We start from the raw sequence: 51973 nt of genomic DNA, 5'->3' as shown, positions 1-51973 counted from the left end.
GAGCTTCATGAAGACCCTGAAGCAGGAGGAGGTCGACGGTACCGGCTATCGCGACCTCGCCGACGCACGCGAGCGGATCGGGACCTTCATCGAGCAGGTCTACAATCGCCAGCGCCTGCACTCCGCCTTGGCCTACAGGTCGCCCGACGAGTATGAGGAAACCATGCGAAGGGCTGCTGCGCAGCAGCCCTTCAAACAAGCAACCGAGCTCTCTCTAATTAACGTGTCTCACTAAAGGGGGTCACTCCAGCACGGAACAGGGAAAGCCGCGCCGGTAACAGGGCCGATGTTGACGGTGGCGGGGACGGGCGAAGCGCGGCGTTTCGACCATCATGGGAAAGAGCGTGCTGGTCCGCGCGCCGCGCGTGATGCACCGGTTCGCGACGCAGTTGAATCGATCGTCGGCGTTTTGATCCTGGGCCGGCCTGCGCCGGGCGACGTCGCCTAGGCCGAGGCCGGCTGCTCGAACTGCTCGATCACCCATTCCTCTTCCTGCGCGCCGGCGATCCAGTCCTGCATGAAGGGGTGCTGCAGCACCGCATCCATATAGCCGGTGGCGAAGCGGGCGATCGGCAGGCCGTAGGTGACGATGCGGGTGACGACCGGCGCGTACATCATGTCGACCGCGCCGAACTCGCCGAACAGGAACTTGCCGGTGCCGCCGAAGCGGGCGCGGGCCTGGGCCCAGAGTTCCATGATGCGCCCGATATCGGCCAGCACATCGTCGTCGGGGCGCTTGGGCGGGAAGACCTGGCGGATATTCATGCTGTGCTTGCGGCGCAGCGCCGTGAAGCTCGAATGCATCTCGGCGGCCATCGAGCGGGCCATGGCGCGGGCAGTGTCGTCCTCCGGCCAGAATTTAGCACGCTCGGTCTTTTCGGCGAGATATTCGATGATGGCCAGGCTGTCCCACACCACGGCGTCGCCGTCCCACAGGATTGGCACCTTGCCCGAGGAGGGCGCGAACTCGTCGCCCTCACGGCGCTTGTCCCAGTCGGCGTCGTAGAGCGGCACGACCACTTCCTCGAAGGGAAGGCCAGACTGCTTGCAGGCGAGCCAGCCGCGCAGCGACCAGGAGGAATAGGCCTTGTTGCCGATGATGAGCTTGAGCATGCGGGGGTGGATAGACGGGCCGGGCGCGGGCGGCAACTCCTGCGCCCGGCGCGGTGTCAGAGGCCCTTGTTCGGATTGATCAGGAACTTCTCGCCGGTGGCCTTGCGCGCGTAGGCGGCGATCGTTTCCGGCTGCAGCGCTTCGGCCAGCGAGATTTCCGCGGTGTAGGTGCTGCAGAAGGTGGTGGTCAGCTCGGCGGCGACGCGCGCGCGCATGCGCTGGCCGGTTTCCGGCCCGGCCTTCATCAGGAAATAGGTGAGCAGGAAACCGCCCACGCCCCAGGCCATGCCGGTGTTGCGGCCGATCTCGGTCGGGCGGGTATCGAGGATGCCGTAGATATAAACCTGCTTGTGGGTGGTCGAACCGTAGCGGCTGTAGGACGTCATTTTCCGCGTCGCGGCGGCCTCCATCGCGCCGATGATCTGCCCAGCCAGCGGGCCGCCGCCGACGGCATCGAAGCCAAGTGTCGCGCCGGTCTCCATCAGTGCCTCGATCAGCTGGTTGCGGAAATCGGACGCGGTGCTGTCGACGACATATTTGGCGCCGATATCGGTCAGGATCTTCGCCTGGGCTTGGCTGCGGACGATGTTCACCAGCGGCACGCCATCGGCGATGCAGATGCGGTTGAGCATCTGGCCGAGATTGGAGGCAGCGGCAGTGTGGACCAGCGCGGTATGACCCTCGGCCCGCATCGTCTCGACCATGGCGAGCGCGGTCAGCGGGTTGACGAAGCAGGAGGCGCCCTGGGCCGCGGCGGTGCCTTCGGGCAGGACAAGCGCCTCGGCGGCACGCATCACGCGATATTGCGAATACATCGACCCGCCGAGCACCGCGACGGTGCGGCCGATCAGGTGTTTGGCATCGTCGCCGGCATCGACCACCACGCCGGCGCCTTCATTGCCGACCGCCATCGGTTCGCCGATTCGCGCCTGGAGCGACGGGAGAAAAGCCGGGTTGACCGACGCGGTGACGACCGGGCGGTCGGCGGTGCCGCCGGCCGCGATCGTCGAGAGGTCAGCCGGGCCAAGCAGCAGGCCGAGATCGGACGGGTTGAGCGGCGCTGCCTCCATACGCACGACGATCTGGTCGGCGGCCGGCGCAGGAATCGCGACATCGTCCAGCGTCAGGCGCAGCTCGCCTTCGGGGGTGATCAGCGAGCTGATCTGCAGGCCGGTGGTGATGGTCATCGCGTCTCTCCCAATTTTATGGGTAGCGATATGCAACGGAAGTTGCCTCGACGCGAGGGGGATTCTAGCCGATCGCTTCGATTACCGCAGCACGCAGCTCGGGAATGCCGAGGCCGGTCTCGCTCGACGTCTCCAGGATATCCGGATGCGCGGCGGGGCGCTTGCGCACTTCCTCGGCGGTCTGCGCGGCGACCTCGGCGAGCTCGCTCGGCTTGATCTTGTCGGCCTTGGTCAGGACGATGCGATAGCTGACCGCGGCCTTGTCGAGCATCTCGAGGATCTCGCGGTCAACGTCCTTGATGCCGTGGCGGGCGTCGATCAGCACCAGCGCGCGCTTCAGTTCCTGCCGACCGCGCAGGAAGTCGTTCACCAGGAAGCGCCATTTCTTGACGACGTCCTTGGGCGCCTTGGCGAAGCCGTAACCGGGCATGTCGACCAGCCGGAAGGCGAGGGGATCGCCCACGTCGAAGAAGTTGAGCTCCTGGGTGCGGCCAGGCGTGTTCGACGTGCGGGCGAGCGCGTTGCGGCCGGTCAGCGCGTTGAGCAGTGACGACTTGCCCACGTTGGAGCGGCCCGCGAAGGCGACCTCGGGTACGGTCGCGTCCGGCAGGAATTCCAGCTTCGGCGCCGATTTCAGGAAGGCGACCGGGCCGGCGAAGGTCTTTCGCGCGGCCTCGATCATTTCGGGAGTGAAGGGATCAGCCATGGGTCATTTCGCGATCGCCTCTTTCATCCCCGGATGCCGCGCATAGAGCAGGCGCTGCTGGAGGATGGTGAGGGTGTTGGACGTGATCCAGTAGATCTGCAGGCCGACCGCGAACGGCGCCATCACGAACATCAGCACCCAGGGCATCAGCGCGAAAACCTGCTTCTGCGCTTCGTCCATCGGGGCCGGGTTCAGCTTGAACTGGAAATACATCGAGATGCCGAGCAGCACCGGGATCACGCCGATCGCCAGGAAATGCGGCACGGTGAAGGGCAGATAGCCGAACAGGTTGAGGATGGTCGCCGGATCGGGCGCCGACAGATCCTTGATCCACAGCACGAAAGGCTGGTGGCGCATTTCGATCGTGAGCAGCAGCACCTTGTACAGCGCGTAGAAGATCGGGATCTGCAGGAAGGTCGGCAGGCAGCCCGCGAGCGGATTGACCTTCTCCGCCTTGTACAGCGCCATGATCTCCTGCTGCTGGCGCGTCTTGTCGTCCTTGTGCTTCTCCTGCAGCGCCTTCATCCTGGGCTGGATCGCGCGCATATTGGCCATGGAGGCGAACTGGCGCTGGGCGATCGGGAACATCAGGCCCCGGATGGTGACCGTCAGCAGGATGATCGCCAGGCCGAAATTGCCGACCATGCGGAACAGCCAGTCGAGATATTTGAAGATCGGCTTTTCGACGATTTCGAACCAGCCCCAGTCGATCGCCTTGCCGAGATGGCGGATCTTGAGGTTGTCCTCATAACGATCGAGCGTGTTCACTTCCTTCGCACCCGTGAACAGATGAGTGGTCGTGTTCATCTGCGAACCGGGCGGGATGATCGCCGGCGCGCGCGACACATCGGCCTGGAAATTGGTGCCGGGGGTCGCAGCGCGGAAGCCGGAATGCACCGACGCCTTCTGATCGGGGATCAGCGCCGCCAGCCAATATTTGTCGCCGAAGCCGGCCCAGCCGCCCGTGGTGTCGAAATAATTGTCGCCCGGGCGGCCGCTATTGCCAAAGATCTTGCCGAAGAAGCCTGGCTCCTTGCCGTGCAGATTGTCGTAGGTGATGTCGTAGGTCGTGCCGTTGCCGAAGGTGCCGATCGGCCCGATATGGTTGGTCCAGGTATCCACATCAGCACCCGGGCCGGCGCGCGATACCAAGGCGTAGGGCGCGACCTTCACGGCACCAGCGCCAGCGTTCATGACCGACTGATCGGTGGTGAACATGAACTTCTCGTCGACCGCGACGCGGATCACGAAGGTCTGACCGGTCGGGTTGGTCCAGCTGAGCGTCACCGGCTTGCCCGGGCTCAGGGTCGGCGCGCTGGCAGTGAAGACGGTATCGGCACCGGGCACGGCGACGCCATCGCCCGTCCAGCCGAAGCCCGCGAAATAGGCATCCTTGGTTCCGGACGGCGACAGGAGCCGGATCGGCGGGGAGTTCTTGTCGATCGTTTCCTTGTACTTGACCAGCACCAGATCGTCGATTCGCGCGCCCTTCAGGTTGATCGACCCTTTCAGTTCCGGGGTTTCGACCAGCACGCGCGGCGATTCCGCCAGCACGACCCTGCGGTCGCGCGTCGCGGCGCTGCTGTTTGCCACCGGGCTTGCGCCGGGATTCGCGACGACGGTCGCCTTGCCCTTCTCGATCTTCGTCACGGGCGGGTTGGCCGCCGGGAAGAATTTCGACGTCACGATCGGCCAGCCGAAAAGGATCAGCGCGGCGAACACCGCGAACAGGATGAAATTCTTGTTGTCGTTATTCACGTGAGTGATGTCCCGCTCATGATGGGCGTCTGGTGAGGCATTGATTCAGGGAACCGGATCGTGACCGAACCCGCCCCAGGGATGGCACCGTCCGATCCGCTTTGCCGCCAGCCACCCGCCCTTCAGCGCGCCATAGCGGCGAAGGGCAGTGATTGCATAGGCGGAACAGCTGGGCTGGTAGCGGCAGCTCGGCGGCAGGATGACGGATGGGCCGAGTTGCCAGAAGCGGACCAGAGCGATGAGGAGGCGGGTCAGCATGGTTGCCCGCCTTCTTCTTCGTCACCCTGAACTTGTTTCAGGGTCCAGGCGCGGTCATCTGAACCCTGGGCGACGCTCCTGAGGCGAGTGGCCGCGCCTGGATGCTGAAACAAGTTCAGCATGACGGCTGGGGTGGGGCCGGTCACCGCGCCACCTTGGTCAGCGCCTTGGCGAGATCCGCCCGCAACTGGGCGAAGTCGCGGTCGATACCGCCGTTCCGCCCGATCAGCACATGGTCCGCGCCGCGAATGCCCGATTCGGGCAGCAGATCGCGAGCGAGCGCGCGCAGGCGCCGCTTCATGCGGTTGCGCACGACCGCATTGCCGATCTTTTTGGTGACGGTGTACCCGATTCGCATCGACGGATCGCCGTCGGCACGATCGCGCACCAGCAGGACAAAGCCCGGCATCGGCGCGCGTTTTCCCGCATTCGCCGCGAGAAAATCGCGGCGGATGCGAAGGGTGGTCAGGCCGACAGCTTCTTGCGGCCGCGATTGCGGCGAGCGCGAATCACGTTGCGGCCGCCCGGAGTCGCCATCCGCGACCGGAAACCGTGCCGGCGCGCGCGCACCAGATTGCTCGGCTGAAAGGTCCGCTTCATCGTTCATTCCCTGGTCGTCTGAATAGAAAAGGGCCGCCACGCGGACGGCCTCGTAGCGGGTGCCCTTAGGCAAAGAGTGCGGCTTAGTCAACGTTTCCGCGTCTCGCCGACAGTGGGCGGACGGCGCCAGAACTTCATGCGGCTCAAGATCGATCCGAGCCACAGCGTGACGCCGACGGGGTGCCCGTCGGCCAGAAGGCTGCCGGCTTCGATCGTCCCGGCGCTCGAGACCTTAATTCCGTCCCGCTCGCGGCGCCGGCGCGCGCTCGCGCGGCGCAGGCCCATATCGGCATAATGGCCGAGCCTGGGCCAGCGGCGCTTGCCATGGACGAACTGGCGTTTCGCCCAATGCGAGTTCTGGAGCATCAGCGCCAGCCCGCCCGCGAAGACGAACACGCCGCCGGGGCCGGGGATGACGCCGACCAGAGGCGTCGCGATGACCAGCAGGACGCCCAGCCAGAACAGGCCGAAGCGGATCGTCGGGTGACGTGAAGCGCGCATGGGACGCGATGTGGGTGCGGTGTGTTGGTTTAACAAGACACTATTCCTGGCCACGACCGGTTCTTTCCCGGACAAAATTGCGTATGACCAACGCTCTTCGGGGGGAGTCGGGGGCAATATGGTCGCGAGCGTATCGACGGTGGCGTATCTCGGGCTCGAGGCGCGCGCCGTCGAAGTGCAGGTCCAGCTGATCCCCGGCCTGCCCGCTTTCAATGTCGTCGGGCTAGCCGACAAGGCGGTGGCGGAGAGCCGTGAGCGGGTGCGCGGCGCCATCGCGGCGATGGGCCTGTCGCTGCCGCCCAAGCGCATCGTTGTGAACCTGTCGCCGGCCGACCTGCCCAAGGAGGGATCGCATTTCGACCTGCCGATCGCGCTCGCGCTGCTCGGCGCGATGGGCGTGGTCGATGCCGAGACCCTGGCGGATTATGTCGTGGTCGGCGAACTGAGCCTGGACGGCCGGATCGCGCCCTCGCCGGGCGTGCTGCTCGCGGCGCTGCACGCGTCGGAGATCGGCAAGGGGCTGGTCTGCCCGGCGGCGCAGGGACCGGAAGCGGCCTGGGCGGCGGGGGTGCAGGTGCTGGCGGCGCCCGACGTGCTGGCGCTGCTCAACCACTTCAAGGGACATGGCCTGCTCTCCCCGCCACAGCCCGGCGAGGTCGAGGAAACCGGGTTCGGCCCCGATCTCGCGCAGGTGAAGGGGCAGGAGACCGCCAAGCGCGCGCTGGAGATCGCGGCGGCGGGTGGCCATAACATGGTGATGGTCGGGCCGCCGGGCGCGGGCAAATCGTTGATGGCGGCGTGCCTGCCGGGCATATTGCCGCCGCTCGATGCGGCCGAGGCGCTGGAGGTGTCGATGGTGGCGAGCGTGGCCGGCACGCTCAGCGGCGGGCGGCTGACCCGCACGCGGCCGTTCCGCGCGCCGCATCATTCGGCCTCGATGGCGGCGCTGGTCGGCGGCGGGCTGAAGGTGAAGCCGGGGGAAGTCAGCCTCGCGCATCTCGGCGTGCTGTTCCTCGACGAATTGCCGGAATTCCAGCGTGCGGTGCTCGATTCGCTGCGCCAGCCGCTGGAGACCGGCACGGTGAGCGTCGCGCGGGCCAACGCGCATGTGACCTTTCCGGCGCGCGTCCAGCTCATCGCTGCCATGAATCCCTGCCGCTGCGGGCATCTGGGAGACGCGTCGCTCGCCTGTTCGCGCGCGCCGCGGTGCGCGGCGGATTACCAGACCAAGGTTTCGGGGCCGCTGCTCGACCGGATCGACCTGCATGTCGAGGTGCAGGCGGTGAGCGCCGCCGACCTGGTGCTGCCGCCGCCGGCGGAAGGATCGACCGAGGTCGCCGCGCGCGTGGCCGCGGCGCGCGCGGTGCAGACGGCGCGCTATGCCGACCACCCGATCCGCACCAATGCCGAGGTCGACGGGGTGCTGCTCGAGGCGGTCGCGACGCCGGACGAGGCGGGGCGCAAGCTGCTCGCCCAGGCATCGGAGGCAATGCGGCTGTCGGCGCGCGGCTATACCCGTATCCTGCGCGTGGCGCGGACCATCGCCGATCTGGCGGGGAGCGAAGGGGTGGGGCGCATCCATGTGGCGGAGGCGCTGAGTTACCGGCGGCAGGCGCCGCGAAACTAAGTCGCGGCAACGCGCTGTTCACATTTGGGTCGGATGGTGCGGTTGCGTAGCCGTCCGCATTGCCGGAACGCATTTTGGAGGGCTGGTTCGTGCCGCGCACCGAGGCGCCATGCAAAGGGGGATGTATCTGATGGAATGGATGATTTTGCCGCTCAAGCGATACGCTCAGTTCAATGGGCGGTCGCGGCGCAAGGAATATTGGATGTGGACCCTGTTCGTCATTCTCGCCTCGATCGTGACCGGCATTCTCGACTCGGTCCTCGGGCTGAGCGGGGAAACCGCGTTTGAGCCAGGTGCGACGCCGAACGGCTTCATGTATGCCATAGGCCTTATGGGCGGGCTGCTTTCCACGCTCTTCGTACTCGCCACGTTGATACCCGCCTTCGCCGTCTCGGTTCGCCGCCTGCACGATGTAGACCGCACCGGATGGTGGCTGATAGTGTCGTTCCTGCCCTATCTGGCCGGTCTCGCCCTCGTGGTCAGGGCAGGTTCGACCGGCAGCGTCGATGGGGTGGCTATCGTCGGCGCCATCCTGCTCCTGGTGGGCGCAATCGCCAGTATCGTGATACTGGTCTGGTTCTGTACCAGCGGCACTGTCGGGGCCAACCGCTTCGGCCCCGATCCGATGGACGCCTCGGAAGAGGATCTGATCCGCACCTTCGAGTAGGAGCACATCCCGGCCCGAGGGTCGCGGGCCGGGCGCGGGTTCCTGTCGCGCGCAGAATGCGCCGGTGAAGGGGGCGCCCGATGACGCCCCCTGTCGTCTCATTGGAGCTTCAGCATCACCACTGACTTGGCCGGGATGGTGGCGTTCAGCGCGCCGCCCTCGAGCCGCGCGCCGTTGAACACCGCCGGTTTCACCGCATCGGGCGCGGCGAAGTCGTTATGCGCCTGCATCGTCGCCGCGGTCAGGATGCGGCCGGTGACGCTGGTGCCGGCGACACCGGCCAGCGTCGCCGAAACCGCGGCCGCGCGGTTGGGATCGACGTTCACCAGCGCAATGTAGAGATGCCCGTCGGTGCCGCGCGCGGCCGAGGCACTGACTGACGGGATCGCCCATTGATCCTTGTTATACCAGCTCGACGTGAGATCGATCGGTACGAAGGTCGCGTCCTGGAACGGCTTGTACATCTCGAACACATGATAGGTGGGGGTCAGCACCATCTTCGGTCCGTCGGTCAGGATCATCGCCTGCAGCACGTTCACCATCTGCGCGATGTTCGCCATCTTCACGCGCTTCGCATGCTTGGCGAAGATGTTGATGTTGAGCGCGGCGACCACCGCGTCGCGCAGCGTGTTCTGCTGCTGCAGGAAGCCCGGATTGCTGCCCGGCGTCGGATCGTACCAGGTGCCCCATTCGTCGACCGCCAGGATCTTCTTCCCGGAGGGGTCGTATTTGTCCATGATCTTCTCATGGCCGTCGAGATAGGTGTCCATCAACAGGGTCTTGGAGAGCACGCGGGCCCAGGATTCCTCGTCGAAATCGGTGGCGGATCCCTTGGGGTTACGGCGGCTGGGGAAGGTGTAGTAATGGACGCCGGTGCCGTCGATCTCGTTCGCGGCCTCGCGCATCATCACTTCGGTCCAGTTATATTCGGCCCAGGGCTCCGCATTGTGCGTCGCGCCGCTGGCGATCTTCATCGTCTTCGTGCCCTGGGGCAGCTTGACGAAGGTCGAGTAGCGTTTGGTCACGTCGGCTGCATATTCGGGACGCATATTGCCGCCGCAGCCCCATAATTCGTTGCCGAGACCGAACCATTCGAGCTTCCACGGCGCCTTGTGGCCATTCTTCGCGCGCAGATCGGCGAGGCTGCCGGCAGGCGCGGTGATATATTCGACCCATTCGGCCATCTCTGCCGGGGTGCCGTTGCCGACATTGCCCGAGACATAGACTTCGGAGCCGATCTGCTCGGCGAAATCCATGAATTCATGCGTGCCGAACGCATTGTCCTCGGTCACGCCGCCCCAATGGGTATTGACCTTGGTGGGACGCTGCGCGCGCGGGCCGATGCCTTCGCGCCAATGATATTCGTCGGCGAAGCAGCCGCCGGGCCAGCGCACCACGGGGACCTGAAGCGCCTTCAGCGCGGCGACGACGTCGTTGCGCATGCCGCGGGTGTTGGGGATCTTCGAATTGGGGCCGACCCAGACGCCGCCATAGATGCCGGTGCCGAGATGCTCGGCGAACTGGCCGAAGATGTGGCGGTCGATCCTCGCCCCCGGTTGATCGGCATGGATCGTCAGCGTGGCGGCGGGGGCGGGCGGGGGTGACTGGGCGAGGCCCGGCGTCATCCCGAAACAGGCGCAGGCCAGCAGCGCGGCAACAAAGCCTTTCCTCATGATATTCCTCTCCCTGTCTTATTGTCGGACAAGTATACGGGATCATATAGGATCGCAAGAGAGGAGGTCGGGGGATTGCGCGGCCCTCGCGGTCATTTGTCCGCCTTCGATATGATCATAACTCCTACAAGAGGTGCCAGCCTCGCGAGACCAAGCGACAACGCGGTCGAAGCGTCGGCAAGGCGTTGGAGTTCCTCGAAAGAGTCTTCCCCGGATCGGTTCGAGTTGGCATCCCGCCCGATTGACTCAGTCAGCGACCGGGCATCTTTTTGCCGCCGATTTCCAGCGGAGATTTGTCATGTCCGATCAGACTTCGGGTAGCTTCGTCACGCCGGTATACCGGACCAGCGGGGTCCTGGCGGCAATGTCCACGGGCGGCGCCACCGGAGGCCCGATCAATCCGGGCGGCGTGGGCATCTGCCTCAGCGGCGGCGGCTCGCGTGCGATGGGGGCGGCGATGGGGCAGCTCCAGGCGCTGGAGGCGCTGACCACGGCCTCGGGCGACAGCCTGTTCAGCCAGGTCCTAGCGATGTCGACCGTGTCGGGCGGCGGCTGGGTCGGCATTCCCTTCACGTTCCTGCCGTCGAGCTTTTCCGATTCGCAATTCCTCGGCAGCTATACCGAGCCCGCCAATCTTACCGACGGGATCATCACCGCGTCGCCGGCTGGATGGCTCGGCGGGCAGGTGTCGAGCGGCTTCTCGCTTCCCGATCTCGCCACCAAGGCGGTCTATCTGAGCAGCCAGGGCGTGCCGTCGAGCCAATTGTGGCAGACGCTGATGGGCCTGCATTTCCTCCAGCCCTATGGCCTGTTTCCCGTCGCGTCGGATTTCCAGCCGAACACCCTGTTCTCGCTCGATTCGCAGATCTTCGGCAGCCAGGTGACCGGGCCCAACCCGTCGCTGGCCGATGTGCCAGCCTATCTGGTCGCGCAGGTCTCCGGACAGCAGCGACCCTATCTGCTAGGCGTCGCGAGCATGTTCGTGACCTTGCCCATCGAGCAAGTGCAAGCGCTCGTGCCGGTGCAGTCGACCCCGGTGCTGACCGGCATCCTCCCGACGCCGGCCGGCGGCGTCGACGGCAATGGCCTGGCGGTGGGCGGCGGCGCGATCGGATCGTTCAGCTTCGACTCGACCTATGAATCGAGCGGGAGCGACGGGACCGCGACGATCCAGCAGAGCGGGCAATGGTCGCTGATGGATATCGTGGGCACGAGCAGCGCCGCCTTCGCCGCGTCGCTGGAGAGCGAGCTCGCCAAAATGGCACAATCGTCCCATCGCTTCGCCGCCGCGCTGCGCGCCAACAAGGACAGCGCCGCGGCGAGCCTGGCCGAGCATGGCTATTCGGCGGCCGACGTCGCCGCCACGCTGGAAGACCTGGCCGAGACGGCCGAGACGGGCGGCATGGACGCGGTGAAGGGCCGGCTGGGCGGGATCGATGCGCTGAGCGGGCTGATCCCGACTTATGATTATTGGTCGCCCGGCACGCCGCCATCCTCGGGCGGGTTCGCGCAGCAGGAATTCGCCGATGGCGGATCGCTCGACAATAGCGGCGTCACCTCGATGCTGTTCTATCCCGACGTGTCGACCGTCATCGCCTTCATCAACACCGAGAATGCGCTGACCCAGGATTCGAACGGCAATATCGCGATCGACGAGAGCGTGTCCGCCCTGTTCGGCTTCCAGAAATATGATGGGAACGCGTCACCACCCTATGCGCCGCTGTCGGGGGCGCCGACGAGCAATTTGCGCCGGTTCAACCAGATCTTCCCGAGCGAGGATTTCCAGCCGCTGCTCGACGGCCTGTGGCAGAGCACGGGCGGCGACGAGAACATGGCGCCGATCTTCACCCAGCAGCTCGTCACGGTGGCGAACGACTGGTTCGGCATCGAGGCCGGGCGCGACGTGACGGTGCTATGGGTGTATCTCGGCATGTCCGAAGCCTGGTTCAAGGAGGTCAAGGATTTCGTCGTGAAGGCCAGGATCGACTTCGAGCTGACCGCCGAGAATTTCCCGCATTACGATACGCTCAAGACGCAGCGCACTCCGGTGCAGATGAACCTGTTGTCCAACCTGACCGCCTGGACGGTGATGCAGAACAGCGACGCCTTCACGGCCCTGTTCAAGCCGATATGACAAAAGGGGCGCCACCGCGGTGACGCCCCTTCCAGGCTGGTGATGCGGATGGCCTCAACCGCGGCGGCCGTCCCAGTCGCGGCGCTCGAGGCGCAGGCGGACATGAATGCGGTTCACCTGAGTCTGCAGCGCGCTTACTTCGGCGCGGTTCAGGCCGCCGCGCAGATAGTCGTTATAGGTGCGCTGCAGCCTGGTCGCGTCGCGGCGCAGACCGGCGGCCTCGCGCTGCGAAATGGTGTGGCGCAACTGCGCGCGCTGGATCTGGTTCTGCAGCTGGTTGATGTCGCTCTGGATCTCCCGCTGGACCCCGGGCTGAACCCGCCAGGCCTGGGCGGAGGCGGGCATGGCGGCCATCGTGGCAGATGCCATCGCGATCGAGATCAGTATCTTACGCATTACGAACTCCTTTTGACTCCATGGCCCCTTTGCCGGGCGCCGTGGATGTTGTGGAACCCGCCTGTCGCGGAATTGTGCCGTTTCGAGCGCGAAAGTGTCGCGATATGTGATGGATAGGCCAGCGCCGTTCAGCTTCGCCAAAATGTCATAACCGTTTCGGCTCCGACTCGGAATCCCGAGGTCGCGATGTCGTGGCATGAAGCGTCCTGCGGACGCATCGACGATCCGCGTTGACGAGGAGCGGGACATGGCGAGCAGCGCGAACCGAACGGCGGGCATGAACGGCACCAACATCGCGGACACGCCGACGCCGGCACCGACTCCGCCGCCCCGGCCCAATATCCTGCTGATCACCTGCGACCAGTATCGCTTCCCGCGCTTTTCCTATGGGGCGGGTGGCGGGTTCGCCGAGCCGCTGAAGGAAATCCTCGGCTTTCAGGGGGAGATTCACCAGTCCAATCCCTATGCGAAATTCTTCCCCGGCCTGCTCAGGCTGCGCCGGAATGCGGCGGTGCTGCGCAATCACACGATCGCCGCCAGCGCCTGCACGCCCAGCCGCGCGGTGATCTATACCGGGCAATATGGCACGAAGACCGGCGTCACCCAGACCGACGGGCTGTTCAAGAACGGCGATTCCTCGAACTTCCCCTGGCTCGCGGCGGACGGCATCCCGACGCTCGGCACCTGGATGCGTGCCGCGGGCTATTCGACGCATTATTTCGGCAAATGGCATGTCTCCAACCCGCCCGAGCATTCGCTCAGGCGCTACGGCTTCGACGATTGGGAGGAATCCTATCCCGAGCCGCACGGCGCGCAGGCCAATAATCTGGGCATCTATCGCGATGCCGAATTCGCCGGGAGCGCGAGCAACTTCATTCGCCGCCAGGGCCTCGCCGCGAATTACAACCGCGCCTATGCCTCGATGCTGGCGCAGGATCCGACGAGCAGCGGGCCCGTGGTTGCCGACATTCCGCCCTGGTTCGCGGTCGCATCCTTCGCCAACCCGCACGACATCGCGACCTATCCCGGCGTGATCGCGCAGGCGCTGCCCGATGCGGACAGTCGCAGCGGCACCCAGTCGATCTTCGGGCCGCTGACCGTGCCGGAAGTGGGCGCCGCGACCTTGCCGCCCGCCGCGGGCACCACCCAGATCCCGCTCAATCCGGACGATTTCCCGCGGCATTCGACCAAGCCCTCGCCGACCCAGAATGAATCGCTCGCCGACAAGCCGAGCTGCCAGCACGAGGCGGCGTACAAGGTCGGGCTCGCGCTGGCGTCCAAGGGCGGGTTCAACATCGTCGCGGGCGTGGCCGGCGCTGCCTCGGCCGCGGGCCTCGCCCCGACGGGCGACAATGCGATGGCGGCGGCCGTCGCCTTTTCGCTGAAGAGCTGCATCCCGTTCCAGCTGGCGCAGGACCCGGGACCCGAGGAGAATTGTCACAAGTTCCTCGAGCTCTATGCCTGGCTGCATGCCGCGGTCGACGTGCAGATCAACGCGGTGCTGGAGGCGCTGGAGGAGTCCGGCCAGGCCGACAACACCATCGTCATCTTCCTGGCGGATCACGGCGAATATGGCGCCGCGCACGGCATGATGATCGAAAAATGGCACGCTGCCTATCAGGAGGCGCTGCACGTGCCGGTGGTGGTGCAGTTCCCCGGCGGCAGCGCGCCGGCCAACCCTCATGTCGTGGGGGCGGAGCCGGCGCAGATCGATGCGCTGACCAGCCATATCGACATCCTGCCGACGGTGCTGGGCCTGGCCGGCGTCGACGCGACCGAGCGGCAGGCGATCGCCGCGCAGCTGGCAATGAGCCGCCCGGTGCCGCCGCTGCCGGGGGTCGACCTGTCCCCGATCATCGCCGGCGCCGTCGATGGCGCGCGGGTCGACATGCCCGTGGTCGAGCCGGACGGGGACATCCGCGAAGGCGTGCTGTTCATCACCGACGACGAGATCACCGCGCCGCTCGCGCCCTCCCGCAACGCCAGCGAGAAACGCTCCTATCAGGAGTTCGCGGTCTATCAGGAGGTGGTGGAGTCAGTGATCTGCGGCAAGGACGGCAAGGGGCCGGTCCCGCTCAAGCCGGGGTCAGTGAAGCAGCCCAACCATGTCCGCGCGGTCCGGACAAAGGACTATAAGCTCGCGCGCTATTTCGATCCGTCCGGCCGCGAGGCGCAGGAATGGGAGATGTACGATCTGGCGAACGACCCCAATGAGGCGTTCAACCTGGTCGAGGTCGCCGGATCGCCGCCCCGGGCCAAAGCCGGCCTGCCGCATGCGGAAAAGGTGCAGGAGGTGGCCGACCATCTGGCGCGGTTGCTGGCGAAGCTCGAGCTGCGCGATCTGTAGCCGTGACACGAAAAGGGCGGGCAACCATGTGGTTGCCCGCCCTTTCAGCGCGTCGGGTAAAACTCAAACGGTCTTTTTCGGCCGGCCGCGCGGTGCCTTGGGAGCCGCCGGCGCATCGGACGCGGTGGCCGGAGCCTTGAGCGGGCCGGGCTTGCGGCCGAGGCCGATCTTCTTGGCCATGGCGCGGCGCGCCTCCGAATAGGTCTCGGCGACCATCGGATAATCCGCCTTGAGGCCGTAGCGCGAACGGTAATCGTCCGGGGTCAGGCCATGGCCCGACAGATGACGGCGCAGAGTCTTGTAAGGCTTGCCGTCGATCAGCGAGATGATGTGATCCTTCGACGCCAGCGACTTGCGCACGGTCACGGCGGGCACATGCTCAGTCGCAGCTTCGGGCGCCGCGTCTTCTGTGGCGCTGCTTGCGAGTGCGGTCACGGTGGCATGCATCTTCTGGAGGAAGGCCGGCACTTCGTCGGCGGACACCCGGTTGTTGGGATTGCCAAGCCACGCAATGGTCAGCTCGGTCGCGAGCTCGGTTGCGTTGAGATCTGAAGTGTCGTCAGCCATAATTACCTCCAAACTGGATATATTGCTCATTAGCGCGATTACGGGTGGCGTCAACAGCAATACAACAATTGTTCTGCACCGCATGATGGCGAGTTCGTCACAGACACAAACCGGTGCATATTACTGCCTGCACGGCGCGTGTGCAGATCAAGGTTGATGGCGACGACGATAGCGCCCGGTCGACCATAATTCTCGGCACTTCTGCGCGGACACTTGCCGGTTGCTTGGTATTTTCAGGCTGATCTCTGGGCGGGCAGGCCAACTATCTGAAAGAAAGATGAACGAAACTTCATCTTGCGCCAAATGAGCGGAGATCGGCGGAATTTGTCGCGCGGCGGGGCGTGTCCGGTCGGGCGACGACACCAGCGCAGCGTGCGGCAGCGCGCGGGTTGAAATCGCGGCGGCGCCCGGCTAACTGCGCGCTCTCCCGGTCTTGCCGGGATCGTGCGGGCGTGGTGAAACTGGTAGACGCGCCGGACTCAAAATCCGGTTCCGAAAGGAGTGTCGGTTCGATTCCGACCGCCCGCACCAAATTTTTCGAGGATCGGCTCGGGATCAGGCCCGAAGGTCAGGCCTCCACCGTCTCCAGTTCCTCGCTGATCGCCAGCCACACGGCTTCGGCCGCTTCGAGCTTCGCCGCGACATCGGCGCGCTGCTTCATCAGCTCGCTCATGTTCATCCTGGACAGCCATGGCTCGGCGGTCGAGGGATCGAACATCGCCCGGTCGATCGCGCTGCGCTGCTTGGAGAGCTTGGCGACCAGCGCCTCCGCCTCGTGCGCCCGCTTGCGCAGCGCGACGCTCTTCTCGCGTGCCTCGGCATTGGCGCGGCGTTCGTCCTTCTTGCTGACCTTGGCCTTGGCGGCACCGCCGCCGCCGGTCGCACCATCGCTGGAGAGCACGAAGGCGATATAATCCTCCATGCTGCCATTATATTCGGTCGCCGCGCCGCCATCGACCAGCACCAGCCGGTCGGCGGTCAGCTCGATCATGTGGCGGTCATGGCTGACGATCACCACAGCGCCGTCATAGGCGTTGAGCGCCTGGACCAGCGCCTCGCGCGCGTCGACATCCAGATGGTTGGTCGGCTCGTCGAGGATCAGCATGTGCGGCGCGTCGCGGGTGATCAGCGCCAAAGCGAGGCGCGCGCGCTCGCCGCCCGACAGGCTGCCGACCTTGGTCGTCGCCTTTTGCCCCGAAAAGCCGAACCGGCCGAGCTGCGCGCGGACCGCGGCGGGCGACATGCCCTTCATCATCCGCGTCATATGTTCGAGCGGCGTATCGGTCGTGTCGAGCTCTTCCACCTGATACTGGGTGAAATAGCCGACGCGCATCTTGCCCGATGCGGTCATCTCGCCTTCCATCGGGGTGAGCTGCGCGGCGAGCAGGCGGGCAAGCGTGGTCTTGCCGTTGCCGTTGCGGCCGAGCAGCGCGACGCGGTCGTCCGGATCGAGCCGCAGGTTGAGGCGGCGCAGGATCGGATTGCCCTCGGTATAGCCGACCGCGGCCATGTCGAGCGTGACGAGCGGTGGGCGCAGCTCTTCCGGGCTGGGGAAGTCGAAGGACAGCGTCGGATCCTCCGCCATCGCCGCGATCGGCTGCATCTTGGCGAGCATCTTCTGGCGCGACTGGGCCTGTTTCGCGGTCGAGGCGCGCGCGCTGTTGCGGGCGATATAGTCCTGCAGCTTGGCGCGCTGCGCATCCTGCGATGCCTTGGCGGCGGCGAGCTGAGCCGCGCGTTCCGCACGCTGCTGCTCGAAGCTGTCATAGCCACCGGTGTACATCACCGTCTTGCCGCCCTCGAGATGGAGGATGGTGTCGACCACATTGTTGAGCAGGTCGCGCTCATGGCTGATGACGACCATCATCGCCGGATAGGCCTTGAGGAAATTCTCGAGCCACAGGGTCGCTTCGAGATCGAGATGGTTCGAGGGCTCGTCGAGCAGCAGCAGGTCTGGTTCGGAGAAAAGCAGGGCGGCGAGCGCGACGCGCATCTTCCAGCCGCCCGAATAGCTGTCGATCGGGCGGCCCTGCATTTCCTCGTCGAAGCCGAGGCCGACCAGGATACGCGCGGCGCGCGCCTCGGCGGTATAGGCGTCGATCGCGATCAGGCGGTCGTGGATTTCGCCGACCCGGTCGGGATCGTGGCAGTCCTCCGCTTCCTTGAGCAGCGCCGCGCGCTCGGTATCGGCGGCGAGCACGGTCTCGATCGGCGTGGTCTTTCCGCTCGGCGCTTCCTGCTTGAGATAGCCGATGCGCGTCTTGCGCGGCATCTCGATCTCGCCCTCATCGGCCTCGATCGATCCGATCATCACTTTCATCAGGGTCGACTTGCCCGCGCCGTTGCGGCCGATCAGGCCGACACGGCTTTTCGGCGGCAAGGTTGCCGTCGCGCGGTCGAGGATCGTGCGCCCGCCGAGGCGCACCGTGATACCGTTGATATTCAGCATGCGGGCGCCACTATCATGCAGCGCAGCATATTAGAAGCACTTCCCCTCCCGCTTGCGGGAGGGGTTAGGAGAGGGCTTGTCCGCATAAGCGGAGTTCAGTGGGGGAGGACAGGCCCTCCCCCCACCCCTCCCGCAAGCGGGAGGGGGGCAGAAGAAGGTCAGGCGATCGTGTTGACCAGTCCACCCTCGGCCCGGATCGAGGCGCCGTTGGTGGCGGAGGCACGCGGGCTGGCGATATAGGCCACCATGTCGCCGATCTCCTTCGCTTCGATCATGCGCTGGATGATCGAGGAGGGGCGGGCGTCGCGGAAGAATTCCGCTTCGATCTGGTCGATCGACGCGGCGGGATCGGACGCCTGGCTGCGCAGGAATTCGACGACGCCGTCCGACCGGGTCGGCCCCGGCAGCACCGAATTGACCGTGACGTTGGTGCCGCGCGTCAGCTGCGACAGGCCGCGGGCGATGGCGAGCTGGGCAGTCTTGGTCATGCCGTAATGGATCATGTCCTGCGGCACGGCGAGGCCGGATTCGCTGGAGATGAAGATGATCCGGCCCCAGTTCTGCTCCAGCATGGCCGGCAGATAGGCGCGCGACAGGCGGACGCCGCTCAGCACGTTGACGTCGAAGATGTTAGCCCAGTCGGCATCGCTGATGTCGCCGAATGCCTTGCTTTCATAGATGCCGAGATTGTTGATCAGGATGTCGACGGTCGGCAGCGCCGCCGTCACCGCTGCGGCACCTTCGGCGGTCGCGACGTCGGCGATCACGCCGGCGACGGGCTTGCCGCCAGAGGCGTTGATGTCGGCGATCGCGTCATCGAGCTTCTGCTGCGAGCGGCCGGTGATGGTCACCGCGGCGCCCTCGAGCGAGAGCGAGCGGGCGATTTCAAGGCCGATGCCACCGGTGCCGCCAGTTACCAGGGCAATCTTGTCGGTGAGTTCCAGGTCCATGATGAGTCTCCACGGGGTTTCGTTGGAAGTGATCTAGGCGTGACGCCTGGTTTCTACTATGTCCAGAAGCAGATCAGCATCTGTGACTGGAAATCATCAATGCCGCGCATCCAGATGGAACGATCGGGCGAGATGGAGGTGTTCGCGCGGGTCGTCGCCGAGGGCGGCTTCTCCGCAGCGGCGCGCACGCTCGACCTGACGCCGTCGGCGGTGAGCAAGCTGATCGCCCGGCTGGAGGAGCGGCTCGGCGCGCGGCTGCTGGTGCGCACGACGCGTGCGCTGAGCCTCACCGACGAGGGCGAGGCCTATCACCGCGCGGCGATGCGCATCCTGCAGGAGCTGAACGATGCCGACCAGGAGGCATCGGGCGGGGCGGTGCGCGGCAGGCTGCGGGTCAGCGCCTCGCTGCCGTTCGGGACGATGTTCGTCGCGCCGGCGGTCGCGACCTTCCTGGCGAAGCACCCCCAGGTAGTGGTCGATCTCAACCTGACCGACGATGTGGTCGACCTGCTGGCGGAGCGCACCGATGTGGCGATCCGCATGGGCAATCTGCCCGACTCCGGGCTGATGGCGCGCAAGCTCGGCGAGAGCCGCCGGATGATCTCCGCGTCCCCCGCCTATCTCGCGCGGCACGGCACGCCCGAGCACCCGCGGGATCTGGCGCGGCATGATTGCCTGACGTTCAATTTCCGCCGACCGCGCACGACCTGGCCGTTCCGCTGCGACGAAGGGATCATCGACCAGCCGGTGACCGGCAGCCTGCAACTCAACAATGGCGAGACGATGCGGCAGATGGCGCTGGCCGGCGTCGGTATCGCCCGGATCGGGCTGTTCCATGTCGCGGAGATGATCGCGGCGGGTCGGCTGGTCGCGCTGCTCGAAGAGTTTAATCCGGGCGATATGGAAGTGGTCAGCGCGGTCTATGTCGGCGGCGGCATCCTGCCGCACCGGGTGCGGGTGTTCATCGATCACCTCGTCGAGGAGTTGCGGGACGTGCCGCTGCTTGCGCCCGTCAGCGCCGGGGCAGGGTGATCGTCGCGTCAAGCCCGCCTTCCGGGCGGTTGACCAGCGTGATGTCGCCGCCCGCCTCGCGCACGATGGCGCGGGCCAGCGCGAGGCCGAGTCCGATGCCCCCCGTCTCCTTGTTGCGCGACGTCTCGAGCCGGGTGAAGGCGTCGAACACGTCGCCGAGATGTTCGGGCGGAATGCCCGGGCCCCGATCGGCGACCACGATCGAGACCTCGCGGTCGCCGGGCACGACCCGAACTTCGGCTGATACGCCATATTTGACCGCATTCTCGATCAGATTGCGCACCGCGCGCCGGATCAGCGAGGGGCGCAGCCGCATCCTCAGGCGGTCGGCTTCCTCGAAGGTCACGTCATGGTCGAGATCGCGGAAATCCTCGACCACGGCATCGACCAGGGCGGCCAGATCGACCTCGGTGAGCGCTTCGCTCGGCCGCCCGAGGCGGGCGAGCGACAGGATGTCGTCGAGGGTGCGGTTCATCTCCTCGATCGTGTCGGCCATCTTCAGCCGGTCGGTATCGTCCTCGACGGATTCGATGCGCACGCGCAGCGCGGCGAGCGGGGTGCGCAGATCATGCCCGATCGCGCCGAGCATCCGGTCCTTCTCGTCGAGCATCGCCGAAACGCGCAGGCGCAGCGCGTTGAACGCGGCGATCACGTCGCGCAGATCCTGCGGGCCGCGTTCTTCGACCGGCACATCGACTTCGCCTGGCATGAAATTGCGGGCGGCGGCGGCGAGGCTGCGCAGCGGTTGCGAGATGCGCCGGCCGATCCACAGCACCGGAATCAGCATGATCGCGTACAGCACCAGCGTCTGCCAGATCAGCCGCCAGACCAGAAAGGCTTCGGCGCGGGGCCATGGCGCGCTGAGCACGAGCCAGCCCTTGCCGGGCTGTTCGACCGCGATGACCAGCTCGCCGCCCATCTTGACCATGCGTTCCGAAAAACGCGGACCCCAGCGGCGCGATCGGCGATCGCCCTTGTGAATCGCGCGGACTTCAGTTTCGATCCGCCCGACCTTCAGCCCGGCTTCGGCCAGTTCTGTGCGCAATCCCTGCTCGACGATCGGCTGATGCTCGCCGGCCGGGTTGACGGGCGAGAGGTCGGCCTTGCGCACGCCGCGACGGCTACCGTCGAAGGGACCGCCACGATTGCTGCGCTCGACCGCATCGACGATGCGGGCGACCGCGGGGCCGGTGGCCTGATCGTAGCGGGAGGCGCGCCGGTCCTGCAGCTGGATCGCGAAGTTGATCGCCTGCGCCACGAACAGCGCGATCGCGATCAGCAGCACCATCTGCCCGGAAAGATTGCGCGGCCACAGCCGGATATGCCTCACAGGCGGGTGACTTCGGCGGCGAGCGTGTAGCCGCCGCCCCAGACCGTCTTGATCAGATCGGGATTCTTCGGATCGGTCTCGATCTTGCGGCGCAGGCGGCTGACCTGATTGTCGATCGCGCGGTCGAACGCGGCGGCCTCGCGGCCCTGAGTCAGGTCGAGCAGCTGGTCGCGCGTCAGCACCTGGCGCGGGCGAGTCACCAGCGCGTGGAGCAGATTATATTCGCCGGTCGAGAGCGGCACCGACACGCCTTCGCGGTCTACCAGGGCGCGCTCGCCCGATTTCAGCACCCAGCCGGAAAAGGCGAAGGAGCCGGTGTCGGGCGCGTGCTGGCGCGTGCCGCCGGCGGCGGCGCGGCGCAGGATCACCTTGACCCGGGCGGCCAGTTCGCGCGGCGAGAAGGGCTTCACGACATAATCGTCGGCGCCCATTTCCAGCCCGACGATCCGGTCGGTCTCCTCGCTGCGCGCGGTGAGCAGGATGACGGGGGTCTCGCTCGTCTCGCGGATATGGCGGCAGAGGCTCAATCCGTCCTCGCCCGGCATCATGATGTCGAGGATGACCAGATCGATCGCATAGGCCGTAAGGCGCGTGCGCGCTGCCTCGGCATCGCCCGTCTGAGTCACGCGAAAGCCCTGCTTGGTCAGATATTGCGCGAGCGGCTCGCGGATCGAGCGCTCGTCATCGACCAGCAGCAGGTGTGGCGTTTCTCCCATGATGTCGGCGTCTAGCATGATCGGTCGCCTTTGGAACATGCCGGGCGGGCAAGGGGGAAAACCCGCCCGGCAGCCAGGCCAGTCGGGGAATTACTGGCCGGCGTCTGGTTTGGGCGCGTCGGCACCCGGAGGGGGAGGCGTGCCCGGGCCGCCGGGGCGATGCCATCCATGGCCACGCATCCTGCCCATGTGCTGCTTCATGCTGTCGCGCGCCGATTCCATCTCGGCCTTGTCGATGAAGCCGTCATGATTGGCATCGGTCTTCGCGAACCGCGCTTCGGCCTGGGCGATTGCCTCGGCATGGCTGATCCTGCCGTCATGGTCGGTGTCCAGACGGGCCATCATCCCGCCATGACCGCCATGGCCGCCCATCATGCCGGGGGCCCCCGGAGCGCCGGGCGGCGGCATCATGCCGCCGCCCCGCCCGCCCCGGCCTTCGCGCAGGCGCTCGCCCATCGCCTTCATTTCGTCGGGCGAGATCTTGCCGTCGCCATTGGCGTCGAGCTTCGCGAAGCGCGCGGCGGCCTGGGCCGAAAATTCCGCTTTGGTGATCTTGCCGTCCTTGTCCGTGTCGGTGCCCGCCACCAGCCGGCCGCGGCCGGGCAGTTCGTCGCCCGAGATCACGCCATCGCCATTGGCGTCGAGACGGGCGAAGCGCTGATCCGATCGCGCCATGAATTCGGCGCGCGAGATGGTGCCGTCCCCGTTGGTGTCCATTTTGCCGGCGTCGGCGCGCATGGCGCCGCCATTCTGCCCCGCGAACGCGGCACCGCTGATGGCAGTGCCCGCCAGAGCGAGGGCGAGAAGATAGTTACGCATACCTTGTTCCTTCGAGTGATTGCCCGGTCCCGCCGGCTATGATCGGGGTTTTCGCTCAAGGGTGTCGCGCGGCTATGTCAGCGAAGCGCGAAAGTGTCGCAATTTGTCGCAGCTTTAATTCCTCCCCGTGCCGGGGAGGAAAAATCACGCGAAGATCGCGACGCTCTGCATGCCCTGGGCGATTGGCTGGCCGTCGGCGTTCCAGATCGTCATCGCCTGGCTCGAACAGCCGTTGCGCGCATAATCCGACTGCGCCGAGAGCAGCCACCAGCCATCGGTGGTCGCGGGTGCCGGGGTGAGCAGGTTCACGATCCAGGTCAGCGAGCTGATCGGGGCGGGCTGCTTGCCGAGCAGCTTGAATGCGGCGGGCGGCAGGGCGTCGGCGACGGCGAGCACATGGACCATCGGATCGAGCCCGTCGACTGCGCGCAACCGGGCCCAGCGCAGCCATTCCGCGTCGCCCGTCGCCTCTTCCTTCAGGTCGAGGAAGTTGAAGTTGCCGGTGAAGAACTCGTCGGGCCCGGTATAGAGCGTCGCATCAGGCGCGGGCGGGCGCCTGGCGCTTTGCAGCCGGCCATCGAGATCGATCCGCGAGGGCTGGTCCGACATGAAGACGAAGGTCGCGCGGAAGCCGAGGCCGGCGTCCGACACGATATCGGCCTGAATGAAAGCGGCGTTACGGCCGCGGCGGAGCCTGGTCGCGGTGACGCTCACCGCGCCCGAGAGCGGGCCGATAAAGGCGATCTGGGCTGAGCGAAGCGGGGGCAGATCCGGCTCGATGCCCTGCGCCGCGTGAAGCGCGAGCGCGCTGGACAGGCCGCCATAGCTGGTCCGGCCCTGCAGCCAGTCGGCCGGGATGCTGGTGCGGAATCCACCCTCGATCGGCGTGCCGGCGGCGAGGATGTCGGCGATCGGGGTCACAGCGTCTTCTCCGCCAGGCGATCGCGCAGCGCGCGTTTCAGCACCTTGCCGATCGCGCTGCGCGGCAGTTCGTCGATGGCGTGGAGCGCGGACAGGCGCTGGGTCTTGCCGAGCCGGGCATTGGTCCAGGCGAGGATCTCGGCAGTGCCGGCATCCACGCCGGTATGCGGCACATAGAAGCCGACCGGCGTTTCGCCCCAGGCGTCGGACGGCATGCCGATCACGCTGCAATCGGCGACGGCGGGGTGTTGTGCCAGCACGGCTTCGAGATCGGTCGGATAGATGTTGAAGCCGCCCGAGATGATCAGGTCCTTCTTGCGATCGAGCAAGGTCAGGAAGCCGTCCGCGTCGAAGCGGCCGACATCGCCGTGGCGGATATAGCGCCGCCCCTCGGCGTCGAACCATTCGGCCGAGCGCGTCGCGTCGGAGCGGCCGTGATAGCCGGTCATCATCGCCGGCGAGCGGCCGACGACTTCGCCCATCTCCCCCTGCGGCACTTCCCTGCCGTCGTCGTCGATCAGGCGGATGTCATGATCCTCGATCGGTTTGCCGACGGTGTGGAGTTTGTCGGGATATTGGTTCGCGACCAGCAGGCAGGTGCCGCCGCCTTCGGTCATGCCGTAATATTCGACCAGCAGCCCCGGCCAGCGGGCGATGACATCGGCCTTGAGCGCAGCGGAGAAGGGTGCGCTGGTGCAGGTCTTCAGCCGGAAGGACGACAGGTCGAAACCGCCGAAATCGGGCAGCGCCATGATCCGCTGATACTGGACGGGCACGAGCATGGCGTGAGTCGCCCGATTGGCCTGGGCAAGCTCGAGAAAGCCGCGTGCGTCGAATTTCTTCATCAGCACCGCGGTGCCGCCCCAGCCGAGCGTCGGCAGGAAACTGACCAATGTCGTGTTGGAATAGAGCGGCGTCGCGATCATCGTCACCGCCTCGCCGAAACCGGCCGAGGCGTTGCGATGGATATGCGCCCAGCGCATCGCGTGGCTCTGCACGATGCCCTTGGGCGTGCCGGTGGTACCGGAGGAATAGATGATGTTGAAGCCGTCTTCGGGCGCGATGGCGACCGGGGAGGGGCTTGAACCCTCGGGAGCGAGCCAGTCTTCAAACGAAGGGAAGTGAACGACCTTTGCCGTGATGTCCCGGCCCGCCAGCGCTGCGGCGGCCTCGTCGTCGACAAATACGATCGGCGCCCCGCAATCGGCGATCATCGCGGCGAGCGATTCCGGCGTGGAAGACGGGGCGAGTGGCGCGGCGACGCAACCGGCCCGGAGCGCGCCGAGAAAGACCGCGCCATACTCGATGCGCGAAGCCGCGACGATCGCCACCGCCTGGCCCTGCGCCACGCCGTCGCGCTGCAACGCCGCGGCGACCCGGTCCATCAGCGCGTCGAGCGTCGCATAGTCGATGCTGCCCTCGATCGCGGCAAGGGCGGTCTTGCCGCCCTGCTCGGTCGCATGCGCTCGGATCAGGTCGGGCAGGGTCGCGAAATCGCTCGCGAGCATATCAGCGGCTGTCATGAGACGCCGCTATGCGAGGCGCGCCGCAAATGCCATACGCAATCTTCGAAAAATATGGGGGATGCCGATGCTGTTCTACGACGCGGTGAATCCGGCGCCCAATCCGCGCCGGGTGCGCATCTATCTCGCCGAAAAGGGACTGAGCGTGCCGAGCGAGACCCTGTCGATCGTCGCGGGGGAGCATAAGGGGCCGGATTTCCTCGCGGTGAATCCGCTGGGGCAAATCCCCGCGCTGAAGCTCGACAATGGCGACGTGCTGACGGAAAGCGTGTCGATCTGCCGCCTGTTCGAGGCGATGCACCCCGAACCGCCGATGTTCGGCGAGGGGCCGCAGGGCATGGCCGAGGTCGATATGTGGACCCGCCGCGCCGAGCTGCGCCTGATGGTGCCACTGTCGATGGTGTGGGCGCATTGCCATCCCTTCACCGCACGCGTGGTGAAGCCGCAATATACCGAGTTCGGCGAGAGCCAGCGGCCGCGCGTGACCGGCGCGATGCGCGAGTTCGACCGCGCGCTGGCGGACCGGGACTATCTGGACGGGAAAAGCTATTCGATGGCGGATATCGTGCTGTTGTCGGTGGTCGACTTCGCCGGCTTTGTCGGGATCGCGATCCCTGAGGATCAGGCGAATCTCCGCGCCTGGCATGAGCGCGTTTCCGCCCGACCAAGCGCCCGGGCGTGAGCGGGCGGATTGCAACCTGACCGGCTGTAGCTGTCATCGACAGCCCGGGTGCCGCGCCATAAGGTCGCGCTCCGGCACATTCGGGGAGGTGCTAAATGGCTCAGGGTCGCCGACGTTTTGCCAGCATCGTGGCGAGCCTGGCCGCGCTGTCGCTCGGCGCCTGTACCGTGACCCTGATGGCGCCCTATGACAGCCAGACGGAGCAGATGGTCTCGGCGTTGCAGAGCAGCTTTTCGGCCGAGCGCCAGGCTCTGCTCTACAGCTATGGCACGCCCGATTGCGTCTATTCGCGCCAGACCGGTTTCTACCGCAAGGCGCACGCCGATATCGAGGACCTGCGTGTCCATGTCGGCGTGTTCGCGCAGAACAGCCAGACCATCCAGATGGTCGGCCTGCTCGAGGACAGCCTCAGCGCGCTGGAGGCGGAGCATAAGCGGCGCGAGCAGACGCGGCAGGGCACCGAGCAGTGCATGAGCGCGCAAATCCTCGAGCCCGACTTCAATGGCCTCGCGCAGTCGACCGGCGCGATCCTGATGCTGGAAAAGGCCAAGCAGCGCGGCATGGCACCGGGAGGAAATTGATGGCGCAGATCGACGTAGGGGCGCTGACCGGAGAGATCGGCAATGCGATGGCAGCGGTGCTGGTCGGGGGCGGCAAGACCGCCGCGATCTATGCGAAGAACGAAGCCGAGAAGATCGCCATCTCGATCCGCCAGATCGGCGAGCTCTACGCGTCGGGCATCATTGACGCGGAAGAGGCGCGGCTGAAGCTCGACATCCAGAAGAATACCTCGCGGACCATGTTGCTGGCGGTGAAGGGGATCGGCATCCTCGCGGCGGAGCAGGCGATCAACGCGGGGGTGAGCGTGGTACGCGATACGGTCAACAAGGCGCTGGGCTTCGCGCTGCTATAGGGCGCGATCAGACCTCCTCCCGAACAGTGGGGAATTTGATTTTTTCAGATCGCGGTTTTCGCTTCCGGCAGCGGCACGCGATCCAGCACTTTCCACATGAGGATGCCGAGCGACAGGAAGGAGAGGATTGCGGCCAGCAGGAACGCCGCGCCCGGGAAGCCATGGTCGACCCCGGTCGCCAGCGCCTGAGTGAGCAGCAGCGGCCCGAGGATCGACGAGACGCTGCCCATGCTGCCGATGCCGCCCTGCAGCGCGCCCTGGTGCGAGGCGTCCACCATGCGTGAGAGCAGGCCGTTCATCGCGGGGAAGATCAGGCCGGACAGGGCGCCGACCAGAAACAGGACATAAGCCTGCCAGCTCTGCGTGATGAAGGCGAAGGCGAGAAAGGCGATGCCTGCCGAGAGCAGGCCGACGACAAGGGCTCGCCGTTCGCCGATGCGGGCGATGATCTTGCCGGTCAGCCCGCCTTGCACCAGCGCCATGACCAGCCCGACGAAAGCGAGCGACCAGCCGATTGCCTTGGCGTCCCAGTCGAAGCGGATCGCGGCCCAGAAAGCCCAGGTCGAGGGATAGACCATGTGCGCGAGTTGCCACACGAACCAGGCCGCAAGCAGAGGCGCCGCGTTGCCGGCATGGAACAGCGGGCGGAACGCGCCGACGACATGGGCATCGCGCAGCCTGAACGGACGGCGATTCTCCAGCGCGAGCGTCTCGGGCATGGCGAGGATCATCACCAGGGCGTTGCCGAGCGCCAGGATCGCGGCGGCGACGAACGGGGCGCGTGGGCCGAAATCGGCGAGCAGTCCGCCGATAGCCGGCCCGATGATGAAGCCGATGCCGAACGCTGCGCCGATCAGCCCGAATACGCCGCTGCGCTTTTCGGGTGGGGTGACGTCAGCCAGCACCGAGCTGGCCGGGCTGTAGACCGCGCCCGCGACGCCGGCGATGGCGCGGCCGAGGAACAGCCAGGCGAGCGTCGGGGCCCAGGCCATCAGCGCGTAATCCATGCCGAAGGCGAGCATCGAGGCGATGAGCACGGGACGCCGGCCGAAGCGGTCGCTGAGATTGCCCAGCACTGGCCCGGCGAAGAACTGCGTCACCGCGAACACCACCAGCATATAGCCGGCGATCCGCGTCGCCTGTTCGAGGTCGACATGGCCGATGCTGGTGATGAGGTGCGGGAAGACCGGCATGACGATGCCGAAACCGATCGTGTCGATCAGTACGGCCGCAAGGACGATGGGCACGGCACGATGTTCGAAGCGCATTCACTCCCCTCCGGATCGCTCGCGTCCCACAATTTTCCTGACGCGCGGGCGCCGGCGGAACATTCACCGAACATGCACAAGGTCGCACGGCGGGGCAAGGGGGCAGGGGGGCATCAATTGTCTCCAAAAACCGCTGTTTTTCGGGCCATTTTGGATTAATCGCGCGCCCTTGTCGCGCGGTTCCGCCCAACGCGCCGAGGAGGTCGGAGGCACGCACCTGGGCGCTTTGCTTGCCCTGCGATCTGTGCCACATGCTCGGCCATACCCGATATTCAGATTCGGTCCCGAAGGAGAGCATTATGGCCAGCGCCGCCGAAACCGACGTCGCCGTCACCCCGATCGACGCGTTCCGCCAGGAGACGCGCGCCTGGCTGGAGGCGCATTTCTCGCCCTCGCTGAAGGGCAAGGAGAATCTGATGGCGGTGGTCGAGGGGCCGACCAGCCTGTCGGACGAGGAGGCCGCCTGGAAAAAGGCGTTCGGCGAGAAGGGCTGGGGCGTGCCGACCTGGCCCGCGCAATATGGCGGCGGCGGGCTCGATCGGGCGCAGGCGCGCGTGCTGGGCGAGGAAATGGCGCGGATCGGCGCGTGGAACCCGATCGGCGGCATGGGCGTGATGATGTTCGGCCCGACCCTGCTCGAATATGGCAGCGAGGAGCAGAAGCTGGAGCATATCCCGGCGATCGCGAAAGGCGAGGTGCGGTGGTGCCAAGGCTATTCGGAGCCGGGCGCGGGATCGGACCTGGCCAGCCTGCAGATGTTCGCCGAGGACAGGGGAGACCATTATCTCGTCAACGGCCAGAAGACCTGGACCTCGGGCGGGCAATGGGCCGACAAATGCTTCGCGCTGGTGCGCACCGACAAATCGAAGAAGCATGAAGGCATCAGCTTCCTGGTGATCGACATGACCTCGCCGGGCGTCGAGGTGAAGCCGATCAAGATGATCTCGGGCGCGTCGCCCTTTTGCGAGACCTTCTTCACCGACGTGAAAGTGCCCAAGGGCAATCTGGTCGGCCGCGAGGGCGAGGGCTGGACGATCGGCAAGCGGCTGCTCCAGCACGAACGGCAGAATCTGTCGGGCGGCGGCACGGTCGGGCGCCTGTTCGCCGGCAAGACGATGGGTACGCTCGCCAAGGAATATCGCGGGACGGACGAGCAGGGCCGGATCGGCGACAGCGACCTGCGCATGCGCATCGTGCGGCACGAGATGGACAGCCGCGCCTTCGCGCTGACGCTTCGCCGCGCCGCGCTCGAGGCGAAATCGAACCAGGGGCCGTCGGCCACGACCTCGATCATGAAGAATGTCGGCGCGCGCATCACCCAGGACCGCGCCGAGCTGTCGATCGAGATCATGGGCATGAACGGGCTGGGCTGGGAAGGTGAAGGCTTTACCGAGGCCGAGCTGGGCCAGACCCGCACCTGGCTGTGGGGCAAGGCCGTGTCGATCTATGGCGGATCGGCCGAGATCCAGAACAATGTGATCGCAAAGCGCATTCTCGGGATGCTCGACCACCAATGATCGTCGGTACCGGACCGAAATAGTTTCAAGGGGCAGGATGATGGCGGCACTCAACGACGAACAGACGATGCTGCGCGACATGGCGCGCGAATGGGCGGACAATGAGGCGCCCGTCTCCGCCTTCCGCAGGATGCGCGATGCGGCGCCGGCGGAGGGCTATGATGCCGCCGCCTGGGCCGAGATGGGCCAGATGGGCTGGGCGGGCATCGTCGTGCCCGAAGCCTTTGGCGGATCGGACTTCGGCTATCTCTCGCTCGGGCTGGTGCTCGAGCAGCTCGGGCGCAACCTGGCCGCGTCCCCGCTGGCGTCGACCGCGGCCGCCGCCACTGCGATCGTGCTGGGCGGGTCGGACGCGGCGAAATCGGCCTGGCTGCCGAAGATCGCGGCGGGCGAGGTCGTTGCGACGCTGGCGGTGGACGAAGGGCCGATCCACGACCCGGCGGCGATCGCGACCAGCGTGTCCGACGGCAGGATCAGCGGCACCAAGCAGTTCGTGGCGGAAGGCGACAGCGCCGGCCTGTTCGTCGTCGCGGCGGTGGACGGGCTCTATCTGGTGCCGGACGGCGCGGGCGTATCGCGTGCCACGCGCAAGATGGTGGATTCGCGCAGCCATGCGCAGGTCACCTTCGATGGCGCCCCCGCGGAGAGACTGGGCGGGACCGACCTGACCGCAAAGGTGATCGACCGCGCCACCGCGGCGGTCTGCGCCGAGATGCTCGGCATGGCGGAACAGGCCTTTGCGACGACCAACGACTATCTCAAGACGCGCGTGCAGTTCGGCCAGCCGCTCTCGACCTTCCAGGCGCTGCAGCATCGCATGGCGAAGATGTTCACCGAGCTGGAGCTGACGCGATCGGCGGTGGAAGGCGCGCTGGAGGCGATCGACGCGAACCGCTCGGACGTCGACCAGGCCGTAACGCTCGCCAAGGCCGTGGCGGGCGATACGCTCAACCTGGTCAGCCGCGAGCTGATCCAGATGCACGGCGGCATCGGCATGACCGACGAGCATGACGCCGGCTTCTACCTGAAGCGCGCGCGTGTGCTGGAAACCCTGTGGGGCAACGCCGCCTGGCACCGCGAACGCTTCGCGAGACTCAACGGCTACTGACGCCCTCGCGCGACCTGTCCCGGCAAAGACAGGCGCCGTCCCCCCGGGGACGGCGCCTTTTCTTGGGCCGCGGGAATGCGGAGATATAGCCATTTCGAATATAGGTTCTGGCCGATCCGGGGCTTTCGCCCGGGGTTTGGCGCCGGATCGGGGCGGATCGGTACTGTTTCGAAACGCGTCTTTCACTTGACGTCGCGTCAATCTCGATATCAATTCGAGTTTACGGTACGGGATCATGGAGCATCCCGGCCGAAGGGGAGAGAGTGATGCTGAAGACGCACTATATGGCTGCATGTGCGCTGTCCGTCCTGGCGATCGGAACGGCGCCGCCGGCCTTCGCCCAGGTGGCCGACCAGGCTGCCCCATCCACCGACGCGACCGACCTGGCCGAGGACATCATCGTCATGGCGCAGGGCCGCTCCCAGATCCTGGCCGATGTGCCGCTCGCCATCTCCGCGGTGACGGCCGAGACGCTGCAGAATTCCGGCGCGAACGACATTCGCCAGCTCAACCAGGTCGCGCCCTCGCTGCTGGTGTCGTCCACCGGCAACGAAGCGAACGGATCGGCGCGCCTGCGCGGCATCGGCACCGTCGGCGACAATCCGGGGCTGGAAAGCTCGGTCGCTGTGTTCATCGACGGGGTCTATCGCTCGCGCTCCGGCGTCGGCCTCAACGAGCTGGGCGATATCGACCGGGTCGAGGTGCTGCGCGGCCCGCAGGGCACGCTGTTCGGCCGCAATGCCTCGGCCGGCCTCATCAGCATCTACAGCAAGCCGCCCGAATTCCGTTTCAGCGGCGGCGGCGAGGTGACCTATGGCAATTATGATTACTGGCGCGCCAGCGGCAATGTGAACGTGCCGCTGGGCGAGACCTTCGCGGCACGGCTCGACGGCGTCTATGTGAAGCGCGACGGCTTCTACAAGGACGTCACGAACAACAGGAAAATCAACGACCGCGACCGCTATTTCCTGCGCGGCCAGCTGATGTACCAGCCGAGCAGCGATCTCTCGATCCGCCTGATCGCCGATTACACCAAGCGCGACGAATCCTGCTGCGCCGCGGCCTATATCGACCAGACGGTCGCGCCGGCGAACCGCAACCTGCTGACCACGCAGAACCCGATCATCCCGGTGCTGATCGCGCTGGGCCAGCCGGTCGCGGCGTTCAGCAACCCCTATTCCCGCAACCTCAACATCAGCCCGGGCCGGGTCTATGGCGGCAAGACGCAGGACTGGGGCGTTTCGGGGCAGGTCGACTATAATCTCGGCCCGGCCAGGCTGACCTCGATCACGGCCTATCGCGACTATTACAACTACCAGGCGTCCGACACCGACTATAGCTATGTCGACCTGCTGTACCGCGCGCCGAGCGTGAATGCCGGACGGCGCGGGTTCAAGACCTTCTCGCAGGAGCTGCGGCTCCAGGGCGAGGCGTTCGACGGCAAGCTCGACTGGCTGATCGGCGGCTATTACGCGAACGAAGACCTCGAGGTTCGCGACAATCTGAAATTCGGATCGCAATATGGCCGTTTCGCCGCCTGCCGCATTCTCGTCAGCGGTGCGCTGGCCGGGCTTGCCAGCCCGTCCTCGGCGGGCTGTCTCAGCCCCGGCGGGCGGGCCGCGCTGCTCGGCGCCAATGGCGGCGCCGGCCAGTTCGGCGCGGCGACGCCGTTGTTCATCGGCGCGTTCGACCGGCTGGATTCAGTGGTGAATGTCGGCGACACGGTGTCCACCTACAAGCAGAACAGCGAGAATTACGCGGTCTTCACGCATAATATCTTCGAGATCACCGACGGGCTGAAGCTGACCATCGGCCTGCGCTACACGCATGAGACCAAGAAGCTCGACGCGACCTTCGGCAACAACAACAGCCTCTGCCCGGCCCAGCAATCCGCCCTCACCGGATTCCTCAGCAACGCCGCGCTTTCGGCGCTGGCCGGGGGGCTGATCAACCTGACCTGCCAGGGCAATTCCACCTCCGAGCTGAACGGCGTGTCGATCAACGACAAGCGCAGCGAGAACGAGCTGACCGGCACGGGCATCCTGTCATACAAGGTGACGCCGGACCTGCTGGCCTATGCGAGCTATTCGCGCGGCTACAAGGCAGGCGGCTTCAACCTCGACCGCTCGGCCCTGAAACCGCCGATCCTGGTCGCGAACGGCGTGCCGACGACGACCTTCGCGGCGGTCGGCGGCGCCCAGGCGCTGGTGCGCAACCTGGAATTCGACCCCGAGATCAACAATGCGTTCGAGATCGGCCTCAAATATTCGACGCCGAAATTCAACCTGAACATCGCTGCCTTCCACCAGGCGTTCAGGAATTTCCAGCTGAACACCTTCAACGGCAGCGTCTTTCTGGTCCAGAACGTCAACAGCTGCAAAACCGACCTTGCCGGCGCCGATCTCGACACGAGCGCGACGACCGGATCGTGCGCCGCGGGCGACGTGAAAGCGGGCGTGATCTCGCAGGGCGTCGAGCTGGAGGCGTCGATGGTGCCGATCCGCGATTTCCGGGTCAGCGCGGGCCTGACCTATTCCAACACCCATTATCGCAAGAACCTGATCGGCAACGATCGCGGCGCGCCGCTCGACCCGGCGCTGCGCCTGTTGCCGGGCGACAACCTGTCCAACGCGCCCGAGATCGTCGTGACCTCGTCCGTGGCGTGGACGCCGAAGCTCGGCGACAGCGGCCTGTCGGCGCTGTTCTATGTCGATGGGCGCCTGACCGGCGATTACAACACCGGCTCCGACCTGTTCCCGCAAAAGGAACAGGATGGCTATGGCGTGATGAACGCCCGTATCGGCCTGCGCGGCAAGGACGAGCGCTGGGCGATCGAGTTCTGGGCGCAGAACGTGACCAACACGCAATATACCCAGGTGGCGTTCAGCTCGCCCTTCCAGGCGGACGGGCCCGGGCCGGCGGGCGTGTTCCCGGCCGCGACCTATCCCGGCGCGACGCAGATCTTCTCGGCCTTCCTCGCCGAGCCGCGGACCTATGGCGTGACGCTGCGCGGCAAGTTCTGACGGGCGCGGCCTCGGCCGCGGCGTGACGGAGGCGCGGGGCGCGGATGACCTGAAGCCGGGCGGGGGGCGACCCCGCCCGGCTTTTTGTTTCGCGATTACGTAATTTACAAACCTAGCGAGGATAATCCGGGTCGCGTAATACGGGCACCCCGGCGTAAGCGCGCCGGATGTAGCATTTCATGCGTGGATCGGACTCCTTCATCGGTTTGTCCGCCAAGATCGCTAGCAATCTTACTGGGATTCTCGCGTTGGGATCGAACGGCAGCGGATCCGTTGAAGCTCGTATGTTGCAGCGTTTCGCCGCGTCGAGCATCCGCACTGCCGCCTTGGCGTCGGCGATCCCGATAAGGCGAGGGTCGTCCGTCGTCGCGAGCATCATTGTCAACGCCGCTAATATCACTCCGGCTTCTCCACTGGCCTGTGTTTCAAGATCTCACGCAGCACCCGCTACGCGCCTATGCTGGGAAGCAGTTCGTCGAGCTGATCCAGCTGCTCCGGCAATCCGGCCGCGGAGCCCTGCAGTGCTTCCTCGAGCGCTTCCCTGGACGGATAGATTTCGTGGAACTTCAGCAGCGTCTTCCCGCCCTGGTCCTCGAAGGTCACGGTCGTGATCGCGCCCTCTTCGCCCTCGTCGTTGGTCCAGACGATGCGCTCGTTCGGCACCACCTCGAGATACTTGCCGTAGAAGGCCATGGTGTCCGAACCGCCGGTGCCGAATTCCAGCCGATATTTGCCGCCCGTGCGCACGTCCATATTGCACGATACGAGCGAAACGCCGGATACCGATTTTGGCATCCACCAGCGCTGGAACAGCTCGGGCCGGCTCCACGCCTTGAAAACGATGCCCGGCGGCGCATCGAATGTCCGCGTTACGACGAGTTCGCGATCCCCTCTGCGCTCGACTGACGTGGGGTTCTGTGCACCACCTGCGCTGCTAGCTTGCTGATCCATCGCTTTCCTCCTGTTTCAGTTCACTGATGATGTCGTCCAATGCGTCGAAGCGATCCTCGAAGAGCTTGCGGTGCACCTCGATCCACTCCGCCTCCGCCGTGAGGCCGCGTTTCCCAAGCGTGCAGGTCCTCACGCGTCCAACCTTCTGCGTGACGACGAGCCCGGCCCGCTCGAGAATCTGGACGTGCTTCTTCACGCCGGTCAGCGTCATCTGGAACGTGTCCGCGAGACTGGTGATCGACGCGTCGCCTTGCCCGAGCTGATCGATGATCCCGCGACGGGTTGCATCGGACAGCGCCGCAAAGGAGAGATCGAGGGGAGGACTCGCATACTGAACCATATGGTTCAGTATGTAGCCTGCCCGTGCGGAAAGCGCAAGCGTCCCGACCTTTGCTGCCATGGGCCGGTCATTCCACGTCCTGACCGCCGTGGCAGCGTTCCGCGGGGGAGTGACGCAACGCCGCGCGCGGCCTATCTCTGGCCGATGCCCAAGCCAAAGCGTTCGCCCGGCCTTCCCACCCGCGAGCAGATCCTCGATTTCATCGCCTCCTCGGAGACCCCGGCCGGCAAGCGCGAGATCGCCCGCGCCTTCGGCCTGACCGCGCAGGAGAAGATCGGCCTGAAGGCACTGCTGAAGGACATGGCGGACGAGGGGCTGATCGACAGCGCGCCCGGCCGCGCTTTCCACAAGCTGGGCGGGCTGCCCAAGGTGACGGTGCTGCGCATCGCCGATGTCGATGACGGCGGCAATGTGTGGGCGGTGCCCGAACGCTGGGAGTCGGATGCGCCCGCGCCGCGCCTCAGGGTGCGCGAGCGCAAGCACGGCACCCTGGCCATTGGCGACCGCGTGCTGGCGCGCACCGAGGAAGCCGGCAATGGCTGGATCGCGCATCCGATGAAGCAGCTCGCGCGCGGCGAGGAGCTGGTGCTCGGCGTGCTGCATCAGGAAGGCGGCAAGCTCTGGCTGCAGGGCGTCGAGAAGAAGGAACGGCGCGAGTTCATGGTCTCCGATGCCGGCGGCGCTGAGCCCGGCGACCTGGTGCTGGCGGAAAAAGCCGGCCGTCCGCCGCGCATCACCGTGCGGGTGACCGAGCGGCTAGGCGATCCCTTCGCGCCGCGCAGCTTCTCGCTGATCGCGATCCACAAGCTCGGCATCCCCAATGTCTTCACGCCAGAGACGATCGAGGAGGCCGCGCGGGTCGCGCAGACGCCTCTGGGGGAGGGGCGCGAGGATTTGCGGGATTTGCCGATCGTCGCGATCGACCCGGCCGATGCGCGCGACCATGACGATGCCGTCTGGGCCGCGCCCGACGACGATCCCGCGAACGAGGGCGGGTGGAAGGCGATCGTCGCGATCGCCGATGTCAGCTTCTATGTCCGCCCCGGCTCCGAACTCGACCGCGAAGCGCGGCGGCGCGGCAACAGCGTCTATTTCCCCGACCGCGTCGTGCCGATGCTGCCGGAGGAATTGTCGGCCGACATGTGCTCGCTGAAGCAGGATGTCGATCGCGCGGCGCTGGCATGTCACTTGCGGATCGGGAAGGACGGAACGCTCAAGAGCTGGCGCTTCACGCGCGCCGTGGTGCGGATCGCGGCGAACATTGCCTATGAGGATGCGCAGGCGGCGATCGATGCTCATGAAGCGGCAAACCAACCCGTTCGTGTCGAGCGAAGTCGAGACACCATCGATGAGAATGACGGTCTCCCGCCCCAAGGCTTCTCGACTTCGCTCGAAGCGAACGGAGAGGGGGCAGGCCCCCTGGCAGCGAATGGCTTGCTGGAATCCGCCCTCCTCCCCCTCTGGGCCTGCTGGCGCGCCCTCAACAAGGCCCGCGAAAAACGCGACCCGCTCGATCTCGACCTGCCGGAACGCCGCGTCGTGCTCGACGAGAAGGGCCGCATCCTCTCGGTCGCGCCGCGCGAGCGGCTCGATGCGCACAAGCTGATCGAGGATTACATGATCGCCGCCAATGTCGCGGCGGCCAAGGCGCTGGAGGCGAAAAAGGCCCCGGTCATGTACCGCGACCATGAGCCGCCGAGCCGCGAGAAGCTGGTCGCGCTCAAGGAATATCTCAAGACCTTCGGCGTCGAGTTCGCGCTGGGCCAGGTGGTGCGGCCGGGCACCTTCAACCACATCCTCGACCGGATCGGCGAGGTGGATTTCCGCCCCCAGGTGATGGAACAGGTGCTGCGCACCCAGACCCAGGCCTATTACGGCCCGGAGAATCACGGCCATTTCGGGCTCGCGCTCGGCAGCTACGCGCATTTCACCTCGCCGATCCGACGCTATGCCGATCTGATCGTCCACCGCTCGCTGGTTGCTGCGTACAAGCTCGGCCCCGGCGGGCTGACCGAGGGCGAGGCGGCGTCGATGGAGAAGATCGGCGAGAGCATCTCGATGATGGAGCGCCGCGCGATGGAGGCGGAGCGCGACACGATCGACCGCTATGTCGCCGCCTTCCTCGCCGAGCGGGTGGGGCAGGTGCTTGACGTGCGGATCACCGGCGTGGCCAATTTCGGCTTCTTCGCGACGGTCGAGGGGATCGGCGGCGACGGGCTGATGCCGGTGCGTGACATTGGCGGCGAATATTTCCGCTATGACGAGACGGCGCGGCGCCTGATCGGCGACGAGACCGGCACTGAATATGCGAGCGGCCAGCGGCTTCAGCTCCGGCTGGCGGAGGCCAATCCGGTGTCGGGCGCGCTGCGCTTCGAGATGGTGGACGGGAAGGGCGCCCGGCCCGAGCGCGACGCGAAACCGCACCGCGTGATCAAGCGACGCGGCCGGCCGGCGAACATCCGCCACCAGGGGCGCAAGCGGTGAGCGAGCTTCCCGCGGCCGCCCGGCGCGTGCGCGGGCCGGTGGCGGGGCATTTCCTCGCGCAGCATGCGCTGTCGCCCGGGGAGGCGATCGCCTTCGTGCCGAAGGATCGCGTCGAGCGCTGGTGGTTCGACCGCTTCCGCCGCATCGGCGCGCTGCGCGAGGCGGCGCCGGGGCGCTGGTGGTTCGATCTGGTCGTCTATCACCGCGACGCGCAGGCATTCAGCCGGCGCTGGGTGCCGATCGCAATCGCGGTGCCGGTGGTGATCGCCGCCGTCGCGATGCTCTTCTATCGCGGCTGAAGCCGTGGCATGATCGCCGCTTACGTCATTGGGGAACGGGCATGGGCGGGGCAACGGCAGCGGTGGCGGCAGCGGCGGCACGGGCGCGACGCAGGGTCATCTCGCACTTCATGTCGCGCAATGCGGTATCGCCGGACAAGGCGGTCAGCTTCACCCCGGCGCGGCGGATGGAGGAGAAATTCTTCGACCGCCTGCGCGAAAACGGCGTGATCGCGCCGGCGAAGAACGGGACCTGGTATCTCGATGTGCCGAAGCTGGATGCGTATCAGCAGGGCCGGCGGAAAAAGCTGGGCATGGCGCTGGCCGGCCTTGCCGCGGCACTGGCGGCGGGCGTGGGGATCGGGCTGCTGGGCTAACCAATTCCTCCCCGAGCTTGTTGATCTGTTCCTCCCCGGAACGGGGAGGATTTAGCCCGCCCGGAACGTCAGCCCGGCCTTCGCCTCGAGCCGCTTGACCAGCACCTCGCCGAGCAGCGCGCCCGGCGTCCAGATGCCGCCTTCACCCGCCACGTCCTGCACCAGGCAAAGCGCCGTCTCCGCGATCATCTTGCTGGTCGAGCCGTATCCCGGATCGCGGTCCCCGGTGACGACCGAGTCGATGCGCGAGCCGTCGGGCATCTCGCCGATGAACAGCACGTCGAAATAGCCGTTGTCGCGCTCTTCCTTCGACGGGCCTTCGCCGGGTTTCGGGCCCTTGTCGCTGGCCATCGGGTTGAATTTCGCGATCGCCTCGGCCGCCGCCTTGCCGATATCGCCGAGCCCGGCAACGATCATCTCGTCATAGACGAAGTCGGCACCGTACGCCTCGCCGAGCAGGAAATTGGTGCGGTGGACATTCTTGGTGTTGATCGGCGCCATGATGAAGGGGGCGACCCAGGCCTCGATCGTCTTGTCGTAATCGGGCAGCAGCCCGCGCGGCTGGCTCGGTCCCTGGAAGCCGGGGGTCAGCGAGAAGGGGTTGGTCAGCAGGCCGAGGATCGACGGATCGCGCGCCGCGGCGGCGAGCGTGGCCTTGAGGCTGGCGGCGGTACCGCCGGAAAAGGTACCGACCATCTTGCGCACCCGGCATTTCACGCGCGGGGCGGGCTTGCCGTATTTGCGCTTCGCCGCGTCCTGCAGGGTGAGCACGCCGAGGTCGAACGGGATCGAATCGAAGCCGCAGGAAAAGACGATGCGGGCGCCGGTGCGCTGCGCGGTTTCGTGGTGGGCGTCGATCATGTGGCGCATCCAGGCCGGCTCGCCGCAGAGATCGACATAGGCAGTGCCGGTCTCCGCGCAGGCGGCGACCAGATCGCTGCCGTAGAGCTGATAGGGGCCGACGGTGGTGAGCATCACCGTGGTGCGCTCGCACAGGGCCTTCAGGCTGGCGGGATCGTCCGAATTGGCGGTGAGCAGGGGCATGTCGGCGGGCGCCCCGATCTCGTCGCGGACTTCCTGCAGCTTGGACAGCGACCGGCCCGCCATCGCCCAGCGCGGCGCGTCGGGGCCGGGATAGGCCTGGATCAGATATTCCGCGACGAGGCGACCGGTGAAGCCGGTGGCGCCGTATACGATGATGTCGAAGTCGCGCATGTCTCACTCCCCTCGTCACCCCGGACATGTTCCAGGGTTCCACCTGTCCGCAGGCACGATGGGAGTGTGCGGCAGGGCGGATGCCGGAACAAGTCCGGCATGACGACTATCGGGTCGCGACGAGGGGAAGCCTCAGGCCGGCACGGGTTCGGGCGCGAACGAGGCGAGTTGCGCGTTCAGCGCGCGCTTGAAGGCGGGGCGCGCCATGCAGCGGTCGCGATAGGCGACGAGGTTGGGGAATTCGGCCAGCAGCGCGTCGTCCGAAACCTCGCGCAGCACCGTCGTCATGATGATGTCGGCGGCGCTGAAACTGCCCTCGAGATAGTCCTTCTCGCACAGCCAGCCCGACACGCCTGCGAGCCGCCCGCGCAGATTGTCGATCACCTGCGGGCGGCGCAGTTTGCCCCATTCGGCGTCCGGGTTGAACGTATCGATATTGACCAGGTCGAACACGAACGGCTCGACGCTGTTGAGCGCCGCGGTGACCCAGGTCAGCACGCGCGAGCGGCCCGCCGCGTCCTTGGGCATCAGCGCCGCGGAACGCTCGGCGATACGCAGCACCATCGCGCCGCTCTCGAACATCTGCACTTCGTCGTCGCGGTACGCCGGCACCTGGCCGAAGGGCTGCTCGCGGCGATAGCCTCGCCCTTGGCCGTTTCGAAACCGATCAGCCGTTCGCAATAGCCGATGCCGGCTTCCTCGCACGCCCAGCGCGGCCGCAGATCCCGGACGAAGCCGCGCGCGAAGTCCGGCACCCAGGCAAAGCTGGTAATCTCGATATCGGCATTGGGATCGATCGGCATGGGGCATCCTCTCACGAAGCACTTGACAGAATAAGTTGATATCAACATAAACCCGTCATGTCAAAGCCTGGACCGGTATCCGTCGATCAGACGCATTTTGTGCGCGATCACTGCCTGTGCCTGGCCACCCAGCGCGCGGCGCGTTCATTGTCCCGGCGGTTCGACGAAGCCTTCCGGTCGTTCGGCATCACCAGCGGCCAGTTCTCGCTGCTGAACGCGCTCAACCGGCCCAGGCCGCCGTCGCTCGGCTCGGTCGCCGACCTGCTCGCGATGGACCGCACCAGTCTCACCGCCAATCTCAAGCCGATGCAGCGCGACGGGCTGGTGCTTGTCGAGGCCGACCCGTCGGACCGCCGGATCAAGCGGCTGGTGCTCACGGCGGCGGGGCAGCAGGTACTGGCGGAAGCGATGCCGGTATGGACCAGCGTCCATGGCGAGATCGAGAGGGGGCTGGAGTCGCGTGCCGCCAGTGGCGACGCGCTTCGCATGGGCCTCGGCGCGCTGCTGTGAGCCTCATGGGACAGTTGTTGGAGATTCTCAGCGCGGCGCCTCGCGACGGGCGCTTCCCATGGAGGTCGGATTTCAAGCAGGCACTTGATATTTAATAATATTGTCTGAAGCGCTTGCCAAGCGGCGGCCCGAGATATGGGACAAGCTGGTGTCCCATATCTCGGGCCGATTTTCCTGTGATCGTGGCCGCTTGTGACAGCTTGCCGTCGAGCTCGATTCAACCGCGCCACGGGACCTGGCATGTCATCCCTTGCACCCGAATCCGACTAGCGCAAAAAACTTAGTTGGCTGGAATCACCTCTCCCCGTTCGCCCTGAGCTTGTCGAAGGGCTGTTCTTTCTTCCGGAGAAGATGAAGAGCAGGGCTTCGACAACCCCGGATCAAGTCCGGGGCCGAACGGTAGGGGGTAAATCCAGCTCAAATATGCTCTAGATGCCCGATCCAAGATCCAGGAAGTCGCCGGCGCTGAGATGCGCGGCTTCGGGATTGGCGAGGTGCCCGACCAGCCGGTCGACCTGGACCGCGATCTCGGGGACGGCGGTGATTTCCCACCATTGCGGGCAGGTCAGCGCGCCGAGCGCGAACAGCCAGGTCGAGGCGCGGCGATCCGAATCGAGCAGGGCGCAATTGTCGGTTTCGAGGCCGAGGCCGAGCGCATCCGGCAAGGCAAGACCCTGGTCGCGCAGGTCGGCGAGCAGGGGGATGGCGATCGCGCCGGCATCTCGGCGCGGCCCGGTGCAGTTGACCACGCGGGCGGCGGTGAAGCGACGCTCGCCGCCGTTGCGAGCGGCGAGGGCGACCTCGACCTTGTCTCCGACCAGGCGATAGCCGCGCAGGCGCGCCGGCAGGATCTCGAGCCGGCCACGCGCGGCCTCGGCGTGGAGCGCGTCATGGATGCGCTGCGCCATGCGGTGGCGGTGGACGTCCCAGCGGGTACGGAGATGGCGGAGGAACTGGCGCTTCTCGCGCGTGGACCAGCTGCTCCACACCGCCGGGATGGCGGGGCGGGCGGCGTCGAACACGCGCTGCCACGGGATGCTCCGCGCCTCGGCAGTGGCGACCTGCTCGCGGATCAGCCGCATCAGCCGGCGCGGGGAGGCGGGCAGGGCCGCTTCGAGGAAGGCCGGCCAGGTGCCGCCGGCCGCATGCACCTGGGGCAACAGGCCGCGGCGCGAGGTGGCGAGGATCGGGCCGCGATGGCCGGCGGCGCTGAGCTTCAGCACGATATCGACGGTGGTGAGGCCGGTACCGAGCAGCAGCACGGGGTCGTCGGCAGCAAGCCCGTCGAACGCATCATGCGCCCAGGGGTCGGGCACGAAGCCGGGGCTGTCATAGAACCATGAGTCGGGCCCGCCCGGCGCGCGCGGGGCGAGGTTGCCGGTGGCAAGCACCACGGCATCGACCGGGATCTCGCGGCCGTCGCTCAGCCGGACGGTGCGGTCGGGTCGGGCGAGCACGCGGACCGCTTCGCCGCGGACCAGCGACAGGCCGGGCCCGTCGTCCGTGACCAGCGCCGCCTCCAGCCGCTCCTCGAGATAGGCGCCGAAAAGCGCGCGCGGCACGAACACGCCGTGCAGGTCGCCGCCGCTTTCCGCCATGCCGGTCGAGAGGGCTTCCCGGGCGTTCGGGTTCGCCTGCAGCCAGTCAGCGAAGCCGGGTGTGAGCCCGACTTCCATCCGGCTGATCGGCACGTTGAGCAGATGCTGCGGCGAGCACGCGCCATAAGCGAGGCCGCGGCCGATCCGGCGGGTCGCCTCGATCACGATGACGCGGAAATCGGGGCGCGCGGCGGCCAGCTTCAGGCCGAAAAGCGCGCCGCTCATCCCGCCGCCGATCACCGCGACGGTGTGGACAGTCGGTCTGGTCAAGCTACGCCGCCTCGCTGAACTGCAGGCTGGCGAGCCGCGCGTACAGCCCATTCTGGCCGATCAGCGAACCATGCGTGCCGCTTTCGACGATCTGCCCTTCGCTCATCACGATGATCCGGCCTGCGGCGCGGACGGTGGCGAGGCGATGCGCGATGACCAAGGTGGTGCGGTCCTGCATCAGCCGCTCCAGCGCTTCCTGCACCAGCCGCTCGCTCTCGGCATCGAGCGCGCTGGTCGCTTCGTCGAGCAGCAGGATCGGCGCGTCGCGCAGCACCGCGCGGGCGATCGCCACGCGCTGGCGCTGGCCGCCCGATAGGCGCGCGCCGCCTTCGCCCATGAAGGTGTCGAGACCCTGGGGCAGCTTGCGCAGGAATTCGGCGGCATTGGCGATCTCGGCGGCGGCCCAGAGCTCGTCGTCGCTCGCTTCCCATTTGCCGTAGCGCAGATTGTCCCGGGCCGAGGCGCCGAAGATCACCGTTTCCTGCGGCACCATTGCGATGTGGCGGCGGATATCGGCGGGGTCGGCATCGGGCAGCGGCACGCCGTCGAGCAGCACGCGGCCGGCATCGGGATCGTAGAAACGCTGGATCAGCTGGAACAGGGTGGTCTTGCCCGCGCCCGACGGGCCGACCACCGCGACGGTCTCGCCCGGGGCGATCGCCAGCGAGAAATCCTGCAGCGCGGAGACTTCGGGCCGGGTCGGGTAGCGGAAAGTGACATTGTCGAACTCGATCGCGCCGCGCGCGGTCTCGGGCAGGGCGACGGGATGCGCCGGCGCCCGGATCTCGGGGACTTCGTCGAGCAGTTCGGCGAGGCGGCCGGCGGCGCCCGCGCCGCGCAGCAGGTCGCCATAGACTTCAGTCAATGCCCCGAACGCCCCCGCGACCAGGCCGCCGGTCAGCACGAACGCCGCGATCGATCCGCCGCTGATCCGGCCGGCGGCGACGTCGACCGCGCCTTCCCACAGCACCATGGTGATCGACCCGAAGATCAGCCCGATCACGATCGCGGTCATCACCGCGCGCAGCGCGATGCGGCGCTTGGCCGCGGCGAAGGTGGCGGCGACGGCAGTGCCGAAGCGGGCCGCCTCGCGATCCTCCTGGCCAAAGGCCTGCACGATCTTCATCGCGCCGAGTGTCTCCGAGGCGATCGAGCCGACATCGGCGACCCGGTCCTGCGAGGTGCGCGAGAAATTGCGCACGCGCCGGCCGAGCAGCACGATCGGCATGATGATGATCGGGATGCCGAGCATCAGCATGCCGGCCAGCTTGGGCGACAGCGCGAACAGATAGATCATGCCGCCGACGCCGGTGAAGCAGTTGCGCAGCGCGACCGAGACGGTGGTGCCGACCACCTGTTCGATCAGTGCGGTGTCCGAGGTCAGGCGCGAGGAGATTTCCGACGGCCGGTTCTCCTCGAAGAAGCGCGGCGCGAGAGTCAGCAAATGACGCTGCACGGCGGTGCGGATATCGGCCACGACTCGCTCGCCCAGCCAGGAGACATAATAGAAACGCACCGCCGTCGCGAGGGCGAGCACGACCACGATCATCAGCAGATAATGGAAGGAATTGGTGACCGAGCCGTCGGCGCCGGGGCCGAAACCGCGATCGATCACTTTCTTGAAGCCGTATGGGATGGCGATCGTCGCCGCCGAGGTGACGAGCAGGGCCAGCAACGCTGTGACGATCTGGCGCGGATAGCGCGAGGCGTGCTGCCACACCATCCTGAGATTGCCGAGCTGGCGCCGCGATTCGGCGGGCTTCGCGACGGAAACGGCGGGTGACGCGGGTAGTGGCTCAGCCATGCCGGCGGAGTAGGGCCTGTCCTCCGCCTCCGCAATGGGCGAGAAAGCGATGCGGGTGACCCGCTCCGGGTCGCGGACCCAAATAGTATGTCCGTTTCGATTGCGTATGCTGCGCTGCACACCTATGCATTGATCCGACAAACCAGTTTTCCGATATTGGGTACGCAATGCTCTACGACGCCTATGAAATGCAGAAATCGATGCTGGCGGGCGCCAGCGCGATGGCCAATTTCGGTGCAGGAATGCTGTCGAACCCGGCCAATCCCTTCGCCTATTTCGGTGGCGGCTCGATCGTCAGTTCCGCACTGGAAGTGTTCGCCCATGCGTCGGCGCCGCGCGGCAAGCCGGCCTTCGGGCTCGATCACACCATCATCGACGGCAAGCAGGTCGACGTTGTCGAGGAGATCGCGCTGCGCAAGCCGTTCGGCCAGCTCAAGCATTTCGTGCGCAAGGGCGTGAAGGGCGGCCCCAAGCTGCTGATCGTCGCGCCGATGTCGGGCCATTACGCCACGCTGCTGCGCGGCACGGTCGAGCGCATGCTCCCGGTGGCGGATGTCTATATCACTGACTGGCGCGACGCGAAGCTGGTGCCGCTGAGCGACGGCAGCTTCGATCTGGACGACTATATCGATTACATTATCGAGTTCATGGAGCATGTCGGGCCCGGATCGCACATGCTCGCGGTCTGCCAGCCTTCGGTGCCCTGCTATGCCGCGGCCTGCCTGATGAGCGCCGACAAGAATCCGGCGCGGCCAAAGACCCTGACCATGATGGGCGGCCCGATCGACACGCGCGAGGCGCCGACCGCGGTCAACACCCTGGCGACCGAGCGGCCGCACAGCTGGTTCGAGAACAATGTCATCGCGACCATCCCGGCGACCTATCCGGGCGCGGGGCGGCGGGTCTATCCCGGCTTCCTGCAGCTCAGCGGGTTCATGACGATGAACCTCGGCAACCACATGATGTCGCATTACGAGATGTTCAAACATCTAGTGCAGGGTGATGACGACAGCGCCAACCAGACCAAGGATTTCTACGAGGAATATCGCTCGGTCTGCGACATGACCGCTGAATTCTACCTCCAGACGATCGACGTGGTGTTCCAGGACCATTCGCTGCCCAAGGGCACGATGACGCATCGCGGCCGCCCGGTCGATCCGGCGGCGATCACCGATATCGCCATCCTGGCGATCGAGGGGAAACGCGACGACATCTCCGGTCTCGGCCAGACCAGGGCGGCACTGAAGCTGGCGACGAAGCTGCCGGCGGCGAAGAAGAAATATCTGGTGGCCGATGCCGGCCATTACGGCATCTTCAACGGCGGCAAGTGGCGCAACCAGATCGCGCCGGTGCTGGAAGAGTGGATGGCATCGAACGCCTGACCGCCCCGGGCCGCTAGTCGTTGTGTAGTGCGGCGGCGGCGCCCATCAGTTCCAGGTCGGAGCGGTTGACGATCGCGATCGGCACCTCGCCGAGCTGGCGGCGAAAGGCGTCCTTCGCCTCGAGCCGGCTGCGGAACCGGGGATCGCTCAGCTGTACCTGCAACGCGCGCGGGATTGGCCCGGTCAGGTAAACGCCTTCCCATGCACCATAAGCGAGCACCAGATCGCCGATGAACGCGCCGAGATAACCGGCGAACATCCTCGTCACCGCGGTCGACACCGGATCGCGGCCCGAGGACCGCGTCACTTCTTCGGGGCTGCCGATGGTCCTGCCGCCCTCGGCCAGCGCGGCATAGGCCGCGACCAGCCCGCCGGCGCTGAGCAGCGATTCGGCGCTAGCCGGGCCTCGCGCACGAATGAAGGCCGCAAACTTCTCCTCGTCAGGGCTACCCGGCGAGAAGCCCATATGGCCCGCTTCGCTGGCGATCGGCTGGAGCCTGCCGTTCGATCCGGTGACCAGCGCGGCGACCCCGAGCCCGGTGCCGATGCTGAGCACGATATAATTGCCGCCGGGCTGGACCAGGCGCGTCGATTGCGCGCCGATCGGGGTGAAGGCGCTCTGGTTGAGGGTCGTCAGCGCCAGCGCGGTGGCGGCGCATTCGTTGAGCGCCTGGGGGCGCGACCGAAGCACTGCCTCGACGCCCGAGAGCGAAATATACCAGCGGCTTCCGGTGAGATTGATCAGGTCGCCCCGCGCCGCGCCGGCCACCGCGAGCACGCTGGGCAGCACCGTATCGCGCTGATTGACCTCGGAAAGATAGGCGAGCAGCGCGCTGGTGAAGGTGGCATGTTCGGCGGTGTGATAGCTGCGTACGTCGCGCGGGGTGATGCCCACGCCGCCGCCGGTCAGCGCAAATCGCACTGACTGTCGGCCGATATCAGCCACTAAACCAATTGCGTTGCCGGTCATCCGCCCCTCCATCGCCCTCCTGTCCGGAGGGGCAATCCTGTGAGCGGTACCATAGGGCGCGGGTGCTTACTCAGAAGCTAATGCGCTGCCGAAAGGGCGGTTTCGTCGGTCGATCTTATCCGTGGGTCAGGCCCGTAGCGATTTTCGCCTGGTGTTCCGGGCAGTAGGTACAGGACGAGATTCGCAATCATTGCCATCGTTCCGATCAGCACCAGCGGCGTGGTCAGCGGCGTCCAGGCGAGCCATCGATGAAAACCCATAAAGTGTATCGATGGGCCATGGCCATCAGCGCTGTGAGGCAGCGTGAACAGGACCGCGACCACGACCGCCACCGCTACCCAAAGCAGCGCCCCGCCACCCGAACGACCCTGGTCATGCAGACGCCGTACCAGCAGTGGAACAAAGGGCCAGCTAAGCGCCAGCGACCAGACCGGTTCGACGCTGGCAGACAAGGCTGGCGGCAGTGTGTGGTCAGCGAAAGGTGCCAGGAGATGCACCATCAGATTGGCCAGGATGCCGAAGACCCAGAAGACGACGACTTCGCTCCGGGTCGAGCGCCCGTGGAACCGGAAGGAATGGGTCAGCGCGCGCAACGCGAGCCACGGTGATACCCGATTGTCGATGTACCGATCGTTCATGAAGCGGGAGGGTGCCGCCGGGCACCCTCCCGGTCAAGTCAGAGGACCTCGAACAGGCCGGCCGCACCCTGGCCGCCGCCGATGCACATCGTCACGACGACATATTTCGCGCCGCGGCGCTTGCCTTCGATCAGGGCGTGGCCGGTCGCGCGTGCGCCGGTCATGCCATAGGGATGGCCGATCGAGATCGCGCCGCCCGAGACGTTGAGCAGCTCGTTGGGGATGCCGAGCTTGTCGCGGCAATACAGCACCTGCACCGCGAACGCCTCGTTCAGCTCCCACAGGCCGATATCGTCCATCTTCAGGTTGAAGCGCTGGAGCAGCTTGGGGATGGCGACGACCGGGCCGATGCCCATCTCGTCAGGCTCGGTGCCGCCGACGGCGATGCCGACATAACGGCCGAGTGGCTGGAGCCCGCGCTGCTCGGCGAGCTTTTCTTCCATCAGCACCGAGGAGGACGAGCCGTCGGAGAGCTGGCTGGCATTGCCGGCGGTGATCGTCATGCCCGGGCCCATCACCGGCTGGAGCGCGCGCAGGCCCTCGATCGTGGTGTCGGCGCGGTTGCCCTCGTCCTTCGCCAGCGTCACTTCCTTGTAGGTGACTTCCTTGGTCTCCTTGTTGACCACCGCCATGGTCGCGGTGACCGGCACGATCTCCTTGTCGTAATAGCCGGCGGCCTGGGCGGCGGCGGTGCGCTGCTGCGACTGGAGCGCATATTCGTCCATCACGTCGCGGCTGATGCCGTAGCGCTTGGCGACGACCTCGGCGGTGCCGAGCATCGGCATGTAGATGTCCTTGTGCATCGCGACGAGCTCGGGGTCGGGCGCGACGTTCATCTTGGGCGTCTGGACGAGGCTGATGCTCTCCACGCCGCCGCCGATGGTGATGTCCATCTGGTCAGTGATGATCTGCTTCGCGGCGGTCGCGATCGCCATCAGGCCCGACGAGCATTGGCGATCGATCGACTGGCCGGCGACGCTCACCGGCAGGCCGGCGCGCAGCAGCGCGGTGCGGGCGATGTTGCCGGCCTGGTGGCCCTGCTGCAGCGCGCAGCCGAACACCACGTCATCGACCTCGGCCGGATCGATCCCGGCACGCTCGACCGCTGCCTTGATCGAATGGCTGGCAAGGGTGGGCGAGGGGGTGTTGTTGAACGCGCCGCGATAGGCGCGGCCGATGGGAGTGCGGGCGGTCGAGACGATGACGGCGGAACGCATGGGTATTGATCCTTCTGGTTCATCCGCCCCTTCCGCTGGTGGGAGGGGCGGGGGAGGGCCTGTGGGGAGTGACGACGGCCCTCCCCTAACCCCTGCCGCAAGCGGGAGGGGGACTTCCAAGGGAGAAAGTTAGACGAAAATCTGGGCGATCCATTCGGCGATCATCGCGGGCTTTTCCTCGCCCTCGATCTCGACGGTGAATTCATTGGTCTGCTGCCACTGGCCGGGGCGCTTCTCGATGAATTCGATCAGCTTGAACCGGCCGCGCACGCGCTTGCCGGAGCGGACCGGCTGGAGGAAGCGGACTTTGTTGCCGCCATAGTTGATCCCCATCTTCACGCCCTCGATCTTCGGCGCGTCGGGCACCTTCGAGGCAAGCAGCGGCATCAGCGACAAGGTGAGGAAACCATGCGCGATGGTGCCGCCGAACGGCGTCATCGCCGCCATTTGCGGGTTCACATGGATGAACTGGTGATCGCCGGTCGCGTCCGCGAACTTGTCGATCATCTCCTGGCTCACCTCGACCCAGTCCGAGATCGTCTCGGTGCCGATGCGGCCCGCCATGTCCTGCGCGGTGATGGTCGCCATGATGTCCTCAGGGGTAGTTGGATGTGAAAACCCTCTAGGCACGCCGCCCCGGCCCGCGCAAGCCTCGGCTGACCGGAAACATTAATTGCGGCGATGACGTAGCGTCCCTGGCTCGCGAATCCGGCAACCGGCGCGGCGGCAGGAGCGGACCCAAGCTTCTAAAAGGCGTAGCGCCGAATCGCACCCGTCGCAATTTCGTCGAATCCGTCGAACGCCGCACCGTCCCGACCGGGCGCTGCGATAGGAAGATTGCGACACCTCGCCGATTGCGAGGACCGAGATTTACGGAGCTCACAGATGATTTTCCACGTTTCGATCGATGCCGACAATCCACAGCATGTCGCCAAGGTGATTGCCGAGCTGTGGGACGGCCAGGCCACGCCGTTCCCGCCCGTGATCGAGGGCAGCTGGGTGGCGATGGCCGGCGACGAGCGCAACACCATCATCGAAGTCTATCCGCGCGGCACCGAGCTGGTGCCGGCCGATGGCGACGCCGATTGCTATGGCGTGATCGGATCGCCCGATCGCCGTTCGGCGACTCACATCGCCATCGCCACCCGCATGGGCGCGACCGACGTCTTCGCCATCGCCGAGCGCGAGGGCTGGCCGGCCAAATACCGCAAGCGCGGCGGCGCGTTCGGCGTGATCGAGTTCTGGGTCGAGGGCAGCCGCATGATCGAAGTGCTGACGCCGGTGATGCAGGACGAATATCTCGGCGCGATGACCGTTGGCAACTGGAACGCGATGCTCGCGTCGATTGCCATGAGCCAGCGCGTGCCGGAGATGGCGTAACCCCGAGTCCTCCCCGGGCTTGCCCGGGGAGGGGGGACCGCCGGCTTCAGATTTCCGGCTTCCTGGCGACGAATTCTCCGCTGCGATAGCTTTCGCCGAAATAGACATGGACGCTGTGGATCTGCCCATCAGAGACGGTCACATATTCAGTGTTGCGGAATTGCTCGCCCGTATCGGCAGTGACGAGATAGGTGACGAACGCTCCTTCCGGATCCGGCGCGACCCGCTCGACCCGGAATTCGGCGAACCTGTCTCCATTGGGCCAGCACCGGTCGAAAAAGGCGGCGCGCGAAATGGCGTCGTCATAGGGGCTGGTGAAGGTGAAGTCGGGCGCGAGCAGCGCCTCGCTATCCTCGCGACGACGATCGCGGAACGCCTCATATTGGGCACGGACGATCGCTTCATGATCGTTGGTCATGGATGCGAATCCTGGTCGACGGCCGAGTGATTGCCCGACCGTTTCAGCTCGGCCGTGGTGCCGGGATCGTCAGCGATCGGCGCGGCATTCTCGCCATAGATCGGCCCGTCGGGATAGGGCGCGATCATCCCGCCGCGCGGTGCCGCGGTGAAGGCGGTCTGCGTGGGATAGGCGAGCTCGATCCCTTCCGCGTTCAGCCGTTTGATGATGCCGAGGCCGACGGCATGGCGGGCGGCGAAGAAATCCTCGAAGCTTGATGTCGGCGAATCGAATTCGACGTCGAAATCATAGCTCGCCTCGCCGAAGCCGATAAAGCCGGCGCGGACGAACTTGCGGCCGCATCCCTCGATCACTTCCTCCAGGATGTCGGGCAGCTTTTCCATCTTCTCGACCGGCGTCCACTGCACCAGGCCGAGCTTGAACTGGCCGCGGCGATAGTCGCGCTGGCTGGTGTTCAGGATCTCCTTGTCGAGCAGGTTGCGGTTGGCGATGATCCGTTCCTCGCCGGTCGCCGCGCGGATGCGGGTCGATTTGAGGCCGATCGCTTCCACCGTGCCCGAGCTGGTGTCGTAGGAGATCGCGTCGCCGCGCCGGAACGGGCGGTCGAAGATGATCGCCAGCGCGGCGAACAGGTCGGCGAAGATGCCCTGCGCCGCAAGGCCGATCGCGATGCCGCCGACGCCGAGGCCGGCGACCAGGCCGGTGACGTTCACCCCGAGATTGTCGAGCACGACGATCAATGCGATCGCGAACAGCGCGAAGGTCACGAGCAGGCGGATGATGCCCATCGCGCTGCCGATCGCCTCGCCAGAATAATGTTCGGAATGGGTGCGGTGCTCGATCGTGCCGAGGATGATCTCGCGCGCCCAGATCGCCGCCTGGAACACCGCCGAAACGGTGAACAGGAAAGTGATCGTCGTCGCCACCTCGTGCGGGGCATTGGCATAGCCGGCGACCAGCTTGGCCGCGACCATGACGATGAAGAAATTGCCGGTCTTGACGATGGCGCGACCGAACACCGTGCCCCAGCCGGCCTGGCCGGGCCGGAGATTGCACAGCTTGTTGCCGAGCCGCCGCAGGAAATGCAGCACGACGACGATCACCGCCGCGGCAGCGACGGCGATGATGATCTGCAGCCAGTGAGTCTGAATCCAGATCGAGCTGGCGGTGAACAGGTCCTCGGCCTGATCCTGCACGTTGGACGCGGAAAGGACAGGCGACTGGGCCTGCGTGTTGTTCGTTACTGTCATGAAATCATGCTGCCTTGGCGGGCGTCGCGGCACCAGGGTTTTCGAGGAAATCGATCAGCCCGCGCTCGGCGCGCGACAGATATTGAGTCGATCGCGGCAGGGGCGTCTCGCGAAGCGCTGCCTGCCCGTCCTTCACCGCGGCGAGCAGCGCGGGGTGGACATAGGATTTGCGCGCGATGGCGGGCGTGTTGCCCAGCGCCTCGGTGACCGGCTCCAGCATCGTCTTCAGGCTGATGTCGTGGCCGGCACCGGCCAAGGTCTCGAATGCGAGCACGCTCGCGCCCCAGGTGCGGAAATGCTTGG

General features: G+C 66.2%; 52 protein-coding genes and 1 tRNA gene (1 of these 53 running past the window's edge). 19 read left to right on the top strand and 34 right to left on the bottom strand.

Translation table 11 applies throughout. From position 1 onward, the window contains the following. The coding region (locus AC1DX5_RS20340; protein WP_478017076.1) for an integrase core domain-containing protein at positions 1-235 on the top strand (235 nt) is incomplete at its 5' end. 209 nt (positions 236-444) lie between these two features. Here the strand turns inward: AC1DX5_RS20340 and AC1DX5_RS20335 are convergent. The 8 genes from AC1DX5_RS20335 to AC1DX5_RS20300 all read right to left on the bottom strand — a co-directional run bounded on the left by AC1DX5_RS20335 (position 445) and on the right by AC1DX5_RS20300 (position 6123). Then, positions 445-1113 carry a glutathione S-transferase family protein gene (locus tag AC1DX5_RS20335; protein WP_465172211.1) on the bottom strand — a complete coding sequence of 223 codons (669 nt, stop codon included), beginning with the start codon at positions 1111-1113 and terminating at the stop codon, positions 445-447. 56 nt (positions 1114-1169) lie between these two features. Beyond that, on the bottom strand, positions 1170-2300 hold the full coding sequence (locus tag AC1DX5_RS20330; protein WP_478017075.1) for a zinc-binding dehydrogenase: 1131 nt from the start codon (positions 2298-2300) through the stop codon (positions 1170-1172). A gap of 64 nt (positions 2301-2364) precedes the next feature. Next, positions 2365-3006 carry a ribosome biogenesis GTP-binding protein YihA/YsxC gene (gene yihA, locus AC1DX5_RS20325; RefSeq protein WP_465172213.1) on the bottom strand — a complete coding sequence of 214 codons (642 nt, stop codon included), beginning with the start codon at positions 3004-3006 and terminating at the stop codon, positions 2365-2367. Positions 3007-3009: 3 nt separating this feature from the next. Continuing rightward, positions 3010-4764: a membrane protein insertase YidC gene (gene yidC, locus AC1DX5_RS20320; protein ID WP_465172214.1), complete on the bottom strand. Its 1755-nt coding sequence runs from the start codon at positions 4762-4764 to the stop codon at positions 3010-3012. Positions 4765-4809: 45 nt separating this feature from the next. Beyond that, the gene (gene yidD, locus AC1DX5_RS20315) at positions 4810-5022 is read right to left on the bottom strand and encodes a membrane protein insertion efficiency factor YidD (RefSeq protein WP_477044474.1); all 213 of its coding nucleotides are present in this window, start codon (positions 5020-5022) and stop codon (positions 4810-4812) included. A gap of 142 nt (positions 5023-5164) precedes the next feature. Then, complete coding sequence (gene rnpA / locus AC1DX5_RS20310; protein WP_478017085.1) at positions 5165-5476, bottom strand: ribonuclease P protein component; 312 nt, start codon at positions 5474-5476, stop codon at positions 5165-5167. An 11-nt stretch (positions 5477-5487) separates the two neighbouring features. Beyond that, positions 5488-5622, bottom strand: coding sequence for a 50S ribosomal protein L34 (gene rpmH, locus AC1DX5_RS20305; protein ID WP_010162954.1), 135 nt, complete (start codon positions 5620-5622; stop codon positions 5488-5490). An 87-nt stretch (positions 5623-5709) separates the two neighbouring features. Next, complete coding sequence (locus AC1DX5_RS20300; protein WP_478017074.1) at positions 5710-6123, bottom strand: hypothetical protein; 414 nt, start codon at positions 6121-6123, stop codon at positions 5710-5712. A gap of 118 nt (positions 6124-6241) precedes the next feature. Here AC1DX5_RS20300 and AC1DX5_RS20295 point away from each other — a divergent pair, with 118 nt between their 5' ends. Both AC1DX5_RS20295 and AC1DX5_RS20290 read left to right on the top strand, forming a co-directional pair. After that, positions 6242-7750: a YifB family Mg chelatase-like AAA ATPase gene (locus AC1DX5_RS20295; protein WP_465172217.1), complete on the top strand. Its 1509-nt coding sequence runs from the start codon at positions 6242-6244 to the stop codon at positions 7748-7750. A 130-nt stretch (positions 7751-7880) separates the two neighbouring features. After that, the gene (locus tag AC1DX5_RS20290; protein WP_478017072.1) at positions 7881-8417 is read left to right on the top strand and encodes a DUF805 domain-containing protein; all 537 of its coding nucleotides are present in this window, start codon (positions 7881-7883) and stop codon (positions 8415-8417) included. A 98-nt stretch (positions 8418-8515) separates the two neighbouring features. Here AC1DX5_RS20290 and AC1DX5_RS20285 read toward each other — a convergent pair whose 3' ends face one another. Then, on the bottom strand, positions 8516-10090 hold the full coding sequence (locus AC1DX5_RS20285) for an alpha-N-arabinofuranosidase (RefSeq protein WP_478017071.1): 1575 nt from the start codon (positions 10088-10090) through the stop codon (positions 8516-8518). Positions 10091-10388: 298 nt separating this feature from the next. Here AC1DX5_RS20285 and AC1DX5_RS20280 point away from each other — a divergent pair, with 298 nt between their 5' ends. Further along, positions 10389-12224, top strand: coding sequence for a hypothetical protein (locus AC1DX5_RS20280; RefSeq protein ID WP_478017070.1), 1836 nt, complete (start codon positions 10389-10391; stop codon positions 12222-12224). 54 nt (positions 12225-12278) lie between these two features. On the opposite strand, the gene AC1DX5_RS20275 is transcribed toward AC1DX5_RS20280, so the two are convergent. Continuing rightward, complete coding sequence (locus tag AC1DX5_RS20275) at positions 12279-12620, bottom strand: hypothetical protein (protein ID WP_465172221.1); 342 nt, start codon at positions 12618-12620, stop codon at positions 12279-12281. A gap of 247 nt (positions 12621-12867) precedes the next feature. Here AC1DX5_RS20275 and AC1DX5_RS20270 point away from each other — a divergent pair, with 247 nt between their 5' ends. Next, positions 12868-14967 carry a sulfatase-like hydrolase/transferase gene (locus tag AC1DX5_RS20270; protein WP_478017069.1) on the top strand — a complete coding sequence of 700 codons (2100 nt, stop codon included), beginning with the start codon at positions 12868-12870 and terminating at the stop codon, positions 14965-14967. A 63-nt stretch (positions 14968-15030) separates the two neighbouring features. Here AC1DX5_RS20270 and AC1DX5_RS20265 read toward each other — a convergent pair whose 3' ends face one another. Then, on the bottom strand, positions 15031-15534 hold the full coding sequence (locus tag AC1DX5_RS20265) for a Ros/MucR family transcriptional regulator (protein WP_465172223.1): 504 nt from the start codon (positions 15532-15534) through the stop codon (positions 15031-15033). 446 nt (positions 15535-15980) lie between these two features. Between AC1DX5_RS20265 and AC1DX5_RS20260 the strand changes: the two genes are divergently transcribed. Next, positions 15981-16065: transfer RNA gene (locus tag AC1DX5_RS20260), tRNA-Leu, on the top strand. Positions 16066-16102: 37 nt separating this feature from the next. Here AC1DX5_RS20260 and AC1DX5_RS20255 read toward each other — a convergent pair. Continuing rightward, complete coding sequence (locus tag AC1DX5_RS20255; RefSeq protein WP_465175950.1) at positions 16103-17983, bottom strand: ABC-F family ATP-binding cassette domain-containing protein; 1881 nt, start codon at positions 17981-17983, stop codon at positions 16103-16105. 158 nt (positions 17984-18141) lie between these two features. After that, positions 18142-18933, bottom strand: coding sequence for an SDR family NAD(P)-dependent oxidoreductase (locus AC1DX5_RS20250; protein WP_478017067.1), 792 nt, complete (start codon positions 18931-18933; stop codon positions 18142-18144). 114 nt (positions 18934-19047) lie between these two features. On the opposite strand from AC1DX5_RS20250, the gene AC1DX5_RS20245 reads away from it, so the two are divergent. Continuing rightward, a complete protein-coding gene (locus tag AC1DX5_RS20245; protein WP_478017083.1) occupies positions 19048-19965 on the top strand; it encodes a LysR family transcriptional regulator in 918 nt (305 codons plus the stop codon). Here the strand turns inward: AC1DX5_RS20245 and AC1DX5_RS20240 are convergent. The 5 genes from AC1DX5_RS20240 to AC1DX5_RS20220 form a co-directional block, all read right to left on the bottom strand. Next, positions 19946-21253 (bottom strand): sensor histidine kinase, encoded by a 1308-nt coding sequence (locus tag AC1DX5_RS20240; protein WP_478017081.1) that lies wholly within the window; start codon positions 21251-21253, stop codon positions 19946-19948. The two genes, AC1DX5_RS20245 and AC1DX5_RS20240, sit on opposite strands and share 20 nt — an antisense overlap. 38 nt (positions 21254-21291) lie before the next feature. Next, the gene (locus tag AC1DX5_RS20235; RefSeq protein ID WP_465173881.1) at positions 21292-22011 is read right to left on the bottom strand and encodes a response regulator; all 720 of its coding nucleotides are present in this window, start codon (positions 22009-22011) and stop codon (positions 21292-21294) included. A gap of 90 nt (positions 22012-22101) precedes the next feature. After that, positions 22102-22830 carry a hypothetical protein gene (locus tag AC1DX5_RS20230; RefSeq protein WP_478017065.1) on the bottom strand — a complete coding sequence of 243 codons (729 nt, stop codon included), beginning with the start codon at positions 22828-22830 and terminating at the stop codon, positions 22102-22104. Positions 22831-22974: 144 nt separating this feature from the next. Then, a complete protein-coding gene (locus tag AC1DX5_RS20225) occupies positions 22975-23751 on the bottom strand; it encodes a thioesterase family protein (protein ID WP_478017064.1) in 777 nt (258 codons plus the stop codon). Continuing rightward, positions 23748-25274, bottom strand: coding sequence for a class I adenylate-forming enzyme family protein (locus AC1DX5_RS20220; RefSeq protein WP_478017062.1), 1527 nt, complete (start codon positions 25272-25274; stop codon positions 23748-23750). Before AC1DX5_RS20220 ends, AC1DX5_RS20225 begins: the two co-directional genes overlap by 4 nt. A 67-nt stretch (positions 25275-25341) precedes the next feature. On the opposite strand from AC1DX5_RS20220, the gene AC1DX5_RS20215 reads away from it, so the two are divergent. The 3 genes from AC1DX5_RS20215 to AC1DX5_RS20205 all read left to right on the top strand — a co-directional run bounded on the left by AC1DX5_RS20215 (position 25342) and on the right by AC1DX5_RS20205 (position 26869). Next, positions 25342-25956, top strand: a complete 615-nt coding sequence (locus tag AC1DX5_RS20215) for a glutathione S-transferase family protein (RefSeq protein ID WP_465172231.1) — start codon at positions 25342-25344, stop codon at positions 25954-25956. Between the two features lie 95 nt (positions 25957-26051). Further along, positions 26052-26537 (top strand): hypothetical protein, encoded by a 486-nt coding sequence (locus AC1DX5_RS20210; protein ID WP_465172232.1) that lies wholly within the window; start codon positions 26052-26054, stop codon positions 26535-26537. Beyond that, positions 26537-26869 carry a hypothetical protein gene (locus tag AC1DX5_RS20205; RefSeq protein ID WP_465175956.1) on the top strand — a complete coding sequence of 111 codons (333 nt, stop codon included), beginning with the start codon at positions 26537-26539 and terminating at the stop codon, positions 26867-26869. Before AC1DX5_RS20210 ends, AC1DX5_RS20205 begins: the two co-directional genes overlap by 1 nt. A 44-nt stretch (positions 26870-26913) precedes the next feature. On the opposite strand, the gene AC1DX5_RS20200 is transcribed toward AC1DX5_RS20205, so the two are convergent. Beyond that, positions 26914-28137: a TCR/Tet family MFS transporter gene (locus AC1DX5_RS20200; protein WP_478017060.1), complete on the bottom strand. Its 1224-nt coding sequence runs from the start codon at positions 28135-28137 to the stop codon at positions 26914-26916. Between the two features lie 299 nt (positions 28138-28436). On the opposite strand from AC1DX5_RS20200, the gene AC1DX5_RS20195 reads away from it, so the two are divergent. From AC1DX5_RS20195 to AC1DX5_RS20185, 3 genes are all read left to right on the top strand, one after another. Continuing rightward, positions 28437-29654: an acyl-CoA dehydrogenase family protein gene (locus AC1DX5_RS20195; RefSeq protein ID WP_465172235.1), complete on the top strand. Its 1218-nt coding sequence runs from the start codon at positions 28437-28439 to the stop codon at positions 29652-29654. 40 nt (positions 29655-29694) lie between these two features. Then, on the top strand, positions 29695-30762 hold the full coding sequence (locus tag AC1DX5_RS20190; protein WP_465173882.1) for an acyl-CoA dehydrogenase family protein: 1068 nt from the start codon (positions 29695-29697) through the stop codon (positions 30760-30762). 266 nt (positions 30763-31028) lie between these two features. After that, complete coding sequence (locus AC1DX5_RS20185) at positions 31029-33785, top strand: TonB-dependent receptor (RefSeq protein ID WP_478017056.1); 2757 nt, start codon at positions 31029-31031, stop codon at positions 33783-33785. Between the two features lie 112 nt (positions 33786-33897). On the opposite strand, the gene AC1DX5_RS20180 is transcribed toward AC1DX5_RS20185, so the two are convergent. The 3 genes from AC1DX5_RS20180 to AC1DX5_RS20170 all read right to left on the bottom strand — a co-directional run bounded on the left by AC1DX5_RS20180 (position 33898) and on the right by AC1DX5_RS20170 (position 35136). Next, a complete protein-coding gene (locus tag AC1DX5_RS20180) occupies positions 33898-34164 on the bottom strand; it encodes a hypothetical protein (RefSeq protein WP_465175958.1) in 267 nt (88 codons plus the stop codon). A 68-nt stretch (positions 34165-34232) separates the two neighbouring features. Further along, a complete protein-coding gene (locus tag AC1DX5_RS20175) occupies positions 34233-34736 on the bottom strand; it encodes an SRPBCC family protein (protein ID WP_478017052.1) in 504 nt (167 codons plus the stop codon). Then, complete coding sequence (locus tag AC1DX5_RS20170) at positions 34720-35136, bottom strand: ArsR/SmtB family transcription factor (RefSeq protein ID WP_478017049.1); 417 nt, start codon at positions 35134-35136, stop codon at positions 34720-34722. Before AC1DX5_RS20170 ends, AC1DX5_RS20175 begins: the two co-directional genes overlap by 17 nt. Before the next feature lie 84 nt (positions 35137-35220). Here AC1DX5_RS20170 and AC1DX5_RS20165 point away from each other — a divergent pair, with 84 nt between their 5' ends. Genes AC1DX5_RS20165 through AC1DX5_RS20155 form a run of 3 tightly spaced genes read left to right on the top strand, consistent with a single transcriptional unit; the run spans position 35221 to position 38215 of the window. Next, positions 35221-37560 (top strand): ribonuclease R family protein, encoded by a 2340-nt coding sequence (locus AC1DX5_RS20165; RefSeq protein ID WP_478017046.1) that lies wholly within the window; start codon positions 35221-35223, stop codon positions 37558-37560. After that, positions 37557-37859: a hypothetical protein gene (locus AC1DX5_RS20160; RefSeq protein ID WP_478017044.1), complete on the top strand. Its 303-nt coding sequence runs from the start codon at positions 37557-37559 to the stop codon at positions 37857-37859. Before AC1DX5_RS20165 ends, AC1DX5_RS20160 begins: the two co-directional genes overlap by 4 nt. Positions 37860-37900: 41 nt before the next feature. After that, entirely contained in the window at positions 37901-38215 is a 315-nt protein-coding gene (locus tag AC1DX5_RS20155) for a hypothetical protein (RefSeq protein WP_465172241.1), read from the top strand. Between the two features lie 51 nt (positions 38216-38266). Here AC1DX5_RS20155 and AC1DX5_RS20150 read toward each other — a convergent pair whose 3' ends face one another. The 3 genes from AC1DX5_RS20150 to AC1DX5_RS20140 form a co-directional block, all read right to left on the bottom strand. Continuing rightward, entirely contained in the window at positions 38267-39430 is a 1164-nt protein-coding gene (locus AC1DX5_RS20150; protein WP_478017041.1) for a saccharopine dehydrogenase family protein, read from the bottom strand. A 132-nt stretch (positions 39431-39562) separates the two neighbouring features. Continuing rightward, positions 39563-40012, bottom strand: a complete 450-nt coding sequence (locus tag AC1DX5_RS20145; RefSeq protein ID WP_478017039.1) for a glutathione S-transferase family protein — start codon at positions 40010-40012, stop codon at positions 39563-39565. Next, the gene (locus tag AC1DX5_RS20140) at positions 39958-40233 is read right to left on the bottom strand and encodes a hypothetical protein (RefSeq protein ID WP_478017035.1); all 276 of its coding nucleotides are present in this window, start codon (positions 40231-40233) and stop codon (positions 39958-39960) included. Before AC1DX5_RS20140 ends, AC1DX5_RS20145 begins: the two co-directional genes overlap by 55 nt. A 57-nt stretch (positions 40234-40290) precedes the next feature. On the opposite strand from AC1DX5_RS20140, the gene AC1DX5_RS20135 reads away from it, so the two are divergent. Further along, positions 40291-40743, top strand: coding sequence for a MarR family winged helix-turn-helix transcriptional regulator (locus AC1DX5_RS20135; protein WP_465172244.1), 453 nt, complete (start codon positions 40291-40293; stop codon positions 40741-40743). A gap of 428 nt (positions 40744-41171) precedes the next feature. Here AC1DX5_RS20135 and AC1DX5_RS20130 read toward each other — a convergent pair whose 3' ends face one another. Both AC1DX5_RS20130 and AC1DX5_RS20125 read right to left on the bottom strand, forming a co-directional pair. Continuing rightward, a complete protein-coding gene (locus tag AC1DX5_RS20130) occupies positions 41172-42611 on the bottom strand; it encodes an FAD/NAD(P)-binding protein (RefSeq protein ID WP_478017032.1) in 1440 nt (479 codons plus the stop codon). Between the two features lies 1 nt (position 42612). Continuing rightward, positions 42613-44415 carry an ABC transporter transmembrane domain-containing protein gene (locus tag AC1DX5_RS20125; RefSeq protein WP_478017031.1) on the bottom strand — a complete coding sequence of 601 codons (1803 nt, stop codon included), beginning with the start codon at positions 44413-44415 and terminating at the stop codon, positions 42613-42615. 167 nt (positions 44416-44582) lie between these two features. Here AC1DX5_RS20125 and AC1DX5_RS20120 point away from each other — a divergent pair, with 167 nt between their 5' ends. Continuing rightward, entirely contained in the window at positions 44583-45797 is a 1215-nt protein-coding gene (locus AC1DX5_RS20120) for a polyhydroxyalkanoate depolymerase (RefSeq protein ID WP_478017030.1), read from the top strand. A 13-nt stretch (positions 45798-45810) separates the two neighbouring features. On the opposite strand, the gene AC1DX5_RS20115 is transcribed toward AC1DX5_RS20120, so the two are convergent. The 4 genes from AC1DX5_RS20115 to AC1DX5_RS20100 all read right to left on the bottom strand — a co-directional run bounded on the left by AC1DX5_RS20115 (position 45811) and on the right by AC1DX5_RS20100 (position 49210). After that, positions 45811-46767 carry a glucokinase gene (locus AC1DX5_RS20115; RefSeq protein ID WP_478017028.1) on the bottom strand — a complete coding sequence of 319 codons (957 nt, stop codon included), beginning with the start codon at positions 46765-46767 and terminating at the stop codon, positions 45811-45813. A 77-nt stretch (positions 46768-46844) separates the two neighbouring features. Further along, complete coding sequence (locus AC1DX5_RS20110) at positions 46845-47405, bottom strand: DUF805 domain-containing protein (protein ID WP_478017027.1); 561 nt, start codon at positions 47403-47405, stop codon at positions 46845-46847. A gap of 38 nt (positions 47406-47443) precedes the next feature. After that, positions 47444-48622: an acetyl-CoA C-acyltransferase gene (locus tag AC1DX5_RS20105; RefSeq protein ID WP_478017026.1), complete on the bottom strand. Its 1179-nt coding sequence runs from the start codon at positions 48620-48622 to the stop codon at positions 47444-47446. Between the two features lie 129 nt (positions 48623-48751). Then, positions 48752-49210 carry a MaoC family dehydratase gene (locus AC1DX5_RS20100; RefSeq protein ID WP_478017025.1) on the bottom strand — a complete coding sequence of 153 codons (459 nt, stop codon included), beginning with the start codon at positions 49208-49210 and terminating at the stop codon, positions 48752-48754. A gap of 297 nt (positions 49211-49507) precedes the next feature. On the opposite strand from AC1DX5_RS20100, the gene AC1DX5_RS20095 reads away from it, so the two are divergent. Continuing rightward, entirely contained in the window at positions 49508-50002 is a 495-nt protein-coding gene (locus AC1DX5_RS20095) for a hypothetical protein (protein WP_478017023.1), read from the top strand. Between the two features lie 46 nt (positions 50003-50048). On the opposite strand, the gene AC1DX5_RS20090 is transcribed toward AC1DX5_RS20095, so the two are convergent. The 3 genes in view from AC1DX5_RS20090 to AC1DX5_RS20080 are tightly spaced (at most 4 nt apart) and all read right to left on the bottom strand, a layout consistent with a single transcriptional unit that may run on beyond the window. Beyond that, positions 50049-50420: a nuclear transport factor 2 family protein gene (locus tag AC1DX5_RS20090; protein WP_478017021.1), complete on the bottom strand. Its 372-nt coding sequence runs from the start codon at positions 50418-50420 to the stop codon at positions 50049-50051. After that, a complete protein-coding gene (locus AC1DX5_RS20085) occupies positions 50417-51670 on the bottom strand; it encodes a mechanosensitive ion channel family protein (protein WP_478017020.1) in 1254 nt (417 codons plus the stop codon). The genes AC1DX5_RS20090 and AC1DX5_RS20085 overlap by 4 nt, the downstream gene beginning before the upstream one ends. A 4-nt stretch (positions 51671-51674) precedes the next feature. Further along, positions 51675-51973: the 3' portion of a DNA topoisomerase IB gene (locus tag AC1DX5_RS20080; protein ID WP_478017018.1), read on the bottom strand. Its footprint extends 703 nt past the window's final position; 299 of the gene's 1002 nt are visible here — the last part of the coding sequence; its start codon lies off the right edge, out of view — the gene reads right to left on this strand; the stop codon is at positions 51675-51677.

The organism is Sphingomonas sp. P2_B6 (assembly GCF_056404755.1).
Note: the sequence above shows the minus strand (reverse complement) of the source record. Positions and strands in the feature narration are given on the sequence as shown.

Coding starts and splice junctions, on each gene's coding strand:
- AC1DX5_RS20085 (WP_478017020.1), bottom strand. CDS start 51,670: ATGACAGTAACGAACAACACGCAGGCCCAGTCGCCTGTCCTTTCCGCG.
- AC1DX5_RS20240 (WP_478017081.1), bottom strand. CDS start 21,253: ATGGTGCTGCTGATCGCGATCGCGCTGTTCGTGGCGCAGGCGATCAAC.
- AC1DX5_RS20205 (WP_465175956.1), top strand. CDS start 26,537: ATGGCGCAGATCGACGTAGGGGCGCTGACCGGAGAGATCGGCAATGCG.
- AC1DX5_RS20270 (WP_478017069.1), top strand. CDS start 12,868: ATGGCGAGCAGCGCGAACCGAACGGCGGGCATGAACGGCACCAACATC.
- AC1DX5_RS20115 (WP_478017028.1), bottom strand. CDS start 46,767: ATGACCGGCAACGCAATTGGTTTAGTGGCTGATATCGGCCGACAGTCA.
- AC1DX5_RS20165 (WP_478017046.1), top strand. CDS start 35,221: ATGCCCAAGCCAAAGCGTTCGCCCGGCCTTCCCACCCGCGAGCAGATC.
- AC1DX5_RS20245 (WP_478017083.1), top strand. CDS start 19,048: ATGGAACGATCGGGCGAGATGGAGGTGTTCGCGCGGGTCGTCGCCGAG.
- AC1DX5_RS20295 (WP_465172217.1), top strand. CDS start 6,242: ATGGTCGCGAGCGTATCGACGGTGGCGTATCTCGGGCTCGAGGCGCGC.
- AC1DX5_RS20220 (WP_478017062.1), bottom strand. CDS start 25,274: ATGACAGCCGCTGATATGCTCGCGAGCGATTTCGCGACCCTGCCCGAC.
- AC1DX5_RS20210 (WP_465172232.1), top strand. CDS start 26,052: ATGGCTCAGGGTCGCCGACGTTTTGCCAGCATCGTGGCGAGCCTGGCC.
- AC1DX5_RS20100 (WP_478017025.1), bottom strand. CDS start 49,210: ATGGCGACCATCACCGCGCAGGACATGGCGGGCCGCATCGGCACCGAG.
- AC1DX5_RS20280 (WP_478017070.1), top strand. CDS start 10,389: ATGTCCGATCAGACTTCGGGTAGCTTCGTCACGCCGGTATACCGGACC.
- AC1DX5_RS20140 (WP_478017035.1), bottom strand. CDS start 40,233: ATGCCGATCGATCCCAATGCCGATATCGAGATTACCAGCTTTGCCTGG.
- AC1DX5_RS20125 (WP_478017031.1), bottom strand. CDS start 44,415: ATGGCTGAGCCACTACCCGCGTCACCCGCCGTTTCCGTCGCGAAGCCC.
- AC1DX5_RS20145 (WP_478017039.1), bottom strand. CDS start 40,012: ATGTTCGAGAGCGGCGCGATGGTGCTGCGTATCGCCGAGCGTTCCGCG.
- AC1DX5_RS20330 (WP_478017075.1), bottom strand. CDS start 2,300: ATGACCATCACCACCGGCCTGCAGATCAGCTCGCTGATCACCCCCGAA.
- AC1DX5_RS20150 (WP_478017041.1), bottom strand. CDS start 39,430: ATGCGCGACTTCGACATCATCGTATACGGCGCCACCGGCTTCACCGGT.
- AC1DX5_RS20185 (WP_478017056.1), top strand. CDS start 31,029: ATGCTGAAGACGCACTATATGGCTGCATGTGCGCTGTCCGTCCTGGCG.
- yihA (WP_465172213.1), bottom strand. CDS start 3,006: ATGGCTGATCCCTTCACTCCCGAAATGATCGAGGCCGCGCGAAAGACC.
- AC1DX5_RS20195 (WP_465172235.1), top strand. CDS start 28,437: ATGGCCAGCGCCGCCGAAACCGACGTCGCCGTCACCCCGATCGACGCG.
- AC1DX5_RS20335 (WP_465172211.1), bottom strand. CDS start 1,113: ATGCTCAAGCTCATCATCGGCAACAAGGCCTATTCCTCCTGGTCGCTG.
- AC1DX5_RS20250 (WP_478017067.1), bottom strand. CDS start 18,933: ATGGACCTGGAACTCACCGACAAGATTGCCCTGGTAACTGGCGGCACC.
- AC1DX5_RS20170 (WP_478017049.1), bottom strand. CDS start 35,136: ATGGCAGCAAAGGTCGGGACGCTTGCGCTTTCCGCACGGGCAGGCTAC.
- AC1DX5_RS20110 (WP_478017027.1), bottom strand. CDS start 47,405: ATGAACGATCGGTACATCGACAATCGGGTATCACCGTGGCTCGCGTTG.
- AC1DX5_RS20290 (WP_478017072.1), top strand. CDS start 7,881: ATGGAATGGATGATTTTGCCGCTCAAGCGATACGCTCAGTTCAATGGG.
- AC1DX5_RS20180 (WP_465175958.1), bottom strand. CDS start 34,164: ATGATGCTCGCGACGACGGACGACCCTCGCCTTATCGGGATCGCCGAC.
- AC1DX5_RS20235 (WP_465173881.1), bottom strand. CDS start 22,011: ATGGGAGAAACGCCACACCTGCTGCTGGTCGATGACGAGCGCTCGATC.
- AC1DX5_RS20190 (WP_465173882.1), top strand. CDS start 29,695: ATGGCGGCACTCAACGACGAACAGACGATGCTGCGCGACATGGCGCGC.
- AC1DX5_RS20120 (WP_478017030.1), top strand. CDS start 44,583: ATGCTCTACGACGCCTATGAAATGCAGAAATCGATGCTGGCGGGCGCC.
- AC1DX5_RS20265 (WP_465172223.1), bottom strand. CDS start 15,534: ATGGCTGACGACACTTCAGATCTCAACGCAACCGAGCTCGCGACCGAG.
- AC1DX5_RS20105 (WP_478017026.1), bottom strand. CDS start 48,622: ATGCGTTCCGCCGTCATCGTCTCGACCGCCCGCACTCCCATCGGCCGC.
- AC1DX5_RS20175 (WP_478017052.1), bottom strand. CDS start 34,736: ATGGATCAGCAAGCTAGCAGCGCAGGTGGTGCACAGAACCCCACGTCA.
- AC1DX5_RS20255 (WP_465175950.1), bottom strand. CDS start 17,983: ATGCTGAATATCAACGGTATCACGGTGCGCCTCGGCGGGCGCACGATC.
- AC1DX5_RS20155 (WP_465172241.1), top strand. CDS start 37,901: ATGGGCGGGGCAACGGCAGCGGTGGCGGCAGCGGCGGCACGGGCGCGA.
- AC1DX5_RS20135 (WP_465172244.1), top strand. CDS start 40,291: ATGTCAAAGCCTGGACCGGTATCCGTCGATCAGACGCATTTTGTGCGC.
- AC1DX5_RS20095 (WP_478017023.1), top strand. CDS start 49,508: ATGATTTTCCACGTTTCGATCGATGCCGACAATCCACAGCATGTCGCC.
- rpmH (WP_010162954.1), bottom strand. CDS start 5,622: ATGAAGCGGACCTTTCAGCCGAGCAATCTGGTGCGCGCGCGCCGGCAC.
- AC1DX5_RS20090 (WP_478017021.1), bottom strand. CDS start 50,420: ATGACCAACGATCATGAAGCGATCGTCCGTGCCCAATATGAGGCGTTC.
- AC1DX5_RS20285 (WP_478017071.1), bottom strand. CDS start 10,090: ATGAGGAAAGGCTTTGTTGCCGCGCTGCTGGCCTGCGCCTGTTTCGGG.
- AC1DX5_RS20275 (WP_465172221.1), bottom strand. CDS start 12,620: ATGCGTAAGATACTGATCTCGATCGCGATGGCATCTGCCACGATGGCC.
- AC1DX5_RS20200 (WP_478017060.1), bottom strand. CDS start 28,137: ATGCGCTTCGAACATCGTGCCGTGCCCATCGTCCTTGCGGCCGTACTG.
- AC1DX5_RS20215 (WP_465172231.1), top strand. CDS start 25,342: ATGCTGTTCTACGACGCGGTGAATCCGGCGCCCAATCCGCGCCGGGTG.
- AC1DX5_RS20300 (WP_478017074.1), bottom strand. CDS start 6,123: ATGCGCGCTTCACGTCACCCGACGATCCGCTTCGGCCTGTTCTGGCTG.
- yidD (WP_477044474.1), bottom strand. CDS start 5,022: ATGCTGACCCGCCTCCTCATCGCTCTGGTCCGCTTCTGGCAACTCGGC.
- AC1DX5_RS20230 (WP_478017065.1), bottom strand. CDS start 22,830: ATGCGTAACTATCTTCTCGCCCTCGCTCTGGCGGGCACTGCCATCAGC.